Annotated in this window: 56 protein-coding genes (1 of these 56 running past the window's edge); 36 read left to right on the top strand and 20 right to left on the bottom strand. The window is 63.6% G+C overall.

Translation table 11 applies throughout. The features are described from left to right. Positions 1-31: 31 nt before the first annotated feature. The 6 genes from ABD742_RS20585 to ABD742_RS20560 all read left to right on the top strand — a co-directional run bounded on the left by ABD742_RS20585 (position 32) and on the right by ABD742_RS20560 (position 6,727). On the top strand, positions 32-703 hold the full coding sequence (locus ABD742_RS20585) for a fasciclin domain-containing protein (RefSeq protein WP_234752729.1): 672 nt from the start codon (positions 32-34) through the stop codon (positions 701-703). Positions 704-786: 83 nt separating this feature from the next. Further along, positions 787-2,211 carry a cryptochrome/photolyase family protein gene (locus tag ABD742_RS20580; protein WP_234752727.1) on the top strand — a complete coding sequence of 475 codons (1,425 nt, stop codon included), beginning with the start codon at positions 787-789 and terminating at the stop codon, positions 2,209-2,211. Between the two features lie 238 nt (positions 2,212-2,449). Then, positions 2,450-3,949: a CoA-acylating methylmalonate-semialdehyde dehydrogenase gene (locus tag ABD742_RS20575; protein WP_234752725.1), complete on the top strand. Its 1,500-nt coding sequence runs from the start codon at positions 2,450-2,452 to the stop codon at positions 3,947-3,949. Further along, positions 3,949-4,995: an enoyl-CoA hydratase/isomerase family protein gene (locus ABD742_RS20570; protein ID WP_234752724.1), complete on the top strand. Its 1,047-nt coding sequence runs from the start codon at positions 3,949-3,951 to the stop codon at positions 4,993-4,995. The genes ABD742_RS20575 and ABD742_RS20570 overlap by 1 nt, the downstream gene beginning before the upstream one ends. Further along, positions 4,988-5,908, top strand: coding sequence for a 3-hydroxyisobutyrate dehydrogenase (gene mmsB, locus ABD742_RS20565; protein ID WP_234752723.1), 921 nt, complete (start codon positions 4,988-4,990; stop codon positions 5,906-5,908). The genes ABD742_RS20570 and mmsB overlap by 8 nt, the downstream gene beginning before the upstream one ends. 39 nt (positions 5,909-5,947) lie before the next feature. Further along, on the top strand, positions 5,948-6,727 hold the full coding sequence (locus ABD742_RS20560) for an enoyl-CoA hydratase (protein ID WP_234752722.1): 780 nt from the start codon (positions 5,948-5,950) through the stop codon (positions 6,725-6,727). Between the two features lie 7 nt (positions 6,728-6,734). On the opposite strand, the gene ABD742_RS20555 is transcribed toward ABD742_RS20560, so the two are convergent. The 5 genes from ABD742_RS20555 to ABD742_RS20535 all read right to left on the bottom strand — a co-directional run bounded on the left by ABD742_RS20555 (position 6,735) and on the right by ABD742_RS20535 (position 12,158). Next, positions 6,735-7,562 (bottom strand): sulfurtransferase, encoded by an 828-nt coding sequence (locus ABD742_RS20555; protein WP_234752721.1) that lies wholly within the window; start codon positions 7,560-7,562, stop codon positions 6,735-6,737. Between the two features lie 74 nt (positions 7,563-7,636). Continuing rightward, entirely contained in the window at positions 7,637-8,143 is a 507-nt protein-coding gene (locus ABD742_RS20550) for a MarR family winged helix-turn-helix transcriptional regulator (protein ID WP_234752720.1), read from the bottom strand. Positions 8,144-8,169: 26 nt separating this feature from the next. Beyond that, the gene (locus ABD742_RS20545; RefSeq protein WP_234752719.1) at positions 8,170-9,900 is read right to left on the bottom strand and encodes an AMP-binding protein; all 1,731 of its coding nucleotides are present in this window, start codon (positions 9,898-9,900) and stop codon (positions 8,170-8,172) included. Between the two features lie 252 nt (positions 9,901-10,152). Further along, positions 10,153-10,974, bottom strand: a complete 822-nt coding sequence (nadE, locus tag ABD742_RS20540) for an ammonia-dependent NAD(+) synthetase (protein ID WP_234752718.1) — start codon at positions 10,972-10,974, stop codon at positions 10,153-10,155. Between the two features lie 161 nt (positions 10,975-11,135). Next, on the bottom strand, positions 11,136-12,158 hold the full coding sequence (locus tag ABD742_RS20535; protein WP_234752717.1) for a LacI family DNA-binding transcriptional regulator: 1,023 nt from the start codon (positions 12,156-12,158) through the stop codon (positions 11,136-11,138). A gap of 309 nt (positions 12,159-12,467) precedes the next feature. On the opposite strand from ABD742_RS20535, the gene ABD742_RS20530 reads away from it, so the two are divergent. From ABD742_RS20530 to ABD742_RS20505, 6 genes are all read left to right on the top strand, one after another. Then, positions 12,468-13,694, top strand: coding sequence for an ABC transporter substrate-binding protein (locus ABD742_RS20530; RefSeq protein WP_344789355.1), 1,227 nt, complete (start codon positions 12,468-12,470; stop codon positions 13,692-13,694). A 12-nt stretch (positions 13,695-13,706) separates the two neighbouring features. Next, positions 13,707-14,702, top strand: a complete 996-nt coding sequence (locus ABD742_RS20525; protein WP_234752715.1) for a carbohydrate ABC transporter permease — start codon at positions 13,707-13,709, stop codon at positions 14,700-14,702. A gap of 95 nt (positions 14,703-14,797) precedes the next feature. Continuing rightward, entirely contained in the window at positions 14,798-15,619 is an 822-nt protein-coding gene (locus tag ABD742_RS20520) for a carbohydrate ABC transporter permease (RefSeq protein ID WP_268819380.1), read from the top strand. Positions 15,620-15,621: 2 nt separating this feature from the next. Further along, positions 15,622-16,467, top strand: a complete 846-nt coding sequence (locus tag ABD742_RS20515) for a sugar phosphate isomerase/epimerase family protein (RefSeq protein WP_234752712.1) — start codon at positions 15,622-15,624, stop codon at positions 16,465-16,467. Next, positions 16,464-17,684 (top strand): Gfo/Idh/MocA family protein, encoded by a 1,221-nt coding sequence (locus ABD742_RS20510; RefSeq protein WP_234752710.1) that lies wholly within the window; start codon positions 16,464-16,466, stop codon positions 17,682-17,684. The genes ABD742_RS20515 and ABD742_RS20510 overlap by 4 nt, the downstream gene beginning before the upstream one ends. Continuing rightward, positions 17,681-18,580, top strand: a complete 900-nt coding sequence (locus ABD742_RS20505) for a sugar phosphate isomerase/epimerase family protein (RefSeq protein WP_234752709.1) — start codon at positions 17,681-17,683, stop codon at positions 18,578-18,580. The genes ABD742_RS20510 and ABD742_RS20505 overlap by 4 nt, the downstream gene beginning before the upstream one ends. A 64-nt stretch (positions 18,581-18,644) precedes the next feature. Here the strand turns inward: ABD742_RS20505 and ABD742_RS20500 are convergent, their stop codons facing one another. Continuing rightward, positions 18,645-19,286: an NADPH-dependent F420 reductase gene (locus tag ABD742_RS20500; RefSeq protein ID WP_234752708.1), complete on the bottom strand. Its 642-nt coding sequence runs from the start codon at positions 19,284-19,286 to the stop codon at positions 18,645-18,647. A gap of 209 nt (positions 19,287-19,495) precedes the next feature. On the opposite strand from ABD742_RS20500, the gene pyrE reads away from it, so the two are divergent. Then, positions 19,496-20,080, top strand: coding sequence for an orotate phosphoribosyltransferase (gene pyrE / locus ABD742_RS20495; RefSeq protein ID WP_234752707.1), 585 nt, complete (start codon positions 19,496-19,498; stop codon positions 20,078-20,080). A 68-nt stretch (positions 20,081-20,148) separates the two neighbouring features. Next, a complete protein-coding gene (locus tag ABD742_RS20490) occupies positions 20,149-21,201 on the top strand; it encodes a thioesterase domain-containing protein (protein ID WP_234752706.1) in 1,053 nt (350 codons plus the stop codon). 18 nt (positions 21,202-21,219) lie between these two features. Here the strand turns inward: ABD742_RS20490 and ABD742_RS20485 are convergent, their stop codons facing one another. Both ABD742_RS20485 and ABD742_RS20480 read right to left on the bottom strand, forming a co-directional pair. Next, a complete protein-coding gene (locus ABD742_RS20485; protein WP_234752705.1) occupies positions 21,220-21,897 on the bottom strand; it encodes a tyrosine-protein phosphatase in 678 nt (225 codons plus the stop codon). A gap of 17 nt (positions 21,898-21,914) precedes the next feature. Then, complete coding sequence (locus ABD742_RS20480; RefSeq protein WP_113990628.1) at positions 21,915-22,745, bottom strand: HAD-IIA family hydrolase; 831 nt, start codon at positions 22,743-22,745, stop codon at positions 21,915-21,917. A 133-nt stretch (positions 22,746-22,878) separates the two neighbouring features. Here ABD742_RS20480 and ABD742_RS20475 point away from each other — a divergent pair, with 133 nt between their 5' ends. From ABD742_RS20475 to ABD742_RS20465, 3 genes are all read left to right on the top strand, one after another. Beyond that, positions 22,879-23,580, top strand: coding sequence for a TrmH family RNA methyltransferase (locus ABD742_RS20475; RefSeq protein ID WP_234752704.1), 702 nt, complete (start codon positions 22,879-22,881; stop codon positions 23,578-23,580). 74 nt (positions 23,581-23,654) lie between these two features. Continuing rightward, positions 23,655-24,770: a class II fructose-bisphosphate aldolase gene (fbaA, locus tag ABD742_RS20470; RefSeq protein WP_308193870.1), complete on the top strand. Its 1,116-nt coding sequence runs from the start codon at positions 23,655-23,657 to the stop codon at positions 24,768-24,770. Continuing rightward, the gene (locus tag ABD742_RS20465) at positions 24,770-25,189 is read left to right on the top strand and encodes a DUF3151 domain-containing protein (protein ID WP_234752700.1); all 420 of its coding nucleotides are present in this window, start codon (positions 24,770-24,772) and stop codon (positions 25,187-25,189) included. Before fbaA ends, ABD742_RS20465 begins: the two co-directional genes overlap by 1 nt. Positions 25,190-25,448: 259 nt before the next feature. On the opposite strand, the gene ABD742_RS20460 is transcribed toward ABD742_RS20465, so the two are convergent. Further along, a complete protein-coding gene (locus ABD742_RS20460; RefSeq protein WP_234752698.1) occupies positions 25,449-26,081 on the bottom strand; it encodes a uracil-DNA glycosylase family protein in 633 nt (210 codons plus the stop codon). A gap of 254 nt (positions 26,082-26,335) precedes the next feature. Further along, a complete protein-coding gene (locus ABD742_RS20455) occupies positions 26,336-28,027 on the bottom strand; it encodes a phospholipase C (protein ID WP_234752694.1) in 1,692 nt (563 codons plus the stop codon). Between the two features lie 367 nt (positions 28,028-28,394). On the opposite strand from ABD742_RS20455, the gene ABD742_RS20450 reads away from it, so the two are divergent. The 10 genes from ABD742_RS20450 (at position 28,395) to ABD742_RS20405 (ending at position 37,770) form a co-directional block, all read left to right on the top strand. Next, positions 28,395-29,684 (top strand): adenylosuccinate synthase, encoded by a 1,290-nt coding sequence (locus tag ABD742_RS20450; RefSeq protein WP_234752691.1) that lies wholly within the window; start codon positions 28,395-28,397, stop codon positions 29,682-29,684. 679 nt (positions 29,685-30,363) lie between these two features. Next, entirely contained in the window at positions 30,364-30,918 is a 555-nt protein-coding gene (locus ABD742_RS20445; RefSeq protein WP_234752688.1) for an RNA polymerase sigma factor, read from the top strand. Then, the gene (locus ABD742_RS20440) at positions 30,915-31,727 is read left to right on the top strand and encodes a hypothetical protein (RefSeq protein WP_234752686.1); all 813 of its coding nucleotides are present in this window, start codon (positions 30,915-30,917) and stop codon (positions 31,725-31,727) included. Before ABD742_RS20445 ends, ABD742_RS20440 begins: the two co-directional genes overlap by 4 nt. A 12-nt stretch (positions 31,728-31,739) precedes the next feature. Then, positions 31,740-32,165 carry a CoA-binding protein gene (locus ABD742_RS20435; protein WP_234752683.1) on the top strand — a complete coding sequence of 142 codons (426 nt, stop codon included), beginning with the start codon at positions 31,740-31,742 and terminating at the stop codon, positions 32,163-32,165. Between the two features lie 70 nt (positions 32,166-32,235). Further along, entirely contained in the window at positions 32,236-33,078 is an 843-nt protein-coding gene (locus ABD742_RS20430; protein ID WP_234752680.1) for a polysaccharide deacetylase family protein, read from the top strand. 43 nt (positions 33,079-33,121) lie between these two features. After that, on the top strand, positions 33,122-33,523 hold the full coding sequence (locus ABD742_RS20425; protein ID WP_234752677.1) for an MmcQ/YjbR family DNA-binding protein: 402 nt from the start codon (positions 33,122-33,124) through the stop codon (positions 33,521-33,523). Between the two features lie 82 nt (positions 33,524-33,605). Further along, positions 33,606-34,235 carry a hypothetical protein gene (locus ABD742_RS20420; protein WP_234752674.1) on the top strand — a complete coding sequence of 210 codons (630 nt, stop codon included), beginning with the start codon at positions 33,606-33,608 and terminating at the stop codon, positions 34,233-34,235. A gap of 210 nt (positions 34,236-34,445) precedes the next feature. Further along, the gene (gene ngcE, locus ABD742_RS20415) at positions 34,446-35,855 is read left to right on the top strand and encodes an N-acetylglucosamine/diacetylchitobiose ABC transporter substrate-binding protein (RefSeq protein WP_234752671.1); all 1,410 of its coding nucleotides are present in this window, start codon (positions 34,446-34,448) and stop codon (positions 35,853-35,855) included. Further along, the gene (locus tag ABD742_RS20410; RefSeq protein WP_234752669.1) at positions 35,852-36,877 is read left to right on the top strand and encodes a carbohydrate ABC transporter permease; all 1,026 of its coding nucleotides are present in this window, start codon (positions 35,852-35,854) and stop codon (positions 36,875-36,877) included. The genes ngcE and ABD742_RS20410 overlap by 4 nt, the downstream gene beginning before the upstream one ends. Next, positions 36,877-37,770 (top strand): carbohydrate ABC transporter permease, encoded by an 894-nt coding sequence (locus tag ABD742_RS20405; protein ID WP_234752667.1) that lies wholly within the window; start codon positions 36,877-36,879, stop codon positions 37,768-37,770. The genes ABD742_RS20410 and ABD742_RS20405 overlap by 1 nt, the downstream gene beginning before the upstream one ends. A gap of 105 nt (positions 37,771-37,875) precedes the next feature. On the opposite strand, the gene ABD742_RS20400 is transcribed toward ABD742_RS20405, so the two are convergent. Further along, positions 37,876-38,733, bottom strand: coding sequence for a DUF1206 domain-containing protein (locus tag ABD742_RS20400; protein ID WP_234752664.1), 858 nt, complete (start codon positions 38,731-38,733; stop codon positions 37,876-37,878). 81 nt (positions 38,734-38,814) lie between these two features. Between ABD742_RS20400 and ABD742_RS20395 the strand changes: the two genes are divergently transcribed. Then, a complete protein-coding gene (locus ABD742_RS20395; RefSeq protein ID WP_234752661.1) occupies positions 38,815-39,108 on the top strand; it encodes a DUF503 domain-containing protein in 294 nt (97 codons plus the stop codon). Between the two features lie 315 nt (positions 39,109-39,423). Here ABD742_RS20395 and purL read toward each other — a convergent pair whose 3' ends face one another. The 3 genes from purL to purS are packed head-to-tail and all read right to left on the bottom strand — an operon-like array spanning position 39,424 to position 42,747. After that, positions 39,424-41,742 carry a phosphoribosylformylglycinamidine synthase subunit PurL gene (gene purL, locus ABD742_RS20390; protein ID WP_234752658.1) on the bottom strand — a complete coding sequence of 773 codons (2,319 nt, stop codon included), beginning with the start codon at positions 41,740-41,742 and terminating at the stop codon, positions 39,424-39,426. Further along, positions 41,739-42,494, bottom strand: a complete 756-nt coding sequence (gene purQ, locus ABD742_RS20385; RefSeq protein WP_234752655.1) for a phosphoribosylformylglycinamidine synthase subunit PurQ — start codon at positions 42,492-42,494, stop codon at positions 41,739-41,741. Before purQ ends, purL begins: the two co-directional genes overlap by 4 nt. A gap of 1 nt (position 42,495) precedes the next feature. Further along, positions 42,496-42,747: a phosphoribosylformylglycinamidine synthase subunit PurS gene (gene purS, locus ABD742_RS20380; protein WP_028265707.1), complete on the bottom strand. Its 252-nt coding sequence runs from the start codon at positions 42,745-42,747 to the stop codon at positions 42,496-42,498. Between the two features lie 329 nt (positions 42,748-43,076). On the opposite strand from purS, the gene ABD742_RS20375 reads away from it, so the two are divergent. The 4 genes from ABD742_RS20375 (at position 43,077) to ABD742_RS20360 (ending at position 48,541) form a co-directional block, all read left to right on the top strand. After that, positions 43,077-43,262, top strand: a complete 186-nt coding sequence (locus ABD742_RS20375; RefSeq protein WP_234752652.1) for a hypothetical protein — start codon at positions 43,077-43,079, stop codon at positions 43,260-43,262. A 152-nt stretch (positions 43,263-43,414) separates the two neighbouring features. Continuing rightward, positions 43,415-44,668 carry a hypothetical protein gene (locus ABD742_RS20370; RefSeq protein ID WP_234752651.1) on the top strand — a complete coding sequence of 418 codons (1,254 nt, stop codon included), beginning with the start codon at positions 43,415-43,417 and terminating at the stop codon, positions 44,666-44,668. Positions 44,669-44,795: 127 nt separating this feature from the next. Beyond that, positions 44,796-45,086 (top strand): DUF1540 domain-containing protein, encoded by a 291-nt coding sequence (locus tag ABD742_RS20365; RefSeq protein WP_234752650.1) that lies wholly within the window; start codon positions 44,796-44,798, stop codon positions 45,084-45,086. A gap of 281 nt (positions 45,087-45,367) precedes the next feature. After that, on the top strand, positions 45,368-48,541 hold the full coding sequence (locus ABD742_RS20360; RefSeq protein ID WP_234752647.1) for a S8 family serine peptidase: 3,174 nt from the start codon (positions 45,368-45,370) through the stop codon (positions 48,539-48,541). 206 nt (positions 48,542-48,747) lie between these two features. On the opposite strand, the gene ABD742_RS20355 is transcribed toward ABD742_RS20360, so the two are convergent. Genes ABD742_RS20355 through ABD742_RS20340 form a run of 4 tightly spaced genes read right to left on the bottom strand, consistent with a single transcriptional unit; the run spans position 48,748 to position 51,145 of the window. Next, the gene (locus ABD742_RS20355) at positions 48,748-49,119 is read right to left on the bottom strand and encodes a serine protease inhibitor (RefSeq protein WP_234752644.1); all 372 of its coding nucleotides are present in this window, start codon (positions 49,117-49,119) and stop codon (positions 48,748-48,750) included. Next, positions 49,116-50,159 (bottom strand): 3-methyladenine DNA glycosylase, encoded by a 1,044-nt coding sequence (locus tag ABD742_RS20350; RefSeq protein ID WP_372460957.1) that lies wholly within the window; start codon positions 50,157-50,159, stop codon positions 49,116-49,118. Before ABD742_RS20350 ends, ABD742_RS20355 begins: the two co-directional genes overlap by 4 nt. Then, positions 50,056-50,625 carry an SSI family serine proteinase inhibitor gene (locus ABD742_RS20345; RefSeq protein ID WP_234752640.1) on the bottom strand — a complete coding sequence of 190 codons (570 nt, stop codon included), beginning with the start codon at positions 50,623-50,625 and terminating at the stop codon, positions 50,056-50,058. Before ABD742_RS20345 ends, ABD742_RS20350 begins: the two co-directional genes overlap by 104 nt. 16 nt (positions 50,626-50,641) lie before the next feature. After that, complete coding sequence (locus ABD742_RS20340) at positions 50,642-51,145, bottom strand: MarR family winged helix-turn-helix transcriptional regulator (RefSeq protein WP_234752636.1); 504 nt, start codon at positions 51,143-51,145, stop codon at positions 50,642-50,644. A gap of 123 nt (positions 51,146-51,268) precedes the next feature. Between ABD742_RS20340 and ABD742_RS20335 the strand changes: the two genes are divergently transcribed. Further along, positions 51,269-51,478 (top strand): hypothetical protein, encoded by a 210-nt coding sequence (locus ABD742_RS20335; RefSeq protein WP_234752634.1) that lies wholly within the window; start codon positions 51,269-51,271, stop codon positions 51,476-51,478. A gap of 155 nt (positions 51,479-51,633) precedes the next feature. Then, positions 51,634-51,813 carry a hypothetical protein gene (locus ABD742_RS20330; protein ID WP_234752631.1) on the top strand — a complete coding sequence of 60 codons (180 nt, stop codon included), beginning with the start codon at positions 51,634-51,636 and terminating at the stop codon, positions 51,811-51,813. A 127-nt stretch (positions 51,814-51,940) separates the two neighbouring features. Here ABD742_RS20330 and ABD742_RS20325 read toward each other — a convergent pair whose 3' ends face one another. Continuing rightward, positions 51,941-53,287 (bottom strand): aspartate kinase, encoded by a 1,347-nt coding sequence (locus ABD742_RS20325; protein WP_234752629.1) that lies wholly within the window; start codon positions 53,285-53,287, stop codon positions 51,941-51,943. A gap of 271 nt (positions 53,288-53,558) precedes the next feature. Here ABD742_RS20325 and ABD742_RS20320 point away from each other — a divergent pair, with 271 nt between their 5' ends. Further along, positions 53,559-54,515, top strand: coding sequence for an ABC transporter ATP-binding protein (locus tag ABD742_RS20320; protein ID WP_234752628.1), 957 nt, complete (start codon positions 53,559-53,561; stop codon positions 54,513-54,515). After that, positions 54,512-55,693, top strand: coding sequence for an ABC transporter permease (locus ABD742_RS20315; RefSeq protein ID WP_234752626.1), 1,182 nt, complete (start codon positions 54,512-54,514; stop codon positions 55,691-55,693). Before ABD742_RS20320 ends, ABD742_RS20315 begins: the two co-directional genes overlap by 4 nt. A 13-nt stretch (positions 55,694-55,706) precedes the next feature. On the opposite strand, the gene recR is transcribed toward ABD742_RS20315, so the two are convergent. After that, positions 55,707-56,125, bottom strand: partial view of a recombination mediator RecR gene (gene recR / locus ABD742_RS20310; protein ID WP_234752624.1) — the 3' portion only. It continues 181 nt past the right edge of the window; 419 of the gene's 600 nt are visible here — the last part of the coding sequence; its start codon lies off the right edge, out of view; its stop codon occupies positions 55,707-55,709.

The raw sequence follows: 56,125 nt of genomic DNA, 5'->3' as shown, positions 1-56,125 counted from the left end.
CGAATGTCAGTCCGTTTGAAGGAGAAATGTCATGCTTTCTACAAAGCGCACGTCTTTTGCGATCGCCGGCCTCGCCGCTTCCGCCCTGCTGGGCCTCACTGCGTGTGGCGGCTCCGCTTCCACGGCTTCACCGTCGTCGGCCGCTCCGAGCTCGTCGTCCACCATGGCGCCGGCCCCCTCCGCCTCGGCAAGCGCCGCGATGGACCCGACCAAAGACTTGGTTGGCCCGGGCTGTGCAGGTTACGCCTCCCAGGTTCCCAGCGGTGCAGGTTCCGTTGCCGGCATGGCACTCGACCCCGTAGCCGTGGCCGCTTCCAACAACCCGTTGCTCAAGACCCTCACGGCCGCTGTGTCCGGCAAACTGAACCCCAAGGTGAACCTGGTGGACACGCTGAACAGCAGCCAGTTCACTGTCTTCGCTCCTGTGGACAGCGCCTTCGCCAAGATCCCCGCCGCCACCATCGACAGCCTCAAAACCGACGACGCTCTCCTGAGCAAGATCCTGACCTACCACGTCATCCCCGGCCAGCTGACCCCGGACCAGATCGTGGGCACCCACAAGACGGTTGAGGGCGACTCCGTGACCGTTACGGGAACCAAGGACGCGCTCAAGGTTGACGGAGGCTCCGCCGTGATCTGCGGTGGCGTCCACACCGCCAACGCCACGGTGTACCTGGTTGACTCCGTCCTGATGCCGAAGTAAATCTCAGTAGATTCAGTACAGGTCATGCCCCTTAGGATTCGTCTTAAGGGGCATGACCTTTGCCGTAAATCCGAGGGGGATGAGTGAAGCCGTCGATCGTGTGGTTCCGGGACGACCTCCGGGCCACGGACAACCCGGCGCTGCGGGCGGCAGCTGACGACGGTGCCGCCGTCGCGCTTTATGTCTTCGACGAGGAATCGCCGGGCATCAGGCCGCTCGGCGCCGCTTCCTGCTGGTGGCTGCATCATTCCCTGCTTGCCCTTCGCGAAGACCTCGCCGCACTGGGCGTACCGCTCTTGCTGCGCCGCGGACCGGCGGCGGAAATCGTCCGGGAAACCGCGACGGCGATGGGTTCCGGATCGCTGTACTGGAACCGCCGTTACGGCGAGGCAGAGCGAATGCTCGACGCCGGCATCAAGGCCTGGGCGCGCGAGTCCGGGATGCATGCGGAGAGTTTCCAGGCCTCCTTGCTGCATGAACCGTGGGCCGTGACCACGAAGCAAGGCGGGCCCTTCAAGGTCTTCACGCCATTTTGGCGGACCGTGTCCGAAATGGATTTCCGTGAACCGCTGGAAGCTCCGGAACCGGGCCGGGGATTCTCCGGCCGGCTGCCTGGGTCCGAGGAGTTGGACACGTGGGGATTGCTGCCGCGGAACCCCGATTGGTCGGCCGGATTGTCCGAGAGCTGGCAGCCGGGTTCGGCCCAGGCGCATGAGCTTCTTGACGACTTCGTGGAGCACGGACTGGCGGACTATTCGGTGAACCGGGACTGTCCTGACCTGCCGGGCAGTAGCCGCTTGTCGCCCTTCTTGCGCTGGGGGCAACTCAGTCCGTTCGAGGTGTGGCATGCCCAGCAGGGCCGTCGTCGGGAACTGGGCGACGGCGCGGCCGCCTTCGCCTCGGAACTCGGTTGGCGTGAATTCTGCTGGCACCAGTACTTCCATCGTCCGGACCTGGCAACGGCCAATTTGCGGCCCGGGTTCGACCACTATCCGTGGGCTTGGCCGGGTGGTCAGGGCGGTGCCGCCCAGGGTGCCGGCTCGCATGAAGCCGCCGCCAGCAGTGCAGAGACCCAGAGTGCCGCCACCCTCCTTCGGGCATGGCAGGAGGGCCGCACCGGTTTCCCCTTGGTGGACGCAGGCCAGCGGCAATTGTGGCACACAGGATGGATGCACAACCGGGTTCGTATGGTTTCCGCCAGCCTCTTGGTGAAGAACCTTGGCATCCACTGGCAAGTGGGCGAGCAATGGTTCTGGGACACCCTGGTGGATGCCGATCCTGCGTCCAATCCTGCGAACTGGCAGTGGGTAGCGGGTTCCGGCGCGGACGCCTCGCCGTTCTTCAGGATCTTCAATCCGGAGACCCAGGCCGCGAAGTTCGATCCCCACGGCAGCTACGTCGGCCAGTGGATCCCGGAACTGACCATGGCGGACTATCCGGAGCCGGTGGTGGACCTTAAGGTCTCGCGTCGGGAGGCGCTGGATGCCTATAGCTCGCTGCCTCGCTGAGCCGGGCCACCACTTCCTACCACCTTTGCCCCCGGCGCAGACCGGCACCTCCCCGCACGCGGCGAGTTCCGGCGTCGGGCATTCCCAAATGTGGTCGGGTGTTGAGGGCCGCAGCTGAAGTCCTCTAGAAATTAGTAGGAAGTCCGAGTATATTCGGGATCAAAGACGTCCCGGAGCGCAGTTGGACATGTGCCTTCGAGGCCGATGGCGGGCATTCCCCTATGCAAAGGAGCATTCCATGGTGCGCGAACTTTCCCACTACATTGACGGCCAAAGAGTCGACGGGACCTCTCCACGATTCAGCGACGTCTACAATCCCTGCACCGGCGAGGTTCAGGCACGCCTTCCCCTGGCCAGTGCTGACGAGGTCAGGAACGCCATTGCGAGCGCGGAGAAAGGCCAGCTCGAATGGGGCGCCATGAACCCGCAGCGCCGCGGCCGGATCCTGCTGAAGTTCGTCGACCTGGTCAACGAACACATGGACGAACTCGCTACGCTCCTTTCCTCCGAGCACGGCAAGACCTTCCCCGATGCCAAAGGTGACATCCAGCGTGGCATCGAGGTGGTGGAGTTCGCCGCCGGTGCCCCGCACCTGCTCAAGGGTGAATTCTCGGACAACGCCGGCACGGGCATCGACGTCCACTCACTGCGCCAGCCCCTTGGGGTCGTCGCGGGCATTACGCCCTTCAACTTCCCGGCCATGATTCCACTCTGGAAGTCCGGGCCCGCCCTGGCTGCCGGCAATGCCTTCATCCTCAAGCCTTCGGAGCGCGACCCGTCCGTGCCGCTGCGCCTGGCAGAACTATTCACCGAAGCGGGATTGCCGGACGGCGTCTTCAACGTCATCAACGGCGACAAGGAAGCAGTGGATACCCTCCTTGAGGATCCGCGGGTGAAGGCTATCGGCTTCGTCGGAAGCACCCCGATTGCCCAGTACATTTACGCCACGGCCGCGGCCCACGGGAAGCGCGCCCAGTGCTTCGGCGGCGCCAAGAACCACATGGTGATCATGCCCGACGCCGATCTCGACATGGCCGCGGATGCCCTCATCGGTGCCGGGTTCGGCTCCGCCGGCGAGCGTTGCATGGCGATCTCGGTGGCTGTGCCTGTTGGCCAGGAGACAGCGGACCAGCTCGTCTCCAAGCTGCAGGACCGCATCAAGGGCCTGAAGGTGGGTCCCAGCCTGGCCGCGGATTCGGATTTCGGGCCTGTAGTGGCCGCCTCGGCGAAACATCGTATCGAGGGCTACATCCAAGCGGGCGTCGACCAAGGTGCCACGCTCGTCACCGATGGACGCGACCTGAAGGTGGACGGCTACGCCGGAGGCTTCTGGGTTGGCCCGACCCTCTTCGACAACGTCACGAAGGACATGTCCATCTACAAGGAGGAGATCTTCGGCCCGGTCCTGAGCGTCCTACGCGCAGCCGACTACGAAGAAGCGCTGCGGCTCTGCTCCGAGCACGAGTTCGGCAACGGCGTGGCGATCTTCACCCGCGACGGCGACGCGGCCCGCGACTTCGCGAGCCGCGTCGAAGTAGGCATGGTTGGCATCAACGTTCCGATTCCCGTCCCGATTGCCTACTACACCTTCGGCGGCTGGAAGGCCTCGGGCTTTGGCGACCTCAACCAGCACGGCGCTGACGCCTTCCGCTTCTACACCAAGACCAAGACGGTCACCACCCGCTGGCCTTCGGGCATCCGTCAGGGCGCCAGCTTCGTGATGCCGGCCGGCAGCTAATGGCCGAGGTTCTCTTCGAGAAGCGCGGCCACCTCGGCGTCATCACGCTGAACCGGCCCCAGGCCGTCAACGCACTCACCGCCGGGATGGTGCACGCCATGCTGGAGCAACTCACCGCTTGGGCGGACGACGACGCCGTCAAGACGGTTTTGGTACGCGGCGCCGGGGACCGGGGACTCTGCGCGGGCGGGGACATCGTGGCGATCTACGACGACATCCTGCGCCACGGGGGCCGGACCGCGGATTTCTGGGCTGCGGAATACCGCTTGAACTCGCTCATTGCCCGGTACCCGAAGCCTTACGTGGCCTTCATGGACGGGCTGGTCCTGGGCGGCGGCGTCGGGATCTCCGCCCATGGCTCAGTCCGCGTGGTCACCGAGCGGACCCGTACGGGCATGCCGGAAACCACCATTGGTTTTGTGCCCGACGTCGGCGGGACCCTTTTGTTGTCCCGCTCACCGGGCGAGTCTGGTACCCACGCAGCCCTCACGGGCGCCCACTTGAGCGGGGCCGACGCCCTGTTCCTGGGGCTTGCGGACCACTTCGTGCCGTCCGAAAGCCTGCCCGAGCTCGCGGAAGCGCTGGAAAGCTCGACGGCGGAGGCCGCCGTCGGGCGCTTTGTTCAGGAACCGCCAGCCTCGGCACTGTCCGGCCAGCGCGAGTGGATTGATGACGCCTATGCTTCCGACGACGCCGAGGAAATTGTCGCCGGGCTGCGCGCCGCCGGCGGGGAAGCCGCTGCAGCCGCGGTCACGATCGAGGCGAAGTCGCCTACAGCCGTGAAAGTCACCTTGGAATCGTTGCGGCGCGTCCGGGGGCTTTCCCTTGAAGAGGCCTTGGAACAGGAATACCGTGTTGGCGTGCGGTGCCTGGCTGGCCCGGATTTCCGCGAGGGGATCCGCGCCCAAGTGGTGGACAAGGACCGCAACCCACAATGGAAGCCAGCTTCCCTGGCGGAGGTGTCGCCGGCCGCCGTCGAGGGCTTCTTCGCGTCGCTTGGCGAGCGTGAACTCAAACTTCATTCAAAGGAGTCCGACCATGTCTGACGCAGTTTCCGGCACCATCGCTTTCCTCGGCCTTGGCCACATGGGCGGCCCCATGGCCGTGAACCTTGTCAAAGCGGGTCATCAAGTGGTCGCGTACGATCCCGTGCCGGCAGCACTCGAGGCAGCCCGTGAACACGGCATTGCCACGGTGGATTCCGCTCCGGAGGCCGTTGCGGGGGCATCCGTTGTCCTGACCATGCTGCCCAGCGGCAAGCACGTCCTTGACGCTTACCGGGGAGTTGACGGAGCGCCGGGCCTGCTCTCCGTGGCTGCGCCGGACACACTGTTCCTGGACTGCTCCACCATCAACGTCGACGAGGCCCGCGAGGCCGCTGCCATTGCCTTGGAGGCCGGCCACCGCTCCGTGGACGCGCCCGTTTCCGGCGGTGTGGTGGGTGCCGAAGCCGGAACCCTGACCTTCATGGTGGGGGCGTTGCCCGAGGACTTCGAAACGGTGAAGCCGATCCTGGAACTCATGGGCCGGAGGATCGTGCACTGCGGTGACCACGGAGCCGGGCAAGCCGCCAAGGTCTGCAACAACATGATCCTGGGCGTTTCCATGATTGCCGTCAGCGAGGCGTTCGTCCTGGGCGAGAAGCTGGGCCTGACGCACCAAGCGCTGTTCGATGTCGCTTCCAACGCCTCGGGGCAGTGCTGGGCGCTGACCACCAATTGCCCGGTTCCGGGACCGGTCCCCACGAGCCCGGCCAACCGCGACTACCAACCCGGATTCGCCGGAGCGCTTATGGCGAAGGACCTGCGTCTTGCGGTCAACGCGCTTGAGAGCACCGGAGTCGACGGGAAAATGGGGCATTTGGCATCGCAGATTTACGACGCTTTCGCAGCCGAAGGCGGAGCCGGGCGCGACTTCTCCGGCGTCATCACGGACATCCGGGACAAGTCCGCCAAGTAGCCTTGGCGGGTAGTTCATTTACGACAAAAGGGGCACGGCTTGGCGCAGCAGTATGAAAACATCCTGGTGGAACTCCGTGGACGGGTGGGCTTGGTGACGCTGAACCGGCCCAAGGCGCTCAATGCGTTGAACCAGGCCACCATGAATGAGATCGTGGCCGCCGTGTCGGACATGGATGCGGACCCCGCGGTGGGGGCCGTGGTGATCACCGGCTCGGAGAAGGCCTTCGCGGCCGGCGCCGACATCAAGGAGATGGCATCCAAGGGGTACATGGACATGTATGCCGCCGACTGGTTCCGCGCCTGGGAAAACCTCACTCGCCTGCGCATTCCCGTAATTGCCGCGGTGTCCGGCTATGCCCTCGGTGGGGGCTGCGAACTTGCCATGATGTGCGATTTCATCATTGCCGGGGACAACGCCAAGTTCGGCCAACCGGAAATCAACCTCGGTGTCATTCCCGGGATGGGCGGCTCGCAACGGTTGACCCATGCCGTGGGCAAGGCCAAAGCAATGGACATGATCCTCACCGGGCGGTTCATGGACGCCGCGGAAGCCGAGCGGGCAGGACTTGTTTCCCGCGTCGCCCCGGCCGATTCCGTGGTGGAGGAGGCGCTGAAGGCCGCCAAGGTGATCGCCTCCAAGTCCAAGCCGGTTGCCATGGTGGCCAAGGAAGCCGTCAACGCCGCCTTCGAAACCGGCCTGTCCCAGGGTGTTTTGTTTGAGCGTCGGATCTTCCACTCATTGTTCGCCACCGAGGACCAAAAGGAAGGCATGGCAGCGTTCACCGAAAAGCGCCAGCCGGAGTTCAAGCACCGTTAAGGCCCCCCTACGCGGGCCCGAGCTCGACCGGGAATTCCAGCGCGTGGCCGTATTGGGACCACCCGCCGGTGAAGAGTCTGCCGCGTCCGAGGCCGGCGTATTCCAGGGCCAAGAGACTGTGGCAAGCCGTTACTCCGGAGCCGCAATAGCTGATCACGTTCTCGGCCGACGAGATGCCTGCCGCGGCGAAGATGCGCAGCAACTCGGCCTTGCTGCGCAGTTTCCCGTCGGGGTCCAGGTTCTCCCTGCACGGGACGTTCCTCGCCCCGGGCACATGCCCGGGTCTGGGATCGATGGGGTCCTGCCTGCCCTCGAAGCGGTCGCGGTTGCGTGCGTCCACCGCGAGGTTTGTTTCGCTTGAGAGCTCGTGGATTTCCGCCAGGCGGTTCCTGGGCCACGGTTGTGCGGTGAAATCACCCGCGGTCCTTAGAGGATGTTCGGTTTCCAAGGGCCCTTTATAGCTGGCCAGCCCGCCATCCAGAATGGCCGAGCTGTGGCCTGTGGCGCGCAGCATCCAGACCAAGCGTGCGGCGATGACTCCGCCGGCGTCGTCGTAAGCCACCACGATGTCGTCATCGCTGATTCCCACTTCCCGCATGCCAAGGGCAAAATCATCCGGCGCGGGCAGCGGGTTTCTTCCTTCGAGGGGCGATCCCTCAGCCGAGAGCCAGCGATCCAGGTCGACAAAGACCGCCCCGGGGATGTGCCCGCCGTCGTACGCCTCCCGGCCCGAGCGCCCGTCGAGGTACCAGCGCACATCGGCCAGAACCACGCGGCGACGGTTTTGAGACAACCATTCGAGGTCGACAAAAGGTTCCACGGCTGAATTCTGCATGGCTCAATGCTATGCATGGGTCTCATTATTTGATATATGAATCTCGCAATGTGGATAGTACTCAGGGGGTGGGGTCAGTCCGTAAAGTCGCCCGCGGCCTTGCGGAAGTCTCCCAGTACGCGGATCAGGTGCTCGACGTCTTCGTTCCCGAAACCGGACTGGCCGAACACCTCGTTGTTGAGTGCCGTCGTCGCGCGCTTCGCGAGGGTGCGGCCCTCCGCGGTGAGCTCGATCAGCGTAGTGCGCCCGTCGGTGGGGTGCGGGGAGCGGACCACGAGGGCTGCCTTTTCGAGGCGGTCGACGGCGTTGGTCACCGAGGTCGGATGCACCTGGAGCAGCGCGCTGGCTTTGTTCATGGGCAACGCGCCGCTGCGGGCGAAACTCAGCAGCGCCAGGAGTTCGTAGCGCGCGAAGGTCAGGCCATACGGCTTCAGCACGCCCTCGATCCGCGCCAGCAGGATCTGCTGCGTGCGCATGATCGCGGTGATGGCCGCCATGGGCGCGGCGACTTCGCCCCAGCCGTGGCGCTCCCAGTTTCGCTGGGCGTCGGCGATGGGGTCGCGGGGGAGCGGGGTGCCCACGGTTCCTCCTGACATTGCTTGGCTGCCTATTCTTTCAGACTCGGGAACTCGTCCTCGGTGTACTCGACACCCAGGCCGGCAGGCAGCGGGCCGTCGCCGTGGCGGGCCACCTCCGTGCCTCGAAGTTCGACACGCCGGATCTTGCCGGAAATCGTCTTGGGCAACTCGCCGAATTCGAGCCGACGGATGCGCTTGAACGGCGCCAGGTGCTGCCGGCAGTATCTGAGGATGTCCTCCGCCACGGCCGGACCGGGCTCGTAGCCCGCGGCGAGCACCACAAAGGCTTTGGGCACCGAAAGCTTGACCGGATCCGGAGAGGGCACGACAGCGGCCTCCGCCACTGCGGGATGTTCGATCAGAACGCTTTCGAGTTCGAAAGGGGACAGGCGGTAGTCGGAGGATTTGAAGACATCGTCGCCGCGGCCCACGTAGGTAATGACGCCGTTCTCGTCCCGGCTGGCCATGTCGCCCGTGTGGTAATAGCCGTCGCGGAAAGCCTCGGCCGTCTTTTCCGGGTCGCCGAAGTAGGACTTCATGAGCCCCACGGGGCGGGGGTCCAAGCGCAAGCACAGCTCGCCGTCGTCGGCCTCTTCGCCAGTGGCAGGGTCGACGAGCACGACGTCGTAGCCCGGCAGCGGCCGTCCCATCGAGCCGGTCTTGACCGGCTGCCCGGGGGTGTTCGCGACCTGGACTGTTGACTCCGTCTGGCCGAAACCGTCGCGGATGGTCTGGCCCCAGGCCCTCTCCACTTGCCCGATCACCTCGGCGTTGAGGGGTTCGCCCGCCGAAACAACCTTGGTGGGCGGGGTTTTGAGCAGGGTCAGGTCCGCCTGGATGAGCATGCGCCAAACGGTCGGCGGGGCGCAGAAACTCGTGACCCCTTCGCGGCCCATCTGTTCCATGAGGGCCTTGGCATCGAAGCGATCGTAGTTGTAGACGAAGACGCAGGCCTCGGCGATCCAGGGCGTGAAAACGTTGGACCACGCGTGCTTGGCCCAGCCGGGGGAAGCGACATTGAGATGGACGTCTCCGGGTTCCAGCCCGATCCAGTACATCGTGGAGAGGTGCCCCACGGGGTACGAGGTGTGGGTGTGCTCCACCAGCTTGGCGCGTGACGTGGTGCCCGAGGTGAAGTAGAGGAGCATGGTTTCGTCGGCGGCGGTCGGGGCATCCGGGACGAACACGGTCTCCGCGGAAGCCGACTCGGCGTACTGGAGGGCCCTGGTGGTCTGGGTGCCGGCCGGGCCGCCGTCGCCCACTTCAATGAGGGTGTAGTCGCCCGGCACCTCGGCGAACTTGGCGATGTTGGCGCTCCCGACGGCGGCCCAGTGGGCGCCGCCCCGCTCCACTCGATCCGCAATGTCGCGCGGACCCATGAGGGTGGTTGTCGGGATCAGTACCACGCCGAGTTTGATCCCGGCGAGCATGAGTTCCCACAGTTCCACTTGGTTGCCGAGCATGATGATCATGCGGTCGCCGCGGTGGACGCCCTTGCTGCGGAGCCAGTTGGCGAGCTGCGAGGATCGCGCGGAGAGCTCGGCGAAGCTGCGGCGGGTGGAGCTGCCGTCCTGCTCGACGATGACGAGCGCGGGGTTGTTGGCCTTGGCGGGATCTGCTGCGATCTGGTCGAACCAGTCGAGGGCGAAGTTGAACTCGCTGAAGCGGGGCCACTGGAAGTCGCTGTGTGCCTTGGAGTAGTCAGTGCGCAGCTCAAGGAGCCGGTCGCGGGCTGCACGGAAGTCGTCGGTGACTGTCATTGTCTGCCTTTCGCCCTGCGTGAATGGGTAAGCGCGGACCGGGAACCAGCTGGCCGTGTGATCCGCCTCACCTGCAATATACTAGGACATCCAAGCGTTTGGAAGAGGCAGTGCCGCGCGCGGGTGCGTCCTGTCACGCCGGGCACACTTTTGCGGGGTTACGACGGCGGCGCCCCCGCCACGGCTCGGCAGGCCGCCGTCGTGCGCTGCAAAAAGTCGCTCAGCGTGACGGCGGCGCCCTGGTTCAGGAGGCTACTTCCACCAGGTGTCGAAAATCGTTACCGGAACAGTGCGCTTGTGCCGCGTGCGCAGGTACTTCTGCTCGATGGTCTCTGCCACCTCGTCGGAGACTTCGCGGCCTTCGAGGTAGTCGTCGATCTGGTCGTACTTGATGCCGAGCTCGTCCTCGTCGGTGCGGCCGGGCTTGCCGTCCAGGAGGTCGGCCGTGGGGACCTTGTCCCAAATGCGGGACGGGGCGCCCAGCTCCGCGAGGAGTGCACGGTTCTGCCGCTTGTTGAGGCCGAAGAGCGGCAGGATGTCCGCGCCGCCGTCGCCGAACTTGGTGAAGAATCCGGTGACGGATTCGGCGCCGTGGTCCGTGCCGATCACCAGGTAGTTGTGCTCGCCGGCCAGGGCGTACTGGGCGGTCATGCGGGCCCGGGCCTTGGTGTTGCCCTTGTGGAAATCCGAGATGCGCGCGCCCGTGGTCTTTTCGAACTCATCCTCGAAACCGTCCACTGCGCGGGAGATATTGAATGTCCACTCGGTCTTGGCTTGGATAAAGTCCAGCGCGGCCTGGGCGTCGTCCTCATCGTGCTGGGTGCCGTAGGGGAGCCGGACCGCGACGAAATTCGCCTCGACGCCCTCGGCCTCAAGCTCTTCGACCGCCAGCTGGGCAAGCCGCCCGGCGAGGGAGGAGTCCAATCCGCCGGAAATGCCCAGGACAAAGCCCTTGGTGTGCGTGGCCTTGAGATATTCCTTCAGGAACGTGACGCGTTTACGGACCTCCTCGGCAGGGTCGATCCGGGGCTGGACGCCCATTTCCGCAATGATCGTGGCCTGAAGTGTGCGCATGTCCCCAACACTAGTAACCAGCACTTGAAACACTCAACTGTGTCACTTCCCGTGTTGTAGCCCGGAGCGCCGGTACCCACCCAACTGACTGGCAGTAGATGTCGTTTTGAGGGCCCAAAACGACATCTATTGCGAGCTAGTTGGGAGGCCCGGGCAGCGACTTAGCGTACCGGCGCGGCCCCCGTCGATCCCCGGACCGTGAGGTGCGTGGGCATGACTGCCAAGCGCCGGCTGGTGCCGCCGTACTGGGGATTCAACCTCGAAAGCAGCATGGAGACGGCAACGCGCCCAGCTTGTTCAATGGGAGACGCCATGGTGGTCAGTGGAGGGTTGCAGAAATCGGCTCCGAAAATGTCGTCGCAACCCACAATGCTCATATCATCGGGCACGCGAATACCGCGTTCGCGCAGCCGTTGCAGCATCCCGATGGCCAGCAGGTCATTGAAGACGATACATGCCGTTGCCCCCGTGTGCGCTGCGGCGTCCGCTGCAGCCGCGCCGGATGTGGTCTTGGGAGCGAACGGCCCCACGCTAAATGTGGTCAGCTTCCGTTTGGCCGTTTCGTCCTGAAACGCCTGCCACCGCTTGGCGTTGGACCAGGAGGTGGCCGGGCCTCCGACGAAGCAAATCCTCGTGTGCCCCAGCGAGACCAGGTGTTCCAGCGCCTGGATGATGGCCGACGGCGTATCGATCACCACAGCGGGTGCAATTGCCGGGGCCCGGTTGATGGTGACCAAGGGCTGCTGTGCCGCTGCCTCGGCCAGCTGTGCATCCGTCAGGCGGGACGCGGCAAGGATGAATCCGTCGGCTGAGCGGCGCATTTTCTGCAGGGCATCGGCCTCCATTTCCGCTGATTCCTCGGTGTCTACGAGCAGTTGCGTGTAGCCGGCGGCCTTGAGTTGGTGCTGCGCCCCGCGGATGATGTCGAAGAAGAACGGATTGGTGATGTCCGGAACCAGGACCGCAATGGTCTGGGTGCGTCCGGAACTGAGCCCGCGGGCCTGGGAGCTTGGTATGTAGTTCAATTGCGCGGCTGCTTCTTCGATCCGCTCGCGTGTCACATGGTTAACTCTGCCGGGATTGCTCAGGGCCCTCGAAACTGTTGACGTTGCCACTCCCGCAAGCTCTGCGACATCACGGATAGTGGGCTGCCTGCCCGGTGACTGGAGCTGGAGTTCTGCCATGGTCTGGGTGTTCCTCATCTGCCGCAGCCGCTCAACAATGAGTGACTTGTTCCACAATTGCAGCACCGATGACAATTTTTGGCAATCGCTTGTCATCCCTGTTGCGCATGCCTAGACTCGGAGAAATCACCCGATGTGACGCGCACCACGCCAATGAGGCCATCGGGCTCCAGGGAGGAAAACAATGAAGTTTGCATCGTCCGCCAAATTTGCTGCTGTTGTCGTAACAGCAGCCCTGGCTTTGACCGCCTGCGGAGGTAGCAGCAGTTCGGGGGGAGCGCTGGACCCGTTGACGGAAAGGGCAAGAAGCTGAGTGTCCTGGTCAACTCCAACGCAAACTATCCAGCACAGCAGAAGCAGTGGTTCACGGATATTGCCGCCAAGTTCAAGGCACAGACCGGTGCCGACGTCGAATTCGAAACGTTCGCGTCGGGAAATGACGAACTCACACGGATCCAGACCTCCGTGGTGTCGGGTCAAGGCCCGGACGTCTACAGTCTCGGTACCACCTTCACCCCCACGGCCTATGCAACCAAGGCCTTCGTGACGTTGTCCGACGACGACTGGAAAAAGGTGGGCGGCAAGGACCGGTTCAACCAGGCAGCCCTGGGCATCTCCGGCCCGGACGCACAGCACCAAGCGGGCATTCCGTTTGTCAGCCGGCCGTTCGTGATGGCCTACAACAAGGACATCCTGAAGGCGGCCGGGATCGATAAGCCGGCCACCAGCTGGGACGAGCTCGCAGCCCAGGCCAAGAAGATGACCGACCCGGCCACCGGAACCTTTGGGCTCGCTACCGGGTACAAGGACAACTTTGATCCGTGGAAATTCATCTGGGCTATGTCCGTCCAGGCAGGTAACCCGCTGGTGGACGGCAAGACACTCAAGCTCGACGACCCGACGGTCAAGAAGGCCTACGAAACGTACTTCGGATGGCTCACCAAAGACAAAGTTGTCGATCCGGCCTCTGTTGGCTGGAGCAACAGCAACGCCCTGGCGGCATTCGCGAGCGGCAAGGCCGGCTATCTGATGATGACGACGTCGAGCTCCGTCCCGACGCTCGAGAAGTCCGTTGTTGCCGGCAAGTATGCCTACGCAACCATGCCGACGACGGCCCCGGGCCAGACGTCTCCGCAGGGCGACGCTGCGAACGCCGCCAGCATCCTCTCCGGTGACAATGTGGTTGTTGCCGATTACTCGAAGCAAAAGGACCTGGCCTTCGCTTACATCAACCTCATCACGTCCAAGGACGAGCAGCTGAACTACCAGAAAATCTTCGGAGATCTGCCCGCCAACGCCGAGGCGCTGAAGTCTCTGAATAACCCGATACTCCAACCGGTTGCCGATACTGCCGCCAAGTCCAAGGCAACGCCCTTCACCGGCGCTTGGGGCGACATTCAGTTGGCCCTCGTCAACGTAGTGGTCCAGTCGATCCCGGACCTTTCCAAGGGTTCCGTGGACGATTCGAGCCTGCAGGGCCGCCTCAAAGACGCACAATCCAAGGGCCAGGCCTCACTTGACCGGGCCTCGAAGTAAGTAGGAACTGACATGTCCACCGATTCATTGACTGCGGGCAAGTCCACGCGCCGCAGGTCGTCCCGCGCTGCCAAGCCGGACCCGCAGTCGCCAGGCAACACGCCTCGGCGCCGCAAGGGGCTGAGCGAGCGCAACCGGCCCTTGTGGATGTTGATTCCAGGCGGCCTGCTGATGGTGATCATCATCGTGGTGCCGCTCCTGCTCGGCGTCTTCATGTCTGGGCTGGACCTGGACCAGTATTCGCTGCGCCAGTGGGTCAGCGCTCCGTTCATCGGAGTCCAGAACTTCGTCGAAGCGCTGACCGCATCGCCCTTGCTGCACGCCATCTGGCTCAGCGTCAGCTACTCGCTGCTCGCCATGGTGGTCACCATCCCGCTCGGCATCGCCGGCGCCGTCGCGACCCAGAACGCGTTCAAGGGCCGCGCGGTGATCCGCTCCATTTTCCTGATCCCCTACGTGCTTCCGTCCTTCGTGGTGGCCACGGTCTGGCGGACCATGTTCCAGCCGGGCAGCGTCATCGACTCGGCGCTGCATTCTGTGGGTATCGACCCCGGACTCTGGCTCAACGGGCCCCAGTCTTACTGGACGCTGATCCTGGTCCAGATCTGGGCATCGTGGCCGTTTGTCTACCTGCTGGCGTTGTCCGGGCTGCAGTCCGTGGACCACGAAGTCCACGAAGCCTCGGCTCTTGACGGTGCCCTGTGGTGGAACAAGCTCCGCTATGTGGTCTTCCCGTATCTCAAGGGTCCGCTCGCCTTGGCGTTCCTGATCGGCATGCTGCACCACATCAACAACTTCACCTTGCCGTTCGTCCTGTTCGGGGTACCTGCTCCGTCCGATGTGGAGCTGCTCCCGATCCTCACCTACGTCACGAGCTTCCAGAGCTTCAGGTTCGGGCTCAGCGCGGCCATGGCGTTCATTTCGCTGATCCTGATCGCGATCCCCTTGTTCGTCTATCTGCGGGCCGTCAAACTCGACGACGCCGAAACTCCCGGAGGCAAAAAGTGAGCACCGCAACTACCGCCGTCGGACGCCAATCGAGCGAAAACTTCCGCCCGGGCTCCAAACGCCAGCACGAAGTCACCAAGCTCCTGCCAGGCCCGATGCTCGCCATCATCCTGACGGTGTTGTGTGCCCTGGTGCTGATTCCGGTCGTTTACATCTTCCTCGCGTCCGTGAACTCGGACATCGGCGTGGCCCGGGGCGAGTTCTTCCCGTCCAGCTTCTCCTTTGAGAACTACTCGACGATCTGGACGAGCGTTGGACTGGCCACTGGCCTGGCCAACAGCGTGCTCGTTGCCGGGTCCACCGCCGTGGTTTCCGCGCTGATGTCGATCGCCACTGCCTACGTCCTGGTCCGCTACCAGTTCCGTGGGCGCTTGACGATCCTTCGCGGGCTGTTGGCGCTGCAGTCGGTTCCCGGTACCCTCATGGTGCTTCCGGTCTTCGTGCTGTTCTCCTCGTCCGCCAGCTACTTGGGCATCCAGATCATTGGTACGCAGTGGGGCTTGTTCGTGACGTACCTGACGTTCGCGATGCCGTTCTCCACCTGGGTGATGGTCACCTATCTGCGCGGCCTGCCGCGGGAACTCGAAGAGGCGGCAAGGATCGACGGCGCCAGCAACCTGGGCGTGCTGGTGCGGATCATCCTCCCACTGAGCTGGCCCGGCGTCGTCGTTTCCGGTATTTTCGCCTTCCTGCTCGGCTGGAACGACGTCCTGTTCGCCTCGGTCATGACGCGGCCCGAAAGCCAGACGGCCGCCGTCGCGCTCCAGGTCTTCGGTGCCTCGCAAGAGGGCGGCGCGATTCCCTTCTACGGCCAGATGATGGCGGCTTCACTTGTGTGTGCCGCCCCGGTGGTCATCCTGTACCTGATTTTCCAGCGTTACCTAGTGGGCGGCCTGACCGCCGGAGGAGTCAAGTAACTATGAGCACGCCAGCTGTTGAATGGGAGCTCTCGGGCTTCGGCGACGAGATCGACGACGACCCCAAGATCCAGATTGCCGTGATGCAGGCATTGGGGGCCAACCACATTGAGGTCCGCAGCGCCTGGGGAACCAACATCGTGGATCTGGATGAAGCGCAGCTTCGTGAACTGAAGTCCTTGCTGGATGCCGCGGACATGAAGGTTTCCGCGATCGCCTCGCCGATCGGGAAAGTGGACGTTTCCCTTCCCGTCGAGCACGAGGTGGAACGGCTCCGCCGGGCAGTCAACGCCGCGCAGGTCCTGGAATCCCGCTACATCCGGATCTTCTCCTTCTACTACGGCGAGGACGTCGCGGTGGAGAGCATCCGGGAGGCGGTCATCGAACGCATGCGTGCCCTCGCGGACGTCGCGGAAGAGGCCGGCGTCGTACTTCTGCACGAAAACGAGAAGGACATCTACGGGGATATCCCCGAACGGGTTTTAGACATCATCGAAACCGTTGGCTCTCCCGCACTCAAAGTCGCTTGGGATGCAGCCAACTTCGTCCAGGTGGGAGTCAAGCCTTTCGACGACGGCTACGCCAAGCTCCGCCCGCACCTTGAATACCTGCAGGTGAAGGATGCCTTGTTCTCGAACGCCACCGTGGTCCCGGCCGGCGAGGGCGACGGCGATGTCCTCCGCACGGTTGAGGCCTTGAAGGCCGACGGGTACACCGGCTTCGCGAGCCTCGAGCCACACTTGGCCGGCGCCCATGGACTGGGAGGCTTCTCCGGCCCGACGGCGTTCGGCATTGCAGCGAGGGCTTTCGCGAAAGTCCTCAATGAAGCAGGAGTGGAGACGAAGTGAGCGAAGTCTCAAACGCTCCAGGCGCTCCCGCGGAGATCCGGGCCGCAATCGTAGGGTGCGGCGTCATCGGCCGCACCCACTCGGCCGCGGTCCGCGAATTCCCGGAGCTCGTCATCACAGCGCTTGTGGATGTGGTTGCCGAGGCTTCCGAGGCGCTTGCCGCCAAGATCGAAGCCCAGGGCGACCCGAAGCCGGCAGTCTTCCTGACGCTGGCCGAGGCGCTCGCCGCCGCACCGGTTGACCTGGTCATCATCGCTACGCCCAGCGGGCTGCACATCCAGCAAGCGCTGGAAGTGCTCGACGCCGGCAAACACGTCGTGATCGAAAAGCCCCTTGACGTTGACTTGAGCAAGGCGGACGAAATCCTGGCTGCGGCCAAGGCTGCCGAGGCCAAGGGCTTGGTGGCTACGGTGATCAGCCAGCACCGCTTCGATCCGGCCAGCCGCGTGGTGGACGAGGCCCGTCGAGCCGGACGCTTCGGCACACTGACCTCCGCCGTCGCCTCCGTCAGCTGGTGGCGAAGCCAGGGCTACTACGATTCGGGCGCGTGGCGCGGAACCTGGGCCATGGACGGTGGTGGGGCCATCATGAACCAGGGCGTCCACACTGTGGATCTGCTTTTGTGGTTCCTCGGCCGGCCCCTTGAGATCAGCGCCAAAACCGCGCTTCTCGCCCACGAAGGCGTCGAGGTGGAGGACACGGCCGTAGCTACCCTTACCTTCGAATCCGGCGCCCTTGCCGTGTTGCACGCGACGACGGCGGCGTACCCGGGCTTGACCGTCCGCCTCCAGGTGATGGGCAGCAAGGGTTCCGCGGTGATCGACAACGACGACCTCGCGTACTTCCACGCGTCAGACGCAGCCGATCCTTCGCAAAGCAGTGCCATGGGCATCCTCGGCGGCGGGAACCAGGCCGCCGTCGAGCTCGCCAAATACCCTGACGACACCGTCGAAGCACTGGATCCCACGGTATATCCGGCTGGACATGTCCGCCAGTACCGCGACATCATCGCGGCCATCCGGGCAGGACGCCCCGCCGGCGTTACCGTCCGGGACGCAGTGACCGCCTTGGCCACGGTGCGTGCCCTGTATGTCTCGGCAACCCTGGGCCAGCCCGTGCTGATCGCCGACGTCATAGCCGGCAAGTACAACAACGTGGAGGTCCGCACCGGTGGGGCACCTTCCCACCCGGGCACCCGCGAAGAGGTATCGGCATGAAGTTCTCCGTTTTTACCGCATCCACGCCCGAGTGGTCGCCGCAGGAAGCCGCCACCAAGCTTGCAGCCCAGGGGTGGGACGGCATCGAATGGCGCGTTACGGACCAGGCAGACGCGGCGGAACCGGGCTTCTGGGCAGGGAACCGTGCCACCTGGCCCATGACGGGCTTGGAGGATTCGATTCCGGAGATTGCCCGCCTCACCGCTGAAGCAGGGTTGGAATTCTCCGGCCTCGGCGGCTACGCCCGCTGCGACAACCACGACGACGTCGATCGTGTCCTCGCGGCGACCGCAGCCTTGGGTGCCAAGCAGGTCCGCGTGAACGTGCTGCCGCTGGGCAACTCGAACATGGGCGGCCAGGAACCCACTGGCCTGTCCTACCCGGAACTCTTTGCCGCCACCCGGGAACACTATGAGTGGATTGCTTCCCGCGCAGCACACCACGGCGTCAAAGCCCTCGTGGAACTGCATCATGGAACCGTGACGGCGTCGGCCTCATCGGCCCGGCGATTGCTGGAAGGGCTGGATCCGCAGCACGTCGGCGTTATCCATGACCTCGGCAACTTGCTGATCGAGGGCTGGGAATCACCGTTGCCGGCACTCCAGCTCCTGGGCCCCTATTTGGCGCATGTCCATGTGAAGAACGCCCGCTGGGTCCGCACCGAGGCGAAGGACGAATCGGGTGCGGCCGTGTGGGTCAACGAATGGGCTCCCTTGGCCGAGGGACAGGGAAGCGTCCTGGGCTACTTCCGGGCGCTCGCAGAAGTTGGTTACGACTCCTGGGTCACGCTGGAGGACTTTTCCACCGAGCTTCCTTTGGAGGAACGGACGGCGTCGAACTTGGCGTATGTCCGCAAGGCAGCCGCGTTGGCCGGGCTCGCCGTCGTCGACGCCTAAACACATCAGCCTAAACACAGCAGTCGCTTGCCTTCTGAGGTAAGCGGCTGCTGTGTTGGGAGGTCTAGACAGTGCGCCTTGCTTTCGCCAGGTTGTCCTTGAGTTCGGCGGCATTCTGCCGAATCACGTAGGCCGGGCGGTCACGCTCCACGCGCCAGCTCTCATCGAGCGGTCCGATATTGACGGTGTCGAAGCCGAACTCGTCGTAGAGCTTCGCTACGAGTTCGGCGGCCTCGGGGTAGTCGCTGGCGGTGGCCAGTGCGCGGCGGTTCTCGGAGCCCGCCGGGGTGCCGTCGGTGCCGAGCTCCTTCGCCATGATGTGGTTGAAACCCTTGGCCACCTTGGACGTGGGCAAGTGCTTCTGCAGCAGGCCCGATGTGGTGGCCTCACCCTTGTCCAGCTCCGGGATGCGGCCGTCCCGCTCCCAGTAGTAGTTGTTCGTGTCGATCACAATCTTGCCCGCGAGTGGCTCCACAGGAATCTCCCGGTAGCTCCTGAGGGGAACAGTCACGACGGCGAAATCGCCTGCCGCTGCTGCCTCGGCCGGTGTTGCGGCCCGGGCATGTGTGCCAAGGGCCGCCACCAGTTCCGCCAGGGTTTCCGGTCCCCGCGAGTTGCTGATCACTACGTCATAGCCAAGCTCAACTGCTTTGCGAGCGACTTGGCTGCCAATGTGTCCTGCACCGATGATTCCGATTGTTGTCATATGTGCGGGAACACCGTCTCCCGCGCAGATATTTCAAAGGTTACGGCGGGTAACGCCAAGGGGTCGCGGCCGTCGCAAGCGCTGGCGACGCGGAATTTCCTTGGCGCCACCCAGAATGCCTCACGACACCGGAATTCCGGCGTCGCCAGGGATTCATCGTGTCGCAGGGCGGTGCGCTGCCCCGGACAGCTTTACGTAGAATAGGCACCATGACTGTCGCCTCTGATGCTGCCACCGCCACTGCCGCTGCCCGTGCCCGCCTCCTTGAATTGATCAAAGAACTGGCGGTCGTCCGCGGCAAGGTGATCCTTTCCAGCGGCGCCGAGGCGGACTACTACATCGACTTGCGGCGCATCACCCTCCACCACGAGGCTTCGAAGCTGGTTGGCCAGGTCATGCTCTCCATGATCGACGACGCCGGGATCGCCGTTGAGTGCGCCGGCGGCCTGACCATGGGTGCGGACCCGGTCGGTACCGCTGTGATGCACGCCGCCGCCGACGCCGGCCGCGCCGTTGACGCCTTCGTTGTGCGCAAGGCGCAGAAGTCCTACGGCATGGGCCGCCAGGTGGAAGGTCCCTCGGTGGAGGGCCGCAACGTTGTGGTTCTCGAGGACACCTCCACCACCGGCGGCTCGGCACTGACCGCCGTCGAAGGCGTCCGCAAGGCCGGTGGCAACGTGGTGGCCGTGGCCGTCATCGTGGACCGCAACACTGGCGCCAAGGAAAAGATCGAAGCCGAAACCGGCGTGCCGTACCTCTTCGCCTTCGGCAAGGACGAGCTGGGACTCGACTAACCTTCCCAAGCCTGGGCGCGTTTGAGGGGGACCGTGTGCCCGTCGGCGGAAGCGCCTAAGCTGGCTGCGTGGACCCTCAGGCCGGGAAATTCCCCCGGAAGCAGCAGCGCTGGCAGGACCCGGGATCGCTCGCCCGGGTTCTCCGCCAAGCCGCCGAGCTGAAGAGTTTTTCACGCCGCTCCTTCCTGATTGGAGCGGGTGCTTCCACGGCCCTCGCGGCCGACATGCTGTTTACCCGACAGGTCCAGGCAGAACGTCGCACCACCAAGATCCTCCCTGTGGGGGACGATTTCGCAGAGTCGTACTACCCCAACTCGAGTTGGATTCTCTTTCCCGGTTACAAGACCAGTTGGGAAGAGGCCCAATGGATCCTCAACTCGATCCGCGGTTCGCTGCGGCAGCGGGGCCAGATGGCCGCCGTCGGATACTCCAACCTGGGGCTGGAAGTCGCCGAGGTGGTGGACGCCGTGCTCGCGTACATCAATGAGCGGAAGCTGAACACCCTCTATTTCTACGGCCACAGTTTCGGCGGGATGTTGGCCACCGAAGTGGCCGCGCTCCTGCGTGAAAGGAACGGAGTCAGCGTCAAGCTGATCCTGTTGGACTCTTCGCCCTTCAGTAAGTACGACATCCTCGACCAAAGCTGGTTCGACGGCGTCGTGTTCTTGTACGAGAGCGGCTTCCAGGTTCCCTCGGTCCTCCGCGGCGGCTACGAGCTGGGCGAGCGGGTGGTGAACAAGCACGAACGCACTTGGGGGCAGATCTGGGACCAGACCCTGGAGCAGCTCTCCCCGATCGCGCCTTCGAGCGTGCTGATCCAAAGCGAATCGGACTACATTTACCATTTCGACGGCACGCGGTTTGTCGACAGGCTGGGGGACACCCGCATGGCCTTCATCGGAAACCCGAACGATGACACCGTGAACTACGGAACAGCCCGGGCAGCGTGGGCCAAGACATTCCCCCTCAACATCGCGTCCACGGGCCGCCGGACCGACGGCGCCCGCCCGGCGCACGCGAGCCCCCAGTGGAATCCGTTTATCTACAATCCGATCATCGAAGACCTGGAGAACGAGCTCTTCCCGCTGCCGCGGGCCGGCCCGCGGGTGGTGTTCTACTGACTGGTGCTCCGAGGGCCGCTACCTGAGCCGCAGTCCGTCCAGCTCGGAACCACTGAGGCCGGCGTCGCGCAAGTAATCCGCCGCGCTGCCGAACTCGTGCCCGAAACGGTCCAGGAAGTATTCCATCGCAGCTTCGGGGGACTGCAGCAGCATGAGCGAGGGACTGAATGCCTCCTCCGGAACCTCGGGGACAGCCAGCCGCCAGGCTGCCGACATAGTTTCCAACATCGTGGGGAGGGCGGCGGTGCTTGCGGCGTAGTCCGCCACGACAGCGGCGTGGTCAGTGCCCGTCGCGAGGAGCGCAAGAGCGGATACGACGCCGGTGCGGTCCTTGCCGAGCGAGCAGTGGATGAGCGTCCGCTTGCCTTGGGCCGCGGGACGCAGCGATTCGGCCACCCAATCCGGGCGGGCGCGAACCCAGCCAAGGTAGAGCTCGCCAAGGTCTTCGGCCGTGTGGATCGATTGGAGCCCCTCAGAAGCGGTACGCGGATCGAGGGGGTTCTCCACGAGCTCCACGGCGCCGTTGGCCAGCTGCCAGGGCACGATGGCGCGCTCGTACTCGCTTCGGAGATCCACAACCGTCCGGATGCCATGAAGTTCCAGGAAGGCGGACGTCGCCGCGGTGTCCATGCCAAACGGCTGGCTGCCCCTCAGGATGCGGCCACCGCCCAGGGACCGGAGGTTCAGCACAGCCATGGCACCAGCCCTTCTTCTTAGATCTGGTTCTTGAGGTCCGCTACCGAATTCAGGACCTGGTTCGGCCGGAACGGGAAGGCCGCGATGTCCTCGCGCTGGGTGATGCCGCTGAGCACCAGGACGGTGTGCAGCCCGGCTTCCATGCCTGCGATGATGTCGGTGTCCATGCGGTCACCGATCATTGCCGTGGTCTCGGAGTGGGCGTCGATCTGGTTCATCGCGGAACGGAACATCATGGGGTTCGGCTTGCCTACAATGTAGGGCTCACGGCCGGTCGCCTTGGAGATCAGCGCGGCGATGGCACCGGTGGCGGGCATCGGCCCGTCCTTCGAGGGGCCGGTGGCATCCGGGTTGGTGGCGATGAAGCGCGCCCCGGCCAGGATCAGCCGGATGGCCATGGTGATCGCTTCGAAGGAGTAGGTCCGGGTTTCGCCGAGCACCACGAAGTCCGGGTTCTGGTCGGTGAGGATGAAGCCGGCCTCGTGCAGCGCCGTCGTGAGCCCTGCCTCACCGATGGTGTAGGCGCGGTTCCCGGACTCCGAGCCCTGCACCTGGTCCTTGAGGAACTGTGCCGTGGCCAGGGCCGATGTCCAGATGTTCTCCTCCGGAATTTCCAGGCCGGAGGAGCTCAGCCGGGCCGCCAAGTCCCGCGGCGTGAAGATGGAGTTGTTGGTGAGGACGAGGAATCGCTTGGACGTGTCCACCCAGCGCTGGATCAGTTCGGCCGCTCCGGGAACCGCCTGGTTTTCGTGGACCAGGACACCATCCATATCCGTGAGCCAGCATTCGATTTCGTGTCCATTGCGGTAAAGGGCTGAGCTCTTCGGGGCCTCGGTTGCGTTCTCCATGCTTTTCCTCCGCGTATTGGCTGTTTCTCGTCCCAAGTCTTTCATCTTTCGGTCTCCGAGACACCCGGGTGTCCTGCGTTACGGCACTGGGTTTCGGCGCCGCAGGCGGTACTGCCCGGGCTAGGGTTGAAGAGTGACTGACCGGCCCCAGAACCCTGCCCCTACCGACTCCACTGCTGTCTCGTCCCTCCTCTCCTCTACCGAGGGGGAGTCGGAAGCGAAACCGGAGGTCGGCGTCGGGCCCTGGGAAGGCGACTGGCCGGAAGGCGAGCAGTGGGACCCGGACCTCCTGGCGGACGGCGACCGTCGCAACGTGGTGGACAAGTACCGCTACTGGAAGCACGAAGCGATCGTCGCGGATCTGGACGCGCACCGGCACGATTTCCACATTGCCATTGAGAACTGGCAGCACGACCTCAACATCGGCACCGTGGTGCGCACCGCCAATGCGTTCCTCGCCAAGGAGGTCCACATCATCGGACGACGCCGGTGGAACCGTCGCGGGGCCATGGTCACCGACCGCTACCAGCACGTCCGCCACCACCCCACCGTGGAGGACTTCGTGGAGTGGGCGCAGGGGGAAGGCCTGGCCATCATCGGCATCGACATCTTCCCCGATTCCGTGCCGCTCGAAACGTACGAACTTCCGCGCAACTGCGTGCTCGTGTTCGGGCAGGAGGGCCCCGGCCTGACCCCCGAGGTGCACGACGCCGCCGTCGCCACCTTGTCGATCGAGCAGTACGGTTCCACACGCTCCATGAACGCGGCGTCGGCAGCGGCCATCGCGATGCACGCCTGGATCCGCCGGCACAACTTCGGCCAACGCGTCTCCTAAGCCAGCGCGTCTCGTAAGAGCACCCGGCGGCAAAAAGTCCGCAAGTGTTACCCGTCTCCGTGACCGGAAACACGATGTCGGATTCTTCAGTCGCTAGGATGGTGCCTAGCCGTATAGGTCTACTCCAGGGTCAACAAAACCCACAGACGAAAATCAGCATAGGAGTCAGCATGCCCATCGCAACCCCAGAGATTTACTCCGAGATGATCGACCGAGCGAAGGCCGGTGGATACGCGTTCCCGGCAGTGAACGTCACCTCGTCACAGACCCTGAACGCCGCGATCCGCGGCTTTGCCGAGGCCGAGTCGGACGGCATCATCCAGGTCTCCACCGGTGGTGCGGCTTACTGGTCCGGCGCATCCGTCAAGGACATGGTTGCCGGCTCCCTGGGCTTCGCGGCGTTCGCCCGCGAGGTCGCCAAGAACTACAACGTGAACATCGCCCTGCACACGGACCACTGCCCGCAGGACAAGCTGGCAGATTTCGTTCTCCCGCTGCTGGCCGCTTCCGAGGAAGCCGTCAAGGCCGGCAAGGACCCGATCTTCAACTCGCACATGTGGGACGGCTCGCACGAGACCCTGTCCGAGAACCTGCGGATCGGCCGCGAACTCCTGGAACGCGCAGCCGCAGCCAAGATCATCCTCGAGGTTGAAATCGGCACGGTCGGCGGCGAGGAAGACGGCGTCGAGAACGAGATCAACGAGAAGCTCTACACCACCACCGAAGACGCCCTCGCCACGATCGAGGCCCTCGGCGCGGGCGAGAACGGCCGCTACCTGACTGCCCTGACCTTCGGCAACGTCCACGGCGTGTACAAGCCGGGCAACGTCAAGCTGCGCCCGGAGCTGCTCAAGCAGATCCAGGCCGAGGTCGGTGCCAAGATCGGCAAGACCAACCCGTTCGACCTCGTCTTCCACGGCGGCTCCGGTTCCACCGAGCAGGAAATCGCGGATGCTGTTTCCTATGGCGTCATCAAGATGAACATCGACACCGACACCCAGTACGCGTTCACCCGCCCGGTTGCCGGACACATGTTCTCGAACTACGACGGCGTCCTGAAGGTCGACGGCGAAATGGGCAACAAGAAGACGTACGACCCGCGCGTCTGGGGAGCCTCCGCCGAAGCCGGCATGGCTGCCCGCATCGTGGAAGCCGCAAAGCAGCTCGGGTCGGTAGGCAAGACCTTCTAATGTCCGACGAATTCCGCAAGAACCTCATGGGTCCGGAGCCGACGCTCCTGCCTGCCGAGACCGAGGTGTACCAGCACCTTGCCTTGGGGCAAGAAGCGCTGGACCTCGTGGCCAAGTACCCCACGTCTTCGTTGCTGTGGGCGATCCTGGCCGAGGAAGCCTGGGCTGACGGCCGGACCATAGATTCCTACGCGTATTCCCGCGTGGGTTACCACCGTGGACTGGATTCGCTGCGCCGCAACGGTTGGCGCGGCGTCGGGCCCATCCCGTGGGAGCACGAGCCCAACAGGGGATTCCTGCGCGCTCTGTACTCCCTCGGCCGGGCATCCGCCGCCATCGGCGAAGCTGAGGAACCGGAACGGATCGAGAAGTTCCTGAACGACTCCGATCCCACCGCGAAGGCAGCGATCGAAGGCTAGGACTGCCGAGAATACGACGACGGCGGCCGTTCACCGAAAGGTGGGCGGCCGCCGTCGCGCTCTCCCCGCCCAACTGATCCCCACCGCCACCCTCGCCTCGCAAGGCCCCACCGGCTCCCAGCCTTCGCAAGCTCAGGCAGGGACCCTCGCCGGCGGGGCCCCACGGCCAGGGAACCCTAGCGGCGTGGGCCCACGCAGTTAATGCCGTTATGAGGCGTCAGAACGACAACAAATGCGAGTCAGTTGGGCTTGGCGGGTCCTAGGAGACCGGGGTGAGGCCGGTCCGGGCCATGGCCTCGGCGTAGGCGCGATGGATGATGTCCAGGTACTCCTGCTGGCGCGTGGGGGAACCGGCGAAGGAGCGTCCACCCAGCGAGCGGACCTTGAACGTCTTGAAGCCGCGGCGGTGGATGCTCTGCGGCGCGGCCTTCATGAGCTGGTCTGCCAAACGATGGGCTTCATTGCCGTGGGCTACCAGCACGGAGGTGCGCGGCACGATCGCCAGCAGGCGCAGGAGCGGCTTGAGGCCTTCGGTGATGTTGGCGGGAGTCAGCTTGCCCGGCTCGCCGTCGGGCTCGATCCACGGGTAAACGTTCCACGGCATCATGAGTTCCGGACGCAGGCCCAACTGCCACTGCATGCCCACCATGCGTGTGGCGGCATCCGTGTCACCCGGGACGATGAAACCCGAGCCCTCCGTGGTGCGGGTATTGGAGAAAAGGCTGATGATGCGGCACTCGTCAACGCTGTGGACGGGGTCTACGTAGAGGACTTCGCTGCCCGGCTTCTGTTCTTTGAGGGAATCGCAAAGCCCTGTGACCTCGGCAATGTGGGGTTCGAAACGTCGGTTCCAGAGCTGCTCTTCGGGTAATTCAGTCGCCAGGTCTTGCATATGGGCTTGGGTCTCCTACGTGTAGCGAGGCGCACTTATCCGGCCGGGAGCGGTTTGCCGCGACCGGTCAGATTGGGTGCAGTGTTGGGGGCTGGTTAACTCTACCGGAACGGCGGTGCGCTGTGGGGTGAATCGGGACTTCTGTGTTAGGTCTCTCGATGGCGGGAGCCGGATTTGGCATGAAGCGGCCGTGCGTTAACGGAAAACGGCACCGTCCCGATGGATTCGGGACGGTGCCGTTTCGGAAGCGCCTGTTACTGCTTGTTCTCGTTCTGGTCGTCGCTTTCCTTGGTCCGGGAAACCACGGTGCCGTTTGATTCGTCGAGGATGAGTTTCACGTCCCGCCCGTTGTCAAAGTTGAACATCGCGTTGATGGAGCCGGCCTTGGCGTCTGCCGAGGAGTCACCGATCTGGCCGGTGTGCCAGTTGTCCTCGATGAAGCGAAGGATGGATGACTGGTCCGTCTGGGTGTGGTCCACGAAGTTCTTCTTCGCGAAGGGGGAGATCACGACGAGCGGCTGGCGGGGGCCGGGGCCGCAACGGTCGGCATAGCCTCCGGCCATCGGCACACCCTTGTTGTAGGCGTTGACGCACCACGCGGCATCGTCAGTGGTGTTCGAGGAGTTCTTCACGCCGGCAGCGACGTGGTCATACCAGCCGTCCGAGTCATCGTAGGCGAGGACGATGGCAGTGTTCTCCCAGTTCTTCGAGTTCTGGATGGCGTTCACCTGCTGCGTGATGAACTTCTGCTCATCCAGGGGATCGGAGTAGCCGGCGTGGCCGTCCTGGTAGTTTCCCGCCTTCAGGAAGGAGACGGCAGGCATGTTGTCCGAGTTGACCACCTTGGCGAAGTCCGTAGTGTCGTACTGGTGGTTGGCCTGGCCGTTGTGTCCGATCTCGTCCACGCTGGCGGGAGCAAGGTGGTGCGGGTTGGACGTTGACTTGAAGTACTGGAACGGCTGGTGGTGCGGGTTGTAGTCCGTTACCGTGGCACCCGCGATGTTGGTGTGGGTGGTCATGCAAGCTGCCGGGGTTGTGTCCGTGGCCGGCGTCGTCGGGGCAAAGCCGCCCTGGAACCAGCCCCAGCTGACGCCCTTGTCGTTGAGCAGGTCGCCGATGTTCTTGCCCTGCATGCCCGCGAGGTTGTTCTTGCTCGCGTGGCTCTTGTTGGAGCAGTCGTCGTAGACCGGATCCGGGTCTTCCGTCATGGTTCCGACGCCGTTGGCGTCAGGGAACTTGACCGTGTAGTCGCTGCTTGCGGGTCTGACCGGCTGTCCGGCGGCAGTGAATTCGGTGACGCCGTGGGTCTGGCCGGACACAAGGTTGAGCGCGCCAGGGCTGGACGGGCCGAACACGGTGCTGAAGTGTGAGTCGCTCATGGCGAAGTTCTGGGCGTAGTTCCAGATCCCGGTCACGGTATTGCCGTCGTAGTAGTCCATGGTGAGCCCGGGACGACCGAACTGGCCACCCGAACAGGTATCCATGCTCGTGTTCTCGACGAACTTGTTCATCAGGCCACCGTTGTAGGCCTTCTGCTCCGCGGTGTATTCGTGGTCCTGGTCGCACGTGATTGCCTGGCCGGGCGTCAGCCGCTGGGGCTGGACCGAGTTGGGATTGTTAGGTGCCAGCAGCTTGTCGTTGGCGAGGGTGGCGATGTTCTTCGGCGTGTTCTTGGCCGCCGTGAACGCGGGAGCCGCTGCGCCGCTGCCTTGCTGGGTTTCACCAGCTGTGTTTGCTGCCTGCGGGTACGTCGCGAAGTAGTGGTCGAAGGAGACGTTCTCGCCGAAAATTACGACGACGTGCTTGATGGGCGTCGCGGTTTCTTTGTGGTCGCTATTGGCCGAGGCCGGCGTCATGCCGAACCCGATCATGCCGGCAGCGATCGTGGATGCCGCGAGTGCGCTCACTCCTGCCGTTGACAAGAGACGTTTGTTGCGAAAATTCATGGATTTCCCTTCAGATTCACGGAAAGGTGGGGTAAGGATTCACAAAGAATGTAGCCGCTCGCTTGGGGCCCGACGGTCGATTTGGAGGCTCAATGCGGACTGTTTGGGAAGAGTTCACATTCTGCTCACAGGGAACTTCGAGTGCGCGCTCCCTGTTTCCATGTCGCCCTCCGGCCGTGTGACAACAGGTCCAAGAGCCGTATCGGCTAAACTTGGCTGGTAAGAGCCCCGGAACTCTTGCTGATCCCGCCGGTGAACTTTTGCGAAAGTCTGCGGGCAGGGCCGAAAGATTCGGGGCGTTCTCATGTACGGCGCTGAGCCTTGGTGATCCCGCCAGGACCGGCCCGAAAGAATGGGGGAGGATCCCATGCCAGCTATCGTGATCGTCGGAGCCCAATGGGGCGACGAAGGCAAAGGCAAAGCAACCGACCTGCTCGGTGGCCGCGTTGACTACGTGGTCAAGCCCAACGGCGGCAACAACGCCGGGCACACCGTTGTGGTGGGCGGTGAGAAGTATGAGCTCAAACTCCTTCCTGCCGGCATTCTGAGCCCGAACGCGATTCCGATCATCGGCAACGGCTGCGTGGTGAACCTTGAAGCGCTGTTCCAGGAGATCGATGGCCTGGAAGCCCGCGGTGCCGACACATCCCGTTTGCGCATCTCAGCCAATGCCCACCTCGTGGCGCCGTACCACCAGGTGCTGGACAAGGTCACGGAGCGCTTCCTCGGCAGCCGCGCCATCGGCACCACAGGTCGGGGCATCGGCCCGGCTTACATGGACAAGGTGGCCCGCCTGGGGATCCGCGTCCAGGATGTCTTCGACGAATCGATCCTCCGCCAGAAGGTGGAAGGCTCGCTGCGCCAAAAGAACGAGCTCCTGGTCAAGGTCTACAACCGCCGCAACGTGGTGGTGGACGAGATCGTGGAGTATTTCCTGTCCTACGCCGAACGCCTGCGGCCGCTGGTCATTGACAGCACCCTGGTCCTCAACAACGCACTGGACGAGGGCAAGGTGGTCCTCATGGAAGGCGGCCAGGCCACGTTCCTGGACGTCGACCACGGCACCTACCCGTTCGTGACATCTTCCAACCCGACCGCCGGCGGCGCGTCTGTTGGCTCGGGCATCGGACCCACCCGCATCTCGCGGTCCATCGGCATCATCAAGGCCTACACCACCCGTGTCGGCGCCGGTCCGTTCCCCACGGAGCTCTTCGATGAGATGGGCATGTACCTGCAGAAGACCGGCGGCGAGTTCGGCGTCAACACCGGCCGCCCGCGCCGCTGCGGTTGGTACGACGCCGTCCTGGCCCGCCACGCATCCCGCGTCAACGGCTTCACGGACTACTTCGTCACCAAGCTGGACGTTCTGACCGGCATCGAGCAGATCCCGGTCTGCGTGGCATACGACGTGGACGGCGTTCGCCACGATGAAATGCCCATGACCCAGACCGAGTTCCACCACGCAGTGCCGATCTTCGAGTACTTCGACGGCTGGACCGAGGACATCACCGGCGCCAAGACGTTGGAAGACCTTCCCGAGAACGCCCGCAGATATGTGCTGGCCCTTGAGAAGCTCTCCGGCACGCGCTTCTCCGCGATCGGCGTCGGCCCGGACCGGGACCAGACGATCGTGGTGCACGACCTCATCGAGGACTAGTCACCAAAGCCGAATCACGACGACGGCGGGTCGCCCTTTCGGGGGCGGCCCGCCGTCGTCGTTCCGGCTATTTGGAACCCAGTATCTTCCTGTTTCCGATCGATGACTTGAGCTGGACAAACGTGATGAGGGTGTTCAGGTGTTGAGTGCAAGGACCCGTGTTGGCTGTGCCAAGGATGGTGATCGTGATGGTCTCTGCGGTTTCGGCGATTCTTGCCCGGTTGGGAGCGCTGCACTCGAAATTTGAGGTCGTTAAGTACACCCGATTTTCCGTATCATCGATTCGATTCAGGGTCCATGGCAGAATTGGCGAGCCATCCTCGGGACCTGTCTCGATGGGCATCCCAGTATTCGTGCTCGTCGGGGACTTTGAACGCCTTCGAAAAACTTTTGGAAACCGCGTAACCCTTTGGGGTGCCCCGACGATTACCTCTTTGAAAGGCCGAGCTGAAATTTGTCCCCCATCATGTTTCAGCTCGGCCCTTTTCATGTCTGAAGGGGTTTCGTGGATGTGCAGAAAGTCCGGGAGAGGCAAGCCTCCGGAGCCGAAGGCTGGTCCTTGGGCTTAGCGGGAGCAGCGGTTAGGCTAGGTGAGGTTGCCCGGCCCTGCGGCGTTTGGGCGGCACCGAGGATCTCGCTTGGATCCGGCCATTCGCTCCCCAACGAAAGCCACGCTTCAGTGACCGACGCCTTGACCGATGCAGCATTGCTGGCCCTTCGCGGCCGGGAGGCTGAACTGTTCAGTGCCGTCTACCAGGCCTTTGCCGGCCAGGTGCTCGGCTACCTGACAGCAAAAGGTGTTTCGGATCCCGAAGCTGTCACACAGGACGTTTTTCTTGCCGTCCTGCCCCGCGTTGAGACGATCACTGGCGGTGTCAGCGGTCTGCGAACCTTCGTATTCTCAGTGGCCCATGCCCGGATGGTGGATGACCACCGTCGGCAAAGCAGGGCGCCTGAGCATCACGAGTTTGAACCTGAGCGTGACACACGCCGATCGAGTTCGGCGGAAGCCGAAGCGATGGACCGTGTGGCGCCCGGCGAAGTCATGGCGCTGCTGGATCTCCTTCGGGAAGATCAGCGGGAAGTCCTGACGCTTCGCATTGTTGCCGGTCTGACTGTGGACCAAGCAGCCGAAATCATGGGGAAAAGCCAAGGCGCCGTCAAGCAATTGCAGCGCCGGGCGTTGAATTCACTCCGCGATCACTCGGTAGTAAAGGAATACGTGGCCCCATGATGCGTTGGGATTACAAGGACATTGACCGCGACGCGATCATCCTCGAGCTCATTCTTGAGGCTGGCCTCACGGACGCCCCCGAACTCACGGATTCGTTGAAAGCGCTGGAATCGTTTGGGTCCATGCCGGCACCGGTCCCAGGGCCCGCACTCGCCGCGATGCTGGCTGGCTCGGCCGCGGGCGATTCTGCAAACAATCTTCCCCTCGACGAGCTCGGCAAGCGGCGTCAGTTGCGCAAGCATCGCCCGGTCGTCATTGGTGCTGCCGTCCTGACCGCCATGGGCCTGGGTGTTGGTGGCGTTGCGGCCGCGAGTGGCGGATTCAGCAAGGGAACCCCGGAATTCATGCAGGTCCTGGTCTCCGGCTGGGCGCCCGCTTGGACAACTGCTCCGCCGTCGCTGGTACCTCCAGCCCCCGCCCAGGACTCCCCGAAGGTCACGACCCACCCGGCTCCCGTCGATCTGCCGCCGGCCGCGCCCCCAGTGGCAGGCCCTTCGGCGGACCCCGTGGCGCCCGCTCCCGCCAGCACTGGCGAGGCGGCGCACGAGCCGGTAGCGGCAGCGGCTGTTCCCGCCGCGGCACGCCAGCCAAGCGACGGACTGCCCGAAGCGCCGAAGGCGGTGCACACCGAGCCTAAGACCGACTCGCAGGGAGTCCTTCCGCAGCCCAAAACTGCTATCCCATCCGCCCCGACGGCGAAGGACCTCCAAAACGGGGTTCAGCAAGCAGTCGAGAACGCCCAGGGCGACGTGTCCCTGAAGCCTGCGGGGGCGTCGCTGCGCTGGCTCCTTGGACTGCTGTCCCGCTAGTAGGCTGGAGCTATGACACACGTCAACGATCCGGCAGTCATTGACCGGCTTATGCGAACAAAGGGCCGCTGGGCAATCGTCGGACTCAGCACGAATGAGTGGCGCTCCGCCTTCGAGGTAGCTCTCTACGTTCGCGACACGATGGGCATGGAGATCATCCCGATCAACCAAAAAGGCGAAGACGTCCACGGCGAAACCGGCTACAAGTTCCTTGCCGACGTGCCCTTCGAGAAGCAGCCCATCGACGTCGTCGACTGCTTTGTGAACTCCTCGCGCGTCGGCGCGGTAGTGGACGAAGCGATTGCCGTGGGAGCGAAAGCCGTGTGGCTCCAGCTCGGAGTGATTGACGAGGATGCCGCGGAGCGGGCCAAAGCAGCGGGCCTGGACGTTGTGATGAACGCTTGTCCGGCACAGGTGGGCTGGCGGAGCGGCATCTAGCGTCGTTTTCTGTTAACCGGCCGCTGCTATGGTCCGGGGGCAATCACCGTTTCGAGACCAGGAAACTCCCATGTGTGACGACCACCCTTCCACCGCCAGCCGACGCACCGCGCTCGGTTTCCTCGGCGCTTCCCTCGTGGCCGGGCCGGGGGCATGCGCGCTCCCCGGAAACCCGTCCGCAGAAAGCCCGACGGCGGCTCCCCGCACGGCGGGCCCCTCGCCGTCGTCGTCCGCAAGCACTGCGATGAGTCCCACACCAAGCCCCGCGGGCCCCGGGCGGCTCCGGAACCCCTTCGTCCCGGACTTCACCCTGCCGCCCATCCAAGGCGGACTGGCTCCCGTGATCACCAAGATCCCCACCAAACATCCCGTAGTGTTCCTCACGATCGACGACGGACTGGTCAAGTCCCCGGAAAGCGTGCGGCTCCTCGCGGAGAACGGCTACCCGGCCACACTGTTCCTGACGAGCAACACGGTCCGTGACAACCCTGCATTCTTCAAGGCGTTCATGGCGCAGGGGAGCCTGGTTGAAAACCATACGGTCAGCCACAACGTCAACATGACCACGCAATGGGGCTACCAACGGCAGCTTGACGACATCGCAGGCATGCAGGATTTCGCCGTGCAGCAGTACGGCCGCAAGCCCACCCTGTTCAGGCCGCCTGGAGGTGCCTATTCGACCGCCATGCGGCAAGCCGTGGCCGCCGCCGGGTTGAAGGCCATCGTCACGTGGGAGGCCAAGGCCAATGGCGGGCGCATGGATTACCAGTACGGCAATTCCCTCCGGCCCGGCGACATCGTCCTGATGCACTTCCGCCCCGAATTCGCGGCGGACTTCGAGGCATTCCGCTCGGCGCAAGTGGCTGCGGGCCTGGAAGTGGTGCTCCTCGAGGACTTCCTGGACGTTGCGTGAGGCGGTCGGTCCGCTAATCGTCGCACTCCGCTAGTCTCGCTACATGGACGCTGCCACACTCCGCCAAATCTGCCTTGGCTTCCCCGGGACCTATGAAGACTTCCCGTTCGGCCCGGATACGTCGGTTTTCAAAGTCCGGTCCGCCGTGTCCGGTGGATCCAAGCCGGAAGCCAAGATGTTCGCCGCATCTGCCATGGACGACCACAACCTGGCAGTAAGCCTCAAATGCGATCCCGCCCTGGCCGTGCAACTTCGCTCGGCCCATCCGGAAATCACCGGCGCCTGGCACATGAACAAGACGCACTGGAACGGCGTGCGCCTGGACGGCGCCCTCCCTGACTCCATGGTCCGGGACATGGTGGAGGACTCCTATGACCTGGTGGTTTCCTCGTTGACCCGCAAGCAGCAGGATCAACTGGGCTGGGCCCGGCTCGCCAAGGACTGACACGCGGACCCCGTCTGCAGCTTCGGCTAGATTGTGAGTGGACTGCACCTTCCATCGCCTCGAAGCAATCAGGAGGAGCCAGATGCTGGAACAAAATACCCTCGATGAGCTGTGGAATTTTGAGGACCCCGCGTTGTCGGAAGCCCGCTTCCGCGCAGCCATGACCGATCCCGCCTCCGATCCCTTTGAGAGGGCCGAGCTCGCCACCCAATTGGGCCGGGCAATCGGCCTGCAGGGCCGGTTCGAGGAGGCGGACGCCCTCCTGGACGGGATCGACGCCGAAGAGGAGCCCACCATTGCGGTGCGGGTCCTCCTGGAGCGCGGCCGCCTGCTCAACTCCGCCGGCCACCCGGCCATGGCCGTTCCGCTCTTTGAGCAGGCTGCCGAGATGGGCGACCTCCTGGGCGAAGATTTCCTCGCGGTGGACGCACTTCATATGCTGGCCATCGCGGACTCCGGTCACCAGGAATCATGGACGCGCAGCGCGCTTGAATACGCCTCCGCCGTCGAGGATTCCCGCACCAAACGGTGGATGGTTTCCCTGCACAACAACCTCGGTTGGGCGATGTACGACGACGGTCGCCGCACCGAGGCGATGGTCGAGTTCCAGCTCGCCGAACAGTGGGCCGAACGGGTGGGAACCGCGCAACAGCAGCAATGGGCACGCGAGGCCATTGCTCAATGCGCAAAATCCTTGAATTTGCGCGGCTAAAACACCCAAATGACCCCTCTGGAACGGCAGGATCGTCAGATCACATTTTGACAAAAGTTGATCGAAACTGCCCTCAAATATTGCTTTTCAATCACTCGTGGTGAAGTATGTCACACGAAGGGCGCGTCGCAGCGGCGGTGCCCGGACCGATCGACTGCCGGCCGAGGCGCCGTCAGAGTTCGGTACTACGAGTCTCTGGAGGGTTTTAGGATGAACGTTCAGCAGCAGTCCTTTGCACGGCGCGGTTTCCTCCGCGGCGCGCTTGCCGCGGCAGTGCTTGTGCCGATAGCCGGCTCGATGGCCTCCTGCGCAGGCGGGGGCGGTGGAGGTACCACCGGTCCTACGGGGACCGTTTCAGATACCAATCCGTTCGGAATGGCAGACAAGTCCACCGTTGACGCCGTGATCTTCAAGGGCGGGTACGGAATCGACTACGTTGACTTCGCGGGCAAGGGCTTCGAAAGCGCACATTCAGGTTCCACCGCCAAGATTTCCCCGTCCACGGACATTGCGCAGGAACTCCAGCCGCGATTCGTCGGAGGCAACCCGCCGGACCTGATCGACAACTCCGGTGCCAAGGCAATCGGCTTCAGCACGATCCTGGCCCAGCTGGAAGACCTTACCAGCGTGGTCAACGCCAAGAACCTTGAGGGCAAGGTCATCAAGGACACCCTCTACGCTGGAGTGCTCGCCCCGGGTACTTTCAATGGCAAGCTGGCGGCCCTGAACTACGTGCTGACCGTTTACGCCATGTGGTACTCGGATTCATTCCTGAAGGACAACGGGTGGGCCGTGCCGAAAACCTGGGATGACATGTACACCCTTGGCGAGCAGGCCAAGGCCAAAGGCAAGTACCTGTTCGTCTGGGGCAAGGAAGCAGCCACTTACTACCAGGAAATGGCGATCGCTTCCGCCATCAAGGAAGGCGGCAACGACGTTCGCCTCGGCCTTGAAAACCTGAAGGCGGACGCCTGGTCCCACCCGGCCATCCAGAGCGTCTTCACGGCCTTGGGCAAGATCGTCAAGGCGGGCCACTTCAAGCCAGGTGGCTCGGGTACGCAGTTCACCGCGGCGCAGGCGCAGTGGAGCAACGCCCAGGAAGCCGTGTTCTACCCGTCCGGCTCGTGGATAGAAAACGAGATGAAGGACCAGACCAAGTCCGGATTCAAGATGACCGGCGTTCCTGTTCCCACCGTGACCTCGGGATCCAAACTTCCTTACGAGGCAATGCACAGCGCTTCCGGCGAGCCCTTCGTTGTTCCGTCCCAGGGCAAGAACGTTGCTGGCGGCAAGGAATTGCTGCGTGTCATGCTGTCCAAGGATGCTGCCACCAACTTTGCCAAGACAAAGCTGGCCCCCACCATCGTCAAGGACACCGTTCCCGCCGATGGCTTCGGTTCCACCGCCTTGGTTTCCCAGACCAAGCTGCTCAGCGATGCTGGATCGAACATCTTCACGTGGAACTTTGTTGACCTCTACGGGATGAACAAGGACCAGTTGGTTGTGTGGAACACGTTCCTCGATGGAAAGTCCGATGTCGCCACCCTGACGTCGGACCTGCAGAAGATCACCGACAAGGTCCGCAACGACAGCTCGGTCACGAAGATTGAAGTGAAGTGACTTCAGTGAAAGCAAAAACACTCCGGGTCGGCGACGGTGCGTCCGCCGTCGTCGTTCCGGATACCGCACCACCCGTCTACAAGAGGCGGCGCAAGCCCCTGACGTTCGACAAGGTCAGTTTTTTCGTGGTCTTCCTGGGCCTGCCCCTGGCGATCTATCTCCTGTTTGTGATTTGGCCTTTCATCCAGGCGTTCGGCTACTCCCTGACCGACTGGAGCGGTTTCTCACCCGACCAGAACTTCATCGGACTTGAGAACTACCGGAAGCTCTTCACGGATGACATCTTCATGAAGGCCATGGGGAACAACATCCTGCTGGTCATCTTCCTGCCCATCATTACCATCATCCTCAGCCTCGTGCTGGCAACCTTGGTGACCGTGGGCGGCAGCAGCAAGGGCCAGATCAAGGGCTTGCGCAACTCCAGCTTCTACCGGGTTGTCTCCTTCTTCCCCTACACGATTCCGGCGATTGCCATCGGCATCATGTGGGGCCAGATCTACGATCCTTCCGGAGGCCTGCTGAACGGCATCCTCACCTCCCTAGGCATGGACCAGTTCAAGTCCTACGCCTGGCTTGGGGACAAGAACACCGCCATGATCGCCACGATGTTCGTGATCGTCTGGGGCTTCATCGGCTTCTACATGGTGCTGTTCGTGGCGGGCATCAAGGGCATCCCCGCGGAGCTGTTTGAGGCGGCGCGGATCGACGGAGCGGGACGCTTCCGCACTGCCGTGTCCATCACCATCCCGCTGATCCGGGACAACATCCAGACGGCCTACATCTATATGGGCATCCTGGCGCTGGATGCCTTCGTCTACATGGCCGCACTGAACTCCGGCGGCGGCCCGGACAACTCCACCCTGGTGATGTCCCAGCAACTCTTTTTCACCGCTTTCACCAAGGGCCAGTTCGGCCTGGCCAGCGCCATGGGCGTTGTGCTGGCCGTAGCCACCCTGATTTTCTCCGGCCTCGTGTTCCTGGTCAACAGGCTCACTGGCGGCGACAAGGATGTGTCCCTCTAATGTCTACCAAAATTGCCAGCCAGGAAATGAAGGCGCTGCATTTCAACCCGCGCAAACCGGCCATGACCACGGGAGACAGGGTGGTAGGCGCCGTTTCGCACACGGCCCTGACCATCTGGTCGCTCATCGTGATCCTGCCCTTGTTGTGGACTTTCATGTCCTCCTTCAAGACCTCCAGCGAGATCTTCGCCTCGCCGTTTGCCTTGCCTTCGCAGTGGCGTTTCGACAACTACGTCCGGGCCTGGAGCGAAGCCGGAATCGGGAGCTACTTCCTCAACTCTGTGATCGTCGTAGGGTCCGCCTTGGTGATCGTCATGGTCCTCGGAGCCATGTGCGCCTATGTCCTGGCGCGCTATGTCTTCTTCGGCAGCAAAGCGATCTACTACCTCATGCTTGCCGGGCTCACGTTCCCGATCTTCCTCGCCATGGTGCCGTTGTTCTTCGTCATGAAGAGAATCGGCCTCCTGAACACCCTGCCAGGCTTGACCTTGGTGTACGTCGGCTTCGCGCTGCCGTTCACCGTCTTCTTCCTGTTCTCCTTCTTCAAGTCTCTTCCCCACGAAATCACCGAGGCGGCTGCCCTGGACGGGGCCGGTGAGTGGCGGACGTTCTTCCAGGTCATGTTGCCGATGGCCAAGCCGGGACTCGCTTCCGTTGCCATCTTCAACTTCCTGGGCCTGTGGAACCAGTTCCTGATTCCCGTGGCCATCAACGCGGCCGGGCCGCGCGTGCTGTCCCAAGGACTGGCCGCGTTCGCTGGCCAGATGGGTTATGCGGTGGACTTCGGTGCCTTGTTCGCGGCGGTCACCGTCACCGTGGTTCCGGTGCTGATCGTCTACATCATCTTCCAGCGCCAGCTGCAGGGTTCTGTGTCGCAAGGCACGTCCAAGTAGCACAGCCAAGCTAAATAAGCGCCCGACGGCGGTCCCCACCTTTGGTGCGGGCCGCCGTCGGGCGTTTCTGCCGGCTGCGGCGCCGGCTCCAGGCGCGGCCCGCCGTCAGAGCCGCTGGTAACGGGAGCGCAACAAGGAGTAGATACCGTAGGCCATGAGTCCGAGGCTGACGAACCCCAGAACCCATCCGCCAAAGGGCTGTTTCAGGAAGGCCTTGAGCGCCGAGTCGAGGCCGCCTTGTTGGGAGGGGTCATGCGCTGCTGTGGCGATCAGGATGAGCAAGCCGACGGCGCCGAGTGCCACGCCTTTCGCGCAATAGCCCACCACACCCAGCACCGTAAACGCATCCCCCAAGGCCCCTGACGGTTTTCCCCTCAGGTTCTTTTCGTACTTGCGTGTGATCCCCATGAAGACGTATGTACCGGCGGCTGCCAGCAACGCCACCCCGATGATCACCAGGAGGACAGTGCCGGGAGCGCTGGACATGAGGTCTGCACTGGTCGTACGGGATTTCTCGCTGCTGCTGCTTGGACGGCTGACCGCAAAACTGCCGAAGGTCACGGCGGCGACAGCGAAGACGATTGCCTGCCCGGCTGCCTTGAGCCCATTCATCCAGCGCTTGGCGCTTTCGCGCCCGCTCCACCCCATCACGGCGTCGCTCGCCATGTAGAGCGCGAGGGCACCGCAGGCCACTAGTCCCGCCCACAAAAGGACGACTCCGCCAGGCGTGGCGGCCATCTGACCGACCGCACCGCTTTGGTCGGCTTGGCCGGATGCGCCGAGCGCAATCTCCAAGGCGATGATCCCGATCAGGAGGTGTATCAGCCCCAAGGCGACGAAGCCGGCCCGGGCCACTACCCGGACGGTCCGTGAATCCTTGGCGTCGTCTACGGCGTCTCCTACCGAATCGGCGCCCCGGGAAACTGCATTGCCGGCCTTGTTCGTATGATCGTCCGCGCCCATGGAGCTCCTTTGGTCTGTCCTCATCTTGCCACCGTGGGATTCGAAGCGGGAGGGCGCGCCTCTACTGGATACGATGGGCGCATGTGGATCGCGTGGATCGAGTTCGACATCCTCCTCGGCGAGGTGCACAGCCTGAAGGAGAAACGTTCCCTCGTGCGCCCGCTGATCGCCGAGTTGAAACGGCGTTTCGAGGTCTCTGCCGCCGAGACCGGGCACTTGGACCAGCATCGCCGTGCGCTCATCGGCGCGGGCGCAGTGGCAGCAGACCGCGCGCATCTCGTGGAGGTGCTCGATGCCGTCGAACGCTTCGTTGCCGCGCGCCCCGAAGTGGAGCTCCTGAGCGCCCGACGCCGGGACCTCCACAGCGAGGACTGACCCGAACCCCGGACGCTCGCTCACCTATGTGGGTCGACCGGCGGGACGCTCGCTCACCTATGTGGGGTTCTGGCGGGACGCTCGCTCAGATGTCTCAAGAACTTGACGACCGCAGTGAGCGGGCGTTGCCCGGCAGGCGTGTATATGTGAGCGGGCGTTGCCCGGCAGGCGTGTATATGTGAGCGAGCGTTGCCCGGAGGGCGTGTATATGTGAGCGGGCGTTGGCCCCAAATGCGCGATATCTGCAGGAGGCCTTAAAAACGATTGCTCCCCGCCGGCGACCGGTGGGGAGCAATCGATGAGCCTCGAGTGGGCTTAGCCGAAGTACTTCGGCAGGGTGGCCTCGTGGGCTTCGCTGAGAGCGTCCACGGAGAGCTCGTCCACGCCGTTGATCTCCAGCTTGCCGCCGGCAGCGTCGACGACGCCGATCCGGAGGTGGGCGAAGCCGCGGGCGGTGCACATGTCCTTGAAGCGTATTTCCTCGGAGCGCGGAACGGACACGATGGCCCGGCCTTGGGACTCGGAGAACAACGCGGTGAACAGGTCCACGCCGTCGCGCTCCACGAGTTCGTCCAGCGCAATCCGGGCGCCGACGCCATAGCGCAATGCAGACTCCACCAGCGCAGCGGCAAGGCCGCCCTCGGAGAGATCGTGTGCGGCGTCGATCATGCCGTCGCGCGAAGCGTTGATGAGGATTTCCCCCAGCTGGCGCTCGATGGACAGGTCAACCTTCGGCGGCAAGCCACCGAGGTGTCCACGCAGGTTGGACCATTCCGAACCGTCCAGCTCTGCAGCCGTGGTGCCCAGCAGGTAGATGGCCTGGCCATCTTCCTTCCAGCCGGACGGGGTGCGGCGCGCGACGTCGTCGAGCTTGCCCAGCACTGCAACCACGGGGGAGGGGTGGATGGGCACGGTACCCGTCTGGTTGTACAACGAGACGTTGCCACCGGTGACCGGGACGCCCAGCTCCATACAAGCGTCCGACAGGCCACGAATGGACTCGGCCAGCTGCCACATGACGTCGGGATCCTCGGGGGAACCGAAGTTCAGGCAGTCGCTGACGGCCATCGGGACCGCGCCGGAAGTGGCGACGTTGCGGTAGGCCTCGGCAAGTGCCAGCTGTGCGCCGTGGTACGGGTCGAGGTAGGTGTAGCGGCCGTTGGCGTCGGTGGCCAGGGCAACGCCAAGCCCGGTTTCCTCGTCCACGCGGACCACTCCGGCGTCGTCCGGGAACGCCATGGCGGTGTTGCCGCCGACGTAGCGGTCGTATTGCTTGGTGATCCAGGCCTTGCTGCACATGTTCGGCGAAGCAATGAGCTCGGTGATGGCAGCGGCCAGTTCCCCGGAGGTGGAGGGACGGCCGGCGTCCTGCACGGAGCCCGTGAAGGTATCGGCCTGGACGGAGTCCTGCCATGAGGGGCGCGCAAACGGGCGGTCGTAGACCGGACCGTCGTGGGCAACGGTGCGCGGGTCGACGTCGACAATGACTTCGCCTTCCCACGTGATGATCAGGCGGCCGGTATCGGTCACTTCGCCCAGCCAGGAGTACTCCACTGCCCACTTGTCCATGACTGCTTCGAACGCAGCGACGTTCTCAGGGGTGACCACGGCCATCATGCGTTCCTGCGACTCGGACATCAGGATTTCGCCCGGGGTCAGCGTGGGGTCGCGGAGCAGCACGGAGGTCAGCTCAACCTGCATGCCGCCGTCGCCGTTGGAAGCGAGCTCGGACGTGGCGCAGGAGATGCCCGCGGCGCCGAGGTCCTGGATACCCTCAACCAGCGAACCCTTGAACAGCTCCAGGCAGCACTCGATGAGCACCTTTTCGGCGAACGGGTCGCCTACCTGGACAGCGGGGCGCTTGGAGGGCTTGGTGTCGTCGAAGGACTCCGAGGCCAGCACGGATGCGCCGCCAATGCCGTCGCCGCCGGTGCGTGCACCGAAGAGGACTACCTTGTTGCCCTTGCCGGAGGCGTTGGCCAGGCGGATGTCTTCGTGGCGCATAACGCCGACTGCCAGCGCGTTGACCAGCGGGTTGCCCTGGTACACGGAGTCGAACACCATTTCGCCGCCGATGTTCGGCAGGCCAAGCGAGTTGCCGTAGCCACCAATGCCGGCAACGGCGCCGTGCATGACGCGGGCCGTGTCCGGGTGGTCGATGGCGCCGAAACGCAGCGGATCCATCACGGCCACCGGGCGGGCACCCATGGAGATGATGTCACGGACGATGCCGCCGATACCGGTTGCGGCACCCTGGTAGGGCTCCACGAACGACGGCGAGTTGTGGGACTCGATCTTGAACGTCACGGCCCAGCCGTCGCCCAAGTTGGTGACGCCGGCGTTTTCGCCGATGCCCACGAGCATGTCCTTCTTCATCTCCTCGGTCACCTTTTCGCCGAACTGGCGCAGGTGGTTCTTCGAGGACTTGTAGGAGCAGTGCTCACTCCACATGACGGAGTACATGGCGAGTTCGGCGCCCGTCGGGCGGCGGCCCAGGACCTTGACGACCTCGTCGAACTCGTTCTGCTTGAGGCCGAGTTCGGCCCAGGGGAGCTCGGTGTCCGGCGTCTTGGCCGCGTTCTCAACGGTGTCGATGTTGAACTTCTTGCCGACGGTTTCAGCTGAGGTAGTCACTGTGCGCCTCCCACGATCTTGTTCAGGACGGAGGTGAAGAAGCCCAAGCCATCCGTGCCGGCATTGGACTCCGGACCGAATCCGGGCTCCACCGCGTGCTCCGGGTGCGGCATGAGGCCCACCACGTTGCCGGCGGCGTTGCTGATGCCGGCAATGTCGCGGCGTGAACCGTTCGGGTTCCAGCCGACATAGCGGAACACGACGCGGCCCTCGGCCTCAAGGGCGTCCAGGGTCTTGTCGTCAGCGATGTACTGGCCGTCCTGGTTCTTCAGCGGAACCGTGATTTCCTCGCCGGCCTCGTAGTCCGAGGTCCACACGGTCTTGTTGTTCTCGACGCGCAGTACCTGGTCGCGGCACAAGAACTTCAAGTGGTCGTTCTTGATCATGGAGCCCGGGAGCAGGTGCGACTCGGTCAGGATCTGGAAGCCGTTGCAGATACCCAACACGGGCAGCTTGGCGTCGCTGTTGGCGGCATCGATGATGCGGGACATCAGCGGAGCGAAGCGCGAAATGGCGCCGGCGCGCAGGTAGTCGCCGTAGGAGAAACCGCCCGGGATGACGACCGCGTCCACGTCGGCCAGATGGGTGTCCGCGTGCCAGAGCGCGACGGCGGTGCCGCCTGCGAGGCGTACCGCACGGGCGGCGTCGCGGTCGTCAAGGGTGCCAGGGAAGGTGACGACGCCGATTTTGGCCCCGAGCAAACGGGGTTCGACGGCCACAGGGGCTCCGCCGATCAAAGGAAGTTCACTCATGTCAGGCCTCGACGACCTCGACGTTGACGACGTCTTCGATCACCGGGTTGGACAGCAGGGTCTCGGCGGCCTCGCGGGCCTGGGCGAGGATGGCGTCGGTCACCTCGCCGTCGACGGTCAGTTCGAAGCGCTTGCCCTGGCGGACTGCGCTAAAGCTGGTGAAGCCGAGGCGGGGCAGTGCGCCCACGATGGCCTTCCCCTGAGGGTCCAGAATCTCGGGCTTGGGCATGACGTCGACGACGATCCGGGGCATCCGGTAACTCCTGTGCGTGAGCGTTGGTTAAACCTTGGTTAAAGGCTGCCGCGGAGTGGTGCCGTCTCACGCCTGAACTGCCTCCAAACAGTGTTCAGCGGCAGTGTCTTACGGAATAAGGGGGGCGCTCCGCGAGCTTGCATGCCCATTCTACCGGCCAAATCGCTCCATACCCTATTTGCGGGAGATCGGTGAAGAGGCCCCGTGGGCCGCGCCAATTCGCGGCGGCGCCCAGCCGACGTCGGGGGTTTCCAATGCCCGACGGCGGCTCCGGGGACTGAACGACGGCGGCTCTGGCCGGGGGTGGTTTGCGTCACTAGGATTGCGGCATGGCCGAGAACGCTAAGTCGATGGTTTTGCCCGTGGTCCTTGCCGCTGTTTTTGCCGGCCTGGGGAGGATGGTTTTCCAAAGGATCATGGCCGACCGGGCTGCCCGGGAAAACCGTATTTCCGTCCCGCCGGATGCTTCGACACGGGCCAAAATCAGCGACGCGTTGAGAGGGATCCGTTCTTAGCGCGGCCCGGGCCGCTGACGTGTTTGTGCGCCGTTCACATCGCGGAACCATAAACTATCGTGGCCAGGCCTCGCGATGGTCCTGATGTGCTTTCCATACCAAAAGGTATTAAAACCTTTCTCATTCGCAATTTAATAATTGGGGGAATTGGCTTGAAGAAATCTGCTCTCACCAGACCACAGCTCCTTGGCATCATGCTGGTGCTTGCTGTGCTGTACTCGGCACTCATTGGTCCGGTTACCGCAAGTCCGGCAATGGCCGGGACCGGGCCTGTTGGGGGCCTCGTAACCATGCAGCCCACGCGGATCCTGGACACAAGGACGTCGTCCGGGCCCGTGCCTGGCGGCGGCTCAGTCTCAATCCGAATTCCGGGGGCAAATGGATTCCCCTACACCACTCAAGCAGTGGTGCTCAACATTACGGCCACTGACGGCACTGCTGGCGGATTCCTCACGGCGTACCGTTCCGGCGTCATGGCGCCGCACACTTCCAACGTCAACTACGGGCTCGGACAGATGATCGCCAACCTGGCCATCGTGGAAGTAGGCGCTGACGGGCAAATCGTCATTTCAAACACGTCGGCAGGGCGTGTGCAGATCGTCGTCGATGCCTCGGCATATTTCGCCATGTCCGCCCCGTTCAACGCGCCGGGTTCATACCAAGCTGTGGGACCCGCCAGGCTGCTCGACACCAGGACCTCCTCGGGCCCCGTGGCTGGGGGCAGCAGCGTGCCGCTCCGCTTGGGCGGATCAACTGGCGTTCCGGCAAATGCCTCGGCAGTGGTCGTGAACCTCACGGTGACGGAACCGACGTCGTTCGGCTTCATCACTGCCTATCCCGGCGGTTCCCCCAGACCCAACGTCTCGAACCAGAATTACGGAAAAGACCAGACAATTCCGAGTCTTGCTGTAGTCCCAGTAGGCGCCGATGGCGCCGTGACCATTGCGAACACCTCATCCGGAACAGTCCAGATCGTCGCTGACGTTGTTGGGTTTTTCCTGCCCGGGACGCCGACCATATCCGGAGCGTTCGCGCCGGTCACCCCAACGCGCCTGCTGGATACCCGGACCTTCCGTGGTCCGGTTGGCAGCGCCGACGTCGTTCCATTTCAGGCGGCTGGAATCAACGGAATCCCACAAAACGCCAGCGGTGTTTGGGTGAACCTTACGGTGACGGAACCAACAATCTTTGGCTTCTTCACGGTGCGTGGCTACAAGACGCCTTGGTGCTACCTATCGTGCCAAATATCCTATTTGAACTTCGGTGACGGTCAGACCATTGCAAACATGGCATATGTGCCTATCGGAGCCGACGGGAAGCTGGAGATCCAACCTATTCTCGCTTGGGTGCCGCGCTACGAAAGCACTCACATCGTCGTCGACGTTTTCGGCTACACCGTCCCCTAACTACCGCAGGGCCGCGTACGGACCAATAGGGTACGCGCAAATGCGCTAATCTTCCGGGTTAAAGGCGCGCATTCGGGAGTAGCTTGGAATTACTGTCTAGGAAATTCCCCGTCCAACTGGAGGAGCAATGACCGAACACGTCGCCGAAGTGTCCGCATGCAGCGTGGGGAGCTGCGGATTCAACCATCATGGCTGTACTGCGTACGGGATCACGATCGGTGGAACCGCGGATCACGCATCCTGTGCCACCTTCATTGACACCGGGCTCATGGGAGGACTTCCCAAAGTCCTGGCGCATGTGGGTGCCTGCCAGCGCTCGGAATGCACCCACAACAACAACCTCATGTGCGAAGCCCACGATGTCCGGATCGGCCCCGGTGCCGAAGCGGCTGATTGCTTGACGTACCAGCACGCCTGAGGCTCCTTTCGGCCCGCTTTCGTCATCAATATCTGAATATCCGCACAGCGGGCACGTCCCCTTCCGACGGGGGCGTGCCCGCTGCTGCGTGCGGATGTATTCTGATGCCGAATGACATGACAAAAAACGTGAAATGTGTCCTATGTCATATTCGACTATCGCTCTGTACTCTATGAATCGGCTGGGCTTTACCTGATTACAAGAACTGTCAATCGGTGCCCATCCTTAGTTGATTGATCTTGACATGACCGCCACGATCGCCCGGAAAGGTGCAATCACTCGTGAATTCACAAGGAAAGAGCTTCATTGGAAGCGGGGGGCTTCGAAAAGCTGCGGCGTTGGCCGTCGGACTGCCGGTTCTGCTCTCCTCGGTGGCTTTGACACCCGCTCAAGCTGCGCCCGCTTCCGGCTCAACGGTCTTCGGATCAACGGTTGCGGGGGTTGCCCGGAATGTCGACCCCAAGTCTTACCAGGATGGCCGCTACGTAGTGGTGCTGGCAGAGAAGCCAGCGGCCACTTACGACGGCGGAACGCCCGGCTATGTGCCCACCAAGCCGCAGGCAGGCAAGAAGCTTGACGTCGGCAGGGCCGAAGTGAAGCAGTACGAGGCCCACTTGCTGCAGAAGCAGCAGGACGTGGCCAAGCAGCAGAGCGTGAGCATCAATCGCGACTACACAACAGCCATCAACGGCTTCAGCGCCACCCTTTCCGCGAACCAGGCCGTCAATCTCGCGAAGAACCCCGATGTTCTCCTCGTGGCCCCGGACACGCAGTCCGCTCCTGACTACTCCACCACCGATTTCCTCAACCTCAGCGGACCGAACGGCGTGTGGAATACCCAGTTCGGAGGCCAGGACCAGGCCGGCAAGGGCACTGTGGTGGGCGTCATCGACACCGGCTACACGCCCACAAGCAAGTTCTTCGCCGGCGATGCCGTCCAGCCGCTGGTCGGGGACCCCCAGGTGGGCGTCCCGTACCGCACGAATGACGGCAAGATCGCCATGCTGAAGGCCAACGGAGATACCTTCGTAGGCGAATGCCAGAAAGGTACCGACACCGGGGCGGCCTTTGACGGCACTGCCTGCAATTCCAAAGTCCTCGCTGCCCACTACTTCGCAGATGCCTTCCTCCAGTCGGTTCCTCCAGCCCAACGGGCACCCCAGGAACAGCTCTCGCCCATCGACGTCGCGAGCCACGGTACGCACACGGCCAGCACCGCAGCGGGCAACTCCGGTGTGGAGACGTTCGTGGATGGCCGCAGCTTCGGAAAGACGAGCGGGGTGGCACCAGCTGCCAAGCTCTCCATTTACAAGATCTGCTGGGAAGACACCAACCCCAATTCGGGCGGCTGCTACAGTTCCGCGGCCATAGCCGCCATTGACCAGGCCATTGCCGACGGCGTGGACGTCCTGAATTACTCCATTTCCGGCGCTACGGACACCACCACGGACCCGGTCTCGCTGGCGTTCCTCTCTGCCGCGTCTGCCGGCATCTTTGTGGCAGCGTCCGCCGGTAACTCCGGCCCGCAGGCCAGCACCGTCAACCACGGCGCACCCTGGATGACCACGGTTGCGGCTACTTCCTTCTCCCAGGAGCTCCAGGGCACCGTCGAATTCTCCGACGGCACCAAGTTCCGCGGAGCGAGCATCATGAACCACCAGGTGAGCGGGGCCGGCGTCGTGCTCTCCGCAAACGCCGCCTCAGGTGCCGGTAACGCAGCACTCTGTGCGCCTGGGTCCCTGGACGCGGCGAAAATCGCCGGCAAGGTAGTGGTGTGTGACCGTGGGGTGGTTGACCGCGTCGCCAAGAGCGCCGAGGTGCTCCGCGGTGGCGGCGTGGGCATGATCCTCGTGAACCTCACCAGCTCCTCATTGGACACGGACAAGCACGCAGTGCCCACCGTCCACGTGAACCCCCCGGCGTCGCAGGCCATCAAGGACAAGGTTGCGGCCAACCCGGGACTTACTGTTTCTCTCGTTGACCACGACACCACCGGGCTTCCGCTCGAGGCTCAGCCGCAGATCGCCGGATTCTCGTCCCGCGGCCCGCTCCTCGCCACCGATTCGGATCTGCTCAAGCCGGACGTTTCGGCTCCCGGCGTTGCCGTGCTGGCGGGGGTTTCGCCCATCGGCAGCAAAGGCGATGAGTACGGATTCATGTCCGGTACCTCCATGGCGTCCCCGCACATTGCAGGTTTTGGAGCCCTGATCATGGCGAAGAATCCCGATTGGTCACCGGCGGCGGTCAAGTCGGCCATGATGACGACGGCGAGTGACGTCAAGCTGGCCGATGGAAGCAAGAACCAGGACGTCTTCGCCACCGGTGCGGGCGAGATGAACCCTGCCGGCGTGCTGGAACCGGGCCTGGTCTACGATGCCGGAACCGATGACTACCTGAAGTTCATCCAGGGCACCGGCGTCGATCTCGGCAAGCCGGGACTTGGCTCGACACTGCCGCGCGACATGAACCTTCCGTCGTTCGCCCTGGGTAACCTCGCAGGCAAGATGGAGGTCACTCGCACCGTCACCGCGCTGACCCCGGGACAGTACCGGGCCACAGTCAATGTCCCTGGGGTTGACGTCAAGGTCACCCCGTCCGTGCTGAATTTCAGCGAAGTCGGCCAGAAGAAGACCTTCACGGTGACCTTCGAAAACAAGAGCGCGGCACTGGGTACTTTCGCGATGGGATCTCTGAAGTGGGAAGGCGCCAACAAGTCGGTGGTCTCTCCGATTGCGGTCCGTCCGCAGTCGGTACTGGCATCCAAGAGCGTCGCCTTCACGTCCCAGCAGGCAAGCGGATCGGCGGACATCAATATCGTCTCCGGTTCCGACTCACCCACGGCCGTGACCATTGACGGTCTCTCCAAGGCTGATTCCTCGGCCGCGGAGCTTGTTCCCGGTCCTGTGGCTGTGGCGAACAATGCCTCGAACTTCGTCAAGACCGCCACAGTTGCCCCCGGAACCGCGTTCGCGAAGTTCTCGGTGATTTCCTCCGATCCCACGGCGGATTTCGATCTGTATGTTCTGTCGCCGTCGGGTCAGTTGTTCACGGCAGCGACACCCAGTGCCAGTGAGTCGCTCTCCCTCGACAACCCGGAGCCTGGGACGTACACCATCATCGCGAACCTGTATGCCAGCCCCAACAACCGGCCCACCAAGGCCAGCGTTGATGCCGCGATCCTGGGCGCAAACCAAGGCAACGCCACGGTCACGCCCAACCCGATCAACATGAAGAACGGCAAATCCGGGAAGCTCACCTTCGCGTGGAACAGCCTGACGCCGGGTTCCTACATCGGCCGACTCACGTTTGCCGGCACAAGTTCGCCGACGTTTGTGTCCGTTCTGGTCTCGGCAAACGGCAGCGTGTCCGTCGTGCCGAAGGATGACCAAGAAGGCCAGCACGGCAAGGGCAAACTTCAGAATGAAGGGGAGGACCAGTCAAACAACGCGCTTTAGTGCGGCGGTGATGGTCTGACAGAAATGCAAGAAAGCGGCCGGCGGGATATCCCGCCGGCCGCTTTCTTGCTACCCCCGGACGCCCGCTCAGATATGAGCCCAAACGGTGGCACCCTCTTGCAGCTGATGTGAGCGAGCGTTGGGTTGGGGACCGTCATATGTGAGCGAGCGTTGGGTTGGGGACCGTCATATGTGAGCGAGCGTCGTTAGATGTTTCCTGTGGATCCTGCCACGCCGCCAAGGAGTGCGGCCATCGTACGCCAACGGGCGATCTCGCAGCCGTCCGTCCGGCTGAAGCGGCTGCTGACCTCGCGACCGCGGAACCGGCCCGTCACCAACGCCACTTGTGGACCGCCGTACTGCTGGGTGCAAATCCGGTCCGGCCGCGGAACCGGAAAGAAGATCTCTTCGCCGAATTGCTCGACGGCGGCAAGCGCCGCGCGGGGGTCCGGAAGGGTCGAGCCTTCGGAGACTGCGCCGCCCGAGCCGAGCAGGACGAACTCATAGTCCACGGCGCCTGGTGCCTCTGTCAGCGTGATGGTGAGTTCGACGTCGTACTTTCCATTGCTTGAAGTCATCGCTGTCCTTCGTGAGACGGTGCTTGTACCAGGAGTTCAAGGAGCGGTTGCATTTCGTCGAGGACCCGCGCGCGGAGCGCTTGGGCCTCGGCAGCGAATGCCCTCTGATACTCAACGTACTCCGCCTTGCCTTGGGGTGTCTCGATCCTGATGGCGGGGTATCCCCACTCTTCAAGGTCGTAGGGCGAGGCCTGCATGTCCATGGCCCGGATCCGCCAGGACAGTTCGAAGCAGTCCATGACCAGTTCGCTCGGCAGGGACGGCGTCAGCTTGTACGCCCATTTGTACAGGTCCATGTTGGCGTGCAGGCAGCCGGGTTGCTCCATGGTGCGTTGGTTGTCCCGCGTGGGGGCGAGTTCGTTGAGCGGGATAGCGTCCGGAGTGTAGAAGCGGAAGGCGTCGAAATGCGAGCAGCGGATCCGGTTGTCTTCCACCACGGTGTCTGTGCCTTCGGAGCCGAGCCGCAGCTTGAGGTACTCGTGGCGAAGATCGAATTTGTCCTGCCGGTAGACCATGGCCCACTCGTGCAGTCCGAAGCAACCAAACTGGGCGGGCCGCGCAACGGTTCCCCTGAGGATGATGCCGGCGAAACGGACGGCCTCGGTGCGGTCGGCCGCGAACTTGCGGCGATCGAAGGTGACCGCGACGGTACCGGCGGGCAGGCCCGCGGCCGCCAGCGCGCCGTCGTCGAGCACTTGGTAGTACTTCCACCCGGCCCGCTCGGCAGCCTTGGGGCCGGAGAGGACGACGCCGTCGCCCGGGTGCCAGCGCAGCAGCTGGCCGGGCTTCTGGGTGTAGTAGGTGAAGAGGAAATCTTCCACGGGATGCTTCTGGCCTGCGGAGCGCCGGGCCAAGTACGGCTTCGCATAGCGCTCAACGCGTTCGTGGTGGGCAGCCTCCAGCGCGAGCCATTTCTCTTGAGGGAGGTGTCTGTACTTAAGCTCCGGCACCGCTCGAACCAAGGATGTCGGCGACGGCGGCCCATGCTGAGATTTCGCAGCCGTCAGTGAGTTTGTAGGAGGACTCGACGCCCACGCCATCAATGGCCCCGGTGACTATTGCCGTCTGGGGTCCGCCGTAACGCTGGTCGCACATCTGGTCGCTGGGGCGGGGCGTGCGCGTGAGCAGGCCCGGGTTCTTTTTCAGGGCTGCGCACGCTGCGGCTGCGGTGGGGTGGTGGCTCTCCGCGGCGGGGACGCCGCCGGTGCAGACGAGCGTGTAGCTTTCAGCGGCTGCCGTGGGGGACAGCTTGAGGATGATGGAAAGCTCGGCATCTCCGCGGCCGGGGGAGCTGGGCGCGGTGGGGGAGACCGAAGGAGCCGGTTTGCCGCTGGGAGACGACGTTTCGTCAGGCAAAAGCCCGGTGGGGCTGCTCGACGGCGAGGACGACGTGCTGTTGCCAGGCGCCGAACTGCTGGGCGAACCGCCCCCGGGGCCGGGCGTGCAGGCGGCAAGACCAGCGACGGCGACGACGGCCAGCACAGACCGGACTATTCGCAGGCGCATGGGGGTTCTCCTTGATTTATGCCAGTTTATCGCCCGTACCGGCAGTCGGGTGTTGCGTGGCCGCGATGAGCCCGGTCATGGCCCGGTGCAGTTCCGCTACTTCGGCCCGCGTGAGTTGGAGCCGCTCCATGATGGTTCCCGGCACGGAGGTCGCCTGTTGCCTGAGGGCGGCGCCGGCTTCGGTCAAGGTAATGGCGAGGGCCCGTTCGTTTCCGTGGATGCGGTTGCGGGTCACGAATCCTGCTTCCTCGAGCCGGCGCAGGATGGGTGAAAGGGTTGCTGGCTCGTGCAGGAGTGCCTCGCTGATGTCCTTGAGCGTGCGCGGGCTGCGTTCCCAGAGGGCTAGCATCACGAGGTACTGCGGATGGGTCAGTCCCATCTTTTCAAGCACCGGCTTGTAGACGCCCACCACGCTCCGCGACGCCACCGTCAGGGCGAAGCACAATTGACGCTCCAGCAAAAGGTCGTCTTCAAGCGGGGCGGTGGTTTCGGGGGCAACGGGTGTGCTTGCGGCAGCCATGGCTTGCTCCGTTCCGTGTCGCGACCGGTCTGCGCCGATCGATAGTTAGTGCACTAATTGTTAGTGTACTCTTTAACCACAACATCCTTTTGAGAGAGGGTAGACCAGGTGGCCAAAGAGACCATGACCCAGAGATTCATGCGTGCAACCGGCAAGCTGCGGATCATTTTCGGTCCGGCGCACAGCAGTTCCCTGGATCATGAAATGACCGAGGAGAACAAGCGACTCCTCGTGCGGCGCCAGGCCGAAGCGCAGCAATGGGAGACGATCCGCAGGGCCGACGGCAGCACCTATGTGGTCCCCAAGAACCCGGACGACAAATCCCTTCGTTAAGCGCTCCTAGCTCTCAGCGATCGACGCCGACCCGGGCCTTTTACGGGTTCCGGGCGTAAAATTGGCCTCACTGGAACCACTCAGCTCCAACCGCACGGCTGGACCTCGCAGCGGGGAAGGAGGTGGGAATTGTGGGACATGCACTCGATAGCTTCATGAAGGTCACAGATCGACTGCGTTTCTGGTTCGGCCCGGCAACCCGGGGCGACATTGATACGCCCGTAGTCCACAAGCATGACGACTTCGAGACGGCGTCGGAAGAAGACCTGGGGCATTTCGTCGTCGAAACAGACGACCAGGGCCACCACTACGGAATCCGCAAGGAAGGCGCCTGAAGCCGCTTGCGGCTCCAAAGCCGGAGGAAAACAAAAGAACCGGAGCCAAAAGCTCCGGTTCTTTCACGTTTAAGTTCTTCTGATCCCGACGGCGGTTGCCCGGCTAGCGTTCCCGTCCGGGAGGCGGCTAGCGGCCGGTGCCGCCATAGACGGTTGCCTCGGCGTCGCCGTCGAGCTCGAACGCCTTGTGGATGGCGCGCACGGCGTCATCCAGCAGATCGGCGTGCGTGACCACGGAGATGCGGATCTCCGAGGTGGAAATCATGTTGATGTTGATGCCGGCGTCGGAGAGCGCCTTGAAGAAAGTGGCGGAGACGCCCGGGTGCGAACGCATGCCCGCACCGATCAGGGAAAGCTTGCCGACGTTCTCGTTGTATTCGATGCTTTCGAAGCCGATTTCAGGCTGCGCCGCACGGAGTGCCGTGAGGGCATCGGCGCCTTCCACGATGGGCAGGGTGAAGGAAATATCCGTGCGGCCGGTTCCGTGCGTGGACACGTTCTGAACGATCATGTCGATGTTCGAGTGCGCCTTGGCGATGACCTGGAAAATCGCGGCGGCCTTGCCGGGAATGTCCGGAACGCCGACCACGGTGACCTTGGCTTCTGAACGGTCGTGTGCAACACCGGAGATGATTGGCTGCTCCAAGGCAACTCCCTCTTGAATCGTGATCTTGTCATCGGCGCTGGGTAGGACCCAGGTGCCTTCGTTCTGGCTGAATGAGGACCGGACGTGCAGGGGCACGCCGAATCGGCGGGCGTATTCCACGCAACGCAAGTGCAGGATCTTGGCGCCGGAAGCTGCCAATTCCAGCATTTCCTCGCTGGAGATACGATCGATCTTCGTGGCGGTGGAGACCACGCGGGGGTCGGCCGTGTAGATGCCGTCGACGTCCGTGTAGATTTCGCAGACGTCCGCTTCGAGCGCGGCGGCGAGGGCCACCGCAGTGGTATCGGATCCGCCGCGGCCAAGGGTGGTGATTTCCCTGGTGCTCCGGGTCATGCCTTGGAAGCCGGCCACGATAGCGACGTGCCCCTTGTCCAATGCAGTACGGATGCGGTGGGGGTCGACGTCGATAATGCGGGCCTTGCCGTGGATGCCGTCCGTGATCATGCCGGCCTGCGAGCCGGTGAACGACTGGGCGGAGGCGCCGAACTTGTTGATGGCCATGGCGAGCAGGGCCATGGAGATGCGCTCGCCTGCGGAGAGGAGCATGTCCATCTCACGCGCGGGAGCAGAATCGGTGACTTGAGCGGCGAGATCCAGGAGCTCGTCGGTGGTGTCTCCCATGGCGGAGACCACCACGACAACCTCATTGCCGGCCTTTTGTGCGTCGACCACCCGGCGGGCAACACGCTTGATGCCTTCTGCATCGGACACCGAGGAGCCACCGAACTTCTGCACGATCAGCTGCTTGGTCTTGGCAGGCTGCGCGGTCAGGTCTTCGGTTTTCACATCGGTAGTGGGCAAACTCATGCGCGCACCCTCACTGCTAAATTGGGGATCATACGTTTAAATTGGGGATCATACGTTGCGTGGCCAGGTAGCGGCACGGCTACGTGGCTTATGTGGCCAGTTTATCGCCGGGCGCGGCGGGCGGGGGAATTGTGACCAAATCTCGGCCTTTGGGTGCCTGCCGGGTGGTTTCGGCGTGGCGTACGATCAAGAAATACGCAGCCTGGGGGCATGTGGGCTCACGGGAATTGAAGCGTACTTGTTCTGTTTGGGGGAAACAGGTGAGTAGAGCATGTCCATAGCTGAAAGTTCAAGCGTCCCGGGCAATGGTGTCCTCGGCGTATCCGCGGAAGGCGTCTCACGCCGCTTCGGTACGGTCCACGCCGTCGAGCACATCGATTTCCACGCGCCAGCCGGGAAGGTCACTGCGCTCATTGGGCCCAACGGGGCGGGCAAAACGACCCTCCTTCTCATGCTTGCCTCGCTTCTGCGGCCCGACTCCGGAACCATCCGGATCAACGGCCTGGATCCCCTGCACGACAGCGCCGCCGCGCGGCTTCGGATCGGCTGGATGCCGGACACCCTGGGGGTCTGGGAGTCCTTGACCGCGCGCGAAATCCTGGTCCAGATGGCGCGCTTCTACCGTCTGCCCAAGGCCGGTATCGCCCAGCGTGTTGCCGCGTTGCTCGAACTCGTCCGGCTGGACACCCTTGCCGACCAGCCGGCCCGAGTCCTCTCCAGGGGTCAGCAACAACGGCTCAGCCTGGCCAGGGCCCTCATCCACGACCCCTCCGTGCTTCTGCTCGACGAGCCTGCGTCCGGCCTCGACCCGGGATCCCGGGTGGAGCTCCGAAACCTGCTGCGCCGCCTGGCCGGGGAAGGGAAAGCCGTGGTGGTTTCCTCCCATGTGCTCAGTGAGCTCGATGAAATCGCGGACGGAGCGGTGTTCGTCAGCCAAGGCCGTACCGTGAAACAACAGACCCTCGAGGAGGCCGCGCTGCAGGGCCGGCGCTACGCCATCACAGCCCTCGATAACGAGGCCCTCACAGCAAAGCTCAGCGAACTAGGGCTGGAATACCGTGTGGAAGCGGGCCGCCGCCCGTCGGTCACCTTGCTGTTGACGCACGACGACGGCGCTGCCGCCCTCTTGGGTGAACTCGTCAGGTCCGGCATCGGAGTGGTTTCCTTCGCCCCGGCTGCGGGTGCCCTGGAAGAGACGTACATGAACCTGGATACGGAGAGGCGATGAGCAACGTGACTGAAACCGTGCCGGGTCCTGCGGGACCGCAGGGAGCTACGGGAGGCGGGAACGCCGTCGTCGGATATCTTGGCGGGATTCGCGACGTCGTGGTGCTCGAGATGAAACAACGGTTGCGCTCCCGCGGCTGGTACATCATGTTGGGCATCTGGTTCTTTGTGATCGCGGTAGTGACGTGGCTGACCTGGCTCGCCTGGAACGCCAGCATGGAAGCGCGTCGTTCCACGATGCCGCCGTCGGCACTGTTGCCGCAGGACGGGGCGGGGTCCATGATCTTCGAGGTCGTGCTGGCTTTCGTGCTCCTGTTTGCGCTGCTTGTGGCGCCCGCGCTGTCCGCCAATGCCATCAACGGGGACCGGGCCGGAGGTACCCTCGCCATCCTGCAGATCACCTTGCTGACCCCGGGCCAGATTCTCTGGGGCAAGTTCTGCGCGGGATGGATCGCGGCGCTCGCGTTCCTGGCGACAAGTTCCCCGTTCCTTGTCTTCGGAATGTTCCAAGGCGGGCTGACCCCGGGGCACGTCGTGGTTTCCTTGCTGATGCTGGCGGTGGAACTGGCCGTTGTCTGCGGGATTGGAGTGGGGATTTCGGCTCTTGCAGGGCGGCCCTTGTTCTCGATCGTGGTGACCTACCTGGTAGTTGCCGCACTGGTGGTCGGATCGTTGATTTCCTTCGCACTGGGTGCGCAACTGGCGCAAGGGACGGTGTTGGCCAATTCTCCCGCTAGCCGTTCCGTGTTGTATGCGCCGGTGCAGCCGAATCAACAAGGGCAGCCGATTGAACCAGCGCAGCCGGGCTACACCTGCGAGGGGCCCTTGGTGGAGCACACTGCCGTACGGACCGAACGCGTGGCGTGGATGCTCGCGTTGAATCCCTACGTGGTGGTGGCCGACGCGATTCCGTATCCGGACCGGAGCGGAAGCGTCTTCTACTCCGTCGGCATGATCGAAGGCATCAGCCAAGGTGCCAGGTCCGCGCTCGCCGGCCCGGACCACACCTACCTTTGCGCCAACGGCGTGCCGCAGCCGCAGTACCTCAAGCAGACGACGCCCTTGTGGCCGCTGGGGCTCGGCCTGCAACTGGTCCTGACGGGACTGCTCATGTGGCTGGGCTGGCGCTCGCTGCGGACGCCTGCAAGCCGGCTGGCCAGCGGCACGCGGATCGCGTAAGCCGGACTGGTCGCTACAAAAGGGCGTTGCGGCGACCCTCGAAGGCCCTTCCGAGGGTAACTTCGTCCGCGTACTCCAGATCTCCGCCCACCGGGAGGCCGGAAGCAAGCCTGGTGACGGTGATGCCGATCGACTTCAGCATGCGCGCCAGGTAGGTGGCCGTCGCTTCGCCTTCAAGGTTGGGGTCGGTCGCGATGATGATTTCCTGGATGGCGCCGTCGTTGAGCCGGGTCAGGAGCTCGCGGATACGGAGTTGCTCCGGCCCGATACCGGCGATCGGATTGATGGCGCCGCCGAGGACGTGGTAACGGCCGCGGAAGGACCGCGTGCGTTCCACAGCCAGGACATCCTTGGATTCTTCGACCACGCAGATCACGGAGGGGTCGCGGCGCGGATCGCGGCAGATGTTGCACAGCTCCTGCTCGGTGACAT

The organism is Arthrobacter ramosus (assembly GCF_039535095.1).
Classification (GTDB): Bacteria; Actinomycetota; Actinomycetes; order Actinomycetales; family Micrococcaceae; genus Arthrobacter; species Arthrobacter ramosus.
The sequence above is the reverse complement of the archived record's forward strand: the minus strand, read 5'-3'. Positions and strand labels throughout refer to the sequence as shown.

Coding starts and splice junctions, on each gene's coding strand:
- mmsB (WP_234752723.1), top strand. CDS start 4,988: ATGTCTGACGCAGTTTCCGGCACCATCGCTTTCCTCGGCCTTGGCCAC.
- ABD742_RS20375 (WP_234752652.1), top strand. CDS start 43,077: ATGGCCGAGAACGCTAAGTCGATGGTTTTGCCCGTGGTCCTTGCCGCT.
- ABD742_RS20420 (WP_234752674.1), top strand. CDS start 33,606: ATGCTGGAACAAAATACCCTCGATGAGCTGTGGAATTTTGAGGACCCC.
- ABD742_RS20505 (WP_234752709.1), top strand. CDS start 17,681: ATGAAGTTCTCCGTTTTTACCGCATCCACGCCCGAGTGGTCGCCGCAG.
- purS (WP_028265707.1), bottom strand. CDS start 42,747: ATGCCCCGGATCGTCGTCGACGTCATGCCCAAGCCCGAGATTCTGGAC.
- ABD742_RS20435 (WP_234752683.1), top strand. CDS start 31,740: ATGACACACGTCAACGATCCGGCAGTCATTGACCGGCTTATGCGAACA.
- pyrE (WP_234752707.1), top strand. CDS start 19,496: ATGACTGTCGCCTCTGATGCTGCCACCGCCACTGCCGCTGCCCGTGCC.
- ABD742_RS20570 (WP_234752724.1), top strand. CDS start 3,949: ATGGCCGAGGTTCTCTTCGAGAAGCGCGGCCACCTCGGCGTCATCACG.
- ABD742_RS20350 (WP_372460957.1), bottom strand. CDS start 50,159: ATGGCGTGGGCGTCGAGTCCTCCTACAAACTCACTGACGGCTGCGAAA.
- ABD742_RS20395 (WP_234752661.1), top strand. CDS start 38,815: ATGTGGATCGCGTGGATCGAGTTCGACATCCTCCTCGGCGAGGTGCAC.
- ABD742_RS20430 (WP_234752680.1), top strand. CDS start 32,236: ATGTGTGACGACCACCCTTCCACCGCCAGCCGACGCACCGCGCTCGGT.
- ABD742_RS20455 (WP_234752694.1), bottom strand. CDS start 28,027: ATGAATTTTCGCAACAAACGTCTCTTGTCAACGGCAGGAGTGAGCGCA.
- fbaA (WP_308193870.1), top strand. CDS start 23,655: ATGTCGGATTCTTCAGTCGCTAGGATGGTGCCTAGCCGTATAGGTCTA.
- ABD742_RS20400 (WP_234752664.1), bottom strand. CDS start 38,733: ATGGGCGCGGACGATCATACGAACAAGGCCGGCAATGCAGTTTCCCGG.
- ABD742_RS20425 (WP_234752677.1), top strand. CDS start 33,122: ATGGACGCTGCCACACTCCGCCAAATCTGCCTTGGCTTCCCCGGGACC.
- ABD742_RS20460 (WP_234752698.1), bottom strand. CDS start 26,081: ATGCAAGACCTGGCGACTGAATTACCCGAAGAGCAGCTCTGGAACCGA.
- ABD742_RS20355 (WP_234752644.1), bottom strand. CDS start 49,119: ATGACTTCAAGCAATGGAAAGTACGACGTCGAACTCACCATCACGCTG.
- ABD742_RS20575 (WP_234752725.1), top strand. CDS start 2,450: ATGGTGCGCGAACTTTCCCACTACATTGACGGCCAAAGAGTCGACGGG.
- ABD742_RS20500 (WP_234752708.1), bottom strand. CDS start 19,286: ATGACAACAATCGGAATCATCGGTGCAGGACACATTGGCAGCCAAGTC.
- ABD742_RS20405 (WP_234752667.1), top strand. CDS start 36,877: ATGTCTACCAAAATTGCCAGCCAGGAAATGAAGGCGCTGCATTTCAAC.
- ABD742_RS20335 (WP_234752634.1), top strand. CDS start 51,269: ATGACCCAGAGATTCATGCGTGCAACCGGCAAGCTGCGGATCATTTTC.
- ABD742_RS20480 (WP_113990628.1), bottom strand. CDS start 22,745: ATGGAGAACGCAACCGAGGCCCCGAAGAGCTCAGCCCTTTACCGCAAT.
- ABD742_RS20330 (WP_234752631.1), top strand. CDS start 51,634: ATGAAGGTCACAGATCGACTGCGTTTCTGGTTCGGCCCGGCAACCCGG.
- ABD742_RS20320 (WP_234752628.1), top strand. CDS start 53,559: ATGTCCATAGCTGAAAGTTCAAGCGTCCCGGGCAATGGTGTCCTCGGC.
- ABD742_RS20525 (WP_234752715.1), top strand. CDS start 13,707: ATGTCCACCGATTCATTGACTGCGGGCAAGTCCACGCGCCGCAGGTCG.
- ABD742_RS20555 (WP_234752721.1), bottom strand. CDS start 7,562: ATGCAGAATTCAGCCGTGGAACCTTTTGTCGACCTCGAATGGTTGTCT.
- ABD742_RS20465 (WP_234752700.1), top strand. CDS start 24,770: ATGTCCGACGAATTCCGCAAGAACCTCATGGGTCCGGAGCCGACGCTC.
- ABD742_RS20440 (WP_234752686.1), top strand. CDS start 30,915: ATGATGCGTTGGGATTACAAGGACATTGACCGCGACGCGATCATCCTC.
- ABD742_RS20340 (WP_234752636.1), bottom strand. CDS start 51,145: ATGGCTGCCGCAAGCACACCCGTTGCCCCCGAAACCACCGCCCCGCTT.
- ABD742_RS20520 (WP_268819380.1), top strand. CDS start 14,798: ATGCTCGCCATCATCCTGACGGTGTTGTGTGCCCTGGTGCTGATTCCG.
- ABD742_RS20545 (WP_234752719.1), bottom strand. CDS start 9,900: ATGACAGTCACCGACGACTTCCGTGCAGCCCGCGACCGGCTCCTTGAG.
- ABD742_RS20585 (WP_234752729.1), top strand. CDS start 32: ATGCTTTCTACAAAGCGCACGTCTTTTGCGATCGCCGGCCTCGCCGCT.
- ABD742_RS20365 (WP_234752650.1), top strand. CDS start 44,796: ATGACCGAACACGTCGCCGAAGTGTCCGCATGCAGCGTGGGGAGCTGC.
- ABD742_RS20315 (WP_234752626.1), top strand. CDS start 54,512: ATGAGCAACGTGACTGAAACCGTGCCGGGTCCTGCGGGACCGCAGGGA.
- ABD742_RS20485 (WP_234752705.1), bottom strand. CDS start 21,897: ATGGCTGTGCTGAACCTCCGGTCCCTGGGCGGTGGCCGCATCCTGAGG.
- ABD742_RS20450 (WP_234752691.1), top strand. CDS start 28,395: ATGCCAGCTATCGTGATCGTCGGAGCCCAATGGGGCGACGAAGGCAAA.
- ABD742_RS20535 (WP_234752717.1), bottom strand. CDS start 12,158: ATGGCAGAACTCCAGCTCCAGTCACCGGGCAGGCAGCCCACTATCCGT.
- purQ (WP_234752655.1), bottom strand. CDS start 42,494: ATGAGTGAACTTCCTTTGATCGGCGGAGCCCCTGTGGCCGTCGAACCC.
- nadE (WP_234752718.1), bottom strand. CDS start 10,974: ATGCGCACACTTCAGGCCACGATCATTGCGGAAATGGGCGTCCAGCCC.
- ABD742_RS20515 (WP_234752712.1), top strand. CDS start 15,622: ATGAGCACGCCAGCTGTTGAATGGGAGCTCTCGGGCTTCGGCGACGAG.
- ABD742_RS20325 (WP_234752629.1), bottom strand. CDS start 53,287: ATGAGTTTGCCCACTACCGATGTGAAAACCGAAGACCTGACCGCGCAG.
- ABD742_RS20345 (WP_234752640.1), bottom strand. CDS start 50,625: ATGCGCCTGCGAATAGTCCGGTCTGTGCTGGCCGTCGTCGCCGTCGCT.
- ngcE (WP_234752671.1), top strand. CDS start 34,446: ATGAACGTTCAGCAGCAGTCCTTTGCACGGCGCGGTTTCCTCCGCGGC.